Origin of the sequence: Kribbella steppae, assembly GCF_004342025.1 — a bacterium.
In the GTDB taxonomy this organism is placed as follows: domain Bacteria; phylum Actinomycetota; class Actinomycetes; order Propionibacteriales; family Kribbellaceae; genus Kribbella; species Kribbella steppae.
This window is the reverse complement of sequence record NZ_SLWN01000017.1, coordinates 57,312-114,585: the sequence shown is the minus strand read 5'-3', so window position 1 is coordinate 114,585 and position 57,274 is coordinate 57,312. Positions and strand designations below refer to the sequence as shown.

Below are 57,274 nucleotides of genomic sequence, written 5' to 3'. Positions count from 1 at the left end.
GAGGCACACACACCGTGGGCGTGGCACGAGCCGATCTTCGACCTGGCGACGTCGCTGGGCCTGGTGGCGTTCTCGTCGGCCTTCGACAAGACCGCGATCGACTTCCTGGAGAAGCTGAACGTCCCGGCGTACAAGGTTGCCTCGAACGAGATCGGCGACCTGCCGCTGGTCCGCGGGATGGCGGAGACCGGCAAGCCGATCATCATCTCCACCGGCTCGGCGACGCTGACCGACATCGACGCCGCGGTCCGCGCGGCCCGCTCCACCGGCAACGAGCAGATCATCGTCCTGTCGTGCACGGCGAGCTACCCGGCACCGCCCGAGCAGTCCAACCTCCGCGCGATCCCGGTGCTCCGCGACGCCCTCGGTGTACAGGTCGGACTCTCCGACCACACGATGGGCATCGGCGCCGCCATCGCCGCCGTCGCGCTCGGCGCCACCGTCATCGAGAAGCACGTCACCCTCAAGCGCGTGGACGGCGGCGTCGACTCCGCCTTCTCCCTGGAGCCGGGCGAGCTGGAGTCGCTCGTCGAGGGCACCCGGGTCGCCCAGCTCGCCCTCGGCCAACCGATCATCGGACCCAAACAAGCCGAGCAGAACGTCCTCCGGTTCCGCCGGTCGCTCTACGTCACCCGGGACGTCAAGGCCGGCGAGAAGGTTGCCATCGACAACGTTCGCTCCGTGCGACCGGCCGGCGGCCTGCCGCCGGACGCCTTCGGCTCGGTCGAGGGCCGTGAGTTCCGCGTCGACGCACCGGAGGGCACCCCGCTCACCTGGGACATCCTCTGAGCATTCAGGCCGTGCCCACCCTGTTCTTCAGCCGGCGCTTCACCTTGCCGGCGAACTTGCGCGGATGACGGATCTGCGCGACCTTGCGAACCAGCTCCACCGCGGCGTACGCGCGCGACGTCCGCAGCCTGGCGCGTTCGGCGTTCACCCTCTGTACCTGGCCGCGCAACTCGCGGATCCGGGTCTCCCGGATCTTCAGTGCCTTGTCCCGGAAGGCGAGCGTACGCTCCAGGCCGAAGATCTGGCCCTTCAGCTCGTAGACCTCGTGCGCGGCCCGCTCGGCGTCGGCGAGCGCCGTCCGGACGTCCGGCGGCTGCGACGCGTCGGCCGGGATGCCCACCGCGGCGGCCAGCGCGCCGGCCAACTCCTTGCCGCGGGCAACGTACTCGACGGAGGCCGACGGCGTGTCCGGGCCGGTGTCCGGGCCGACCGGTTCGATACCGGACATCGCCACCCACGCGGCGACCAGGTCGTCGCCGACCATCCACGGTGGCCACGGGTGCCTGCGGTGGCCGCCGATCAGCCGATCGTGGAACCGCGACCACGCGGCGGCCAGCCGGTCCTTGTCGGTCTCCTCGGCGGCGGTCGTCCAGGCGGAGATCCCGAACCCGAAGCTTTCGCCGTCGACGACCACGTCGTCCCAGCGCAGCAGTACCCGCGAACCGGTCTGTGACCGGACCCAGTCACCGAGCCGTCCGGCCAGGTCGCGGAAGCCCGGGACGTCCTCGGCGGCGGCCAGCCGAATCAGCTGGGTCTCTACGGTGACCCCGCCCGGCACAGTGGCCGGCACCAGGGACGCTTCGAAGATCACGCCGGCCGTTTCCGTACCACCACCGTTGATGCTGACGGACCAACCGTCGCCTTCGGGATCGGCGGTCAGCAGGGCTTCCTGCCCCGGCGTCTGCGCGTACACGGCGTGCTGCGGCGCCGCGCCCGCCACCACGATCCACCCACCCGCGGTCGACGCCAGCAGCCCGGCGCGTGCGGCCGCCTCCGCACCCTCGGCCACCGGCGCGAGCTGCGGTACGACGGCGGCTGACGCCTCGAGCGCCTCGACCGCGATCCGCGCAGGCAGCTGGCCCTGGCGAGCGGCCGCGGCGACGTCGGCCGCGATCAGTGCCAGCGGGGTCTCCCCCACAGAGAAGGCCGCGTACGCCGCGACGTCCGTGCCCAGGCCAACCCGCCCGAGCGATTCGGCGAGTTGCGCGACGGAGACCGGCCGGGACGGGTCGTCGTGCAGCGGACGCCATTCGTCGTCACCGTGCCGCTGATCGGCAGGGCGACGGTCGAGCAGGTTCGTCAGCGAGAACTCGTTCTCGAGACCCAGCACCAGCGCGCCCCGCGGCGACATCACCGCGGCCAGCGCATCCAGCCGCTGCTGCCAGTTCAGGTCGTCGCTGTCGTAGCCCAGCACCCGGTCGAGCCCGTCGGCCGCCACGATCACGTCGTACGGCGTTGCAGCGGCGGCGGTCAGGCCGTCGAGCGCGCCCGCAATCACCTGGAGCCGGTCACCGAACTTCTCGCTCAGCTCATCCGCGTCGGACACTGAGCGGACCAGCAGCGTCGTCGGCCCGGACTTGGCCAGCACGGCCTCGATCAGGTCGGCGCCGTGCGGGCCGAGGACGAGCGTGCGTGCGCCGTCGAGCAGCACGTCAGACAGCAGCGTGCGCAGAACCAGCCCGCCGACGGCCTCTCGCTGACCGGAGTAGTCGCTCCACGGCTGCATCTCGCCGCGGACCACTTCGATGGCCAACTGGTTGTCAGACACGCACTCTCCAATCGAACAGCATCCGCATCTCTTCGGGCGGCATCATCCACGGCACCCCGAGCTCCAGGTCGGTGGTCGCCCGGGCGGCCTCCACGTCGAGTTCCTTGCCGAGCATCTCCGGCCACAGCCGCGCTATCCGGCTGTCACCGCCGAACAGCGGGTTCTCGCCCTCCATCGCCATCGGGTCGCCGTACACGGCCGCGTCGCAGCCGGCCGCGATGCCGTAGAAGATCGCGGTGGACAGCCGGTTCGCGGCCACCCGCTTGTGCTTGCGTAGCTCGGCCAGCTGCTTGTAGAGGAACTTCGGATCGGTGCCCTCGTAGGAGAAGCCGCGGCGGCCGAACGAGACCACCCGGAAGCCGGCGTCCTCGTACGACGTGCGGATCTCCGGCCGCTCGTACTCGGTGTAGTACAGGCTGAAGGTGACCGGACCGGTCTCCGTCTCGCGGATCTCGTCGATCAGCCGCTTGTGGTCGCCCTGGATCTTGCCGCCCTCCCAGCCGTGGAAGAGGAACCACAGGGTGCCCTCGCGCTTGTCCTCCGGCACCACACCCAGCTCGGGCTCCAGGTCCAGGAGATAGCGGAACGGCGCACCGATGCTGTGGTAGTTCCGCCGGCCGAGCGCGTGGCCGCGGCGGCGCGGGGCGTCGCTCCAGGTGAACCGCCAGGCGCCGTCGTAGAACTCGTGCACCGGGTTCCAGCCGTCGCCGATGTTCCAGCCGTGCTGGAGGTAGCCGCGCAGCCGCGGTGGGCACTCGTCGTCCAGACCGGCATACCGGGCGAGGATGTGTGCCTGGCCGTAGTAGTGGTTGTGGTGGTGCATCAGCGAACCTCGAGGTGAAGGGTTCCGGAGTGCGGACGCAGCGCCGCGGTGTGGCCGTCCTGCCCCGCATCGATCGGCAGCCGGCTGGACAGGAACGGCTCGCACTGCACGGCGCGCGCCGACCCGTCCGGCCCGGCCGCGAACAGGATCCAGTCCGCCAGGCTCGCCAGCGGATCGGTCGCGTTGGCGACCGCGCTCTCCGGAATCAGCTCGGACAGCGTCACCGCGGCGGTCCAGCGGCCGTCCTGCTCGGTCCGCCGGCACTGCACGTCGAGATGGTCGTCGGAGTCGTCCAGATAGCGCCGCCAATGGAACTCGTAGCCGTCGCCGCCCAGCGCCGGGCCGCTGATGCGCAGCTCCTTACCGTTGCCGATAGCAACGATCTCGGCGTCCTCGGCGGGTAGTCGCAGCGGCGCCTCGTGCAGGTTCACGTAGCCGCCCGTGGACCGGGTCAGCGTGACCAACCGGTCCTGGTCGAAGTGGTGCATCGCCCGCGGACCGGCGGTCCACAACAGCAGCCGCTCCTCGCCGTCGACACCGATCAGCCGGAAGGCCCGCGTGGTGCGCTGGCTGAACGGGTCGTCGGGATTGGTGTCCTCGATGATCGACCGGATCGGGATCCGCACCGAGAAATCCCGGCCGTCGCCGCTCAGCGCGACCGGCAGAACGGTGTCCCGATCGGCCAGCGGGCGATTGATCCGCAGCTTCGGCTCCTTGAGCTCGGCCGGCACTCGGCCCAGCAGCACCAACGCTCCGCCGGTGAACTCGGCGGCGGTGAGCCGGCAGGAGTCGACCATCCTGCGCAGCACGAACGCCCCGTCGGCACCCTGACCGGGCTGCACCCAGCTCGTCGCGTCGATCCACGCCCCCGGCGGCCAGGCGGGACTGCCGGGCTGCTGGCCGCGGAGCTTGTCGTGCCGGCGCAGCCGGCCGGACCGCATCCGGACCACGAACTGCGCCGGCGCCGCGGTCTCCTTCAGCGTCGCCAGCAGCGCCTTGTCGATCCGTACCTCGAATCCGGCAAGGGCTGGGTCGCCGTGGGTGTCGATCGCCTCGAACCGGCGGACCGCAAGCTGCGTCTCCGCACCGGCGACGACCAGCGCGATCCGCAAGCTGGACGACGCCTTGGTCTCCAGGTGCCGGATCTCCGCGGTGCCTTTGACCGACAACGAGCCGTCCTCGAGCCAGGCGACGTGCTGGACACTGGTGGCCAGCGACAGCTCCTTCGTCGGCAGCCGGTACAGCTCCTTCGGCACCGAGCTGCGCTGGTCGTGCACACCGGGGTAGCTCTGCTCGAGGAGCCAGGGACGGCCACGCCGGGGCAGCGCGCGGGATCCCCCGCGCAGGCCGCCGTCGTTGCGGAACCGGGCCAGCCGGCGGAGCAGGTCGACGTCGCCCGCCGCGAGCGCGGAATGCTGGATCCGGTCGTAGCCGTGCGCGCGGACCAGCTCGGAGTCGTCCAGCCGGTCCATCATCCGCCGGGCGAGCTTGAGCAGGTTCTCCTCGTCCTCCGGTGGCGCCGCACCGAACGCCATCATCAGCGTCAGCATGTCGATCTGGGTGAAGTGCGCGTGCACGCGGCGACGCACCTCGCGCGGGATCTGCGGCCCCTCGACCAGGTCCATCACCATCTCGGCGGAGCGGAACCTGTCCTCGAGGTTGCCGAGCTGGAACTTCTGCTGGGTGATCGACTCGCCAGACTCACGTTCGCGCCAGTAGTAGACCGGCACGGCCAGCGCGTCGACGGTCAGGGCGTCCAGGTGCGCCTTCAGCGTCACCGGGTAGTCCTCGTACCGGATCGCCGGGAACTGGTAGCCGTACTCGTCCCAGAACGACCGCCGGTACACCTTGTTCCAGACCATCCGGTCCAGGATCAGGTCGACAGTTTCGGTCACATGGGTGGCGATCCGGTTCTGCGCGAACGGCAGCCGATGGATCCACGACGGCCGGACGCCGGAGCTGTTGTTGAACCGCCGCGCGTTCCCGCCGGCGAAGGAGGACCCGGTTTCGTCGAGGGTGCGAATCAGCTTCTCGAAGCCGTGCCGGGTGACCAGGTCGTCGCTGTCGACGAAGGTGAGGTACTCGCCCTGCGCGTGCCGTACGCCGGTGTTGCGGGCCGGCCCGAGCCCCTGGTTCTCCTGCTCGATCATCCGGAACCGGCTGTCCCTGGCGCAGAACTCCTGAGCGATCGTGGCGCTGTGGTCGGGTGACCCGTCGTCGACCAGGATCGCCTCGAAATCGGTCCAGGTCTGGCGGGCGATCGAGTCCAGACAGTCGCCGATGTACTCACCGACGTTGTAGAAGGGCACCACCACGCTCAGTCGCGGCGTCACTCCGGTAAGTCTCCCCTCACTGCGGCTTACGCGATGTGCCCGAAGCACTCTACGAAGCGGCAACGAGGTGAACCGTCAGAAGTTATGGCTGGGCTCGAATCCGTAGCGGGCCCAGACCCGCCAGGAGCTGCGGTGACTCCGATCTGGCCTTCAAGCAGGCACGCACCGCCGGACGCGACGATCTACGAAATCAGCTGAAACAACGCGTCGGCGACCCGGGACCGGCCTTGGCCGTCGACCAGCTTCCACCCGGCGGCAGCCACCCGGACCCGTTCCACGGGGTCCAGCAGCAGCCGGCGGAGTACCGCGGCCGCGGGCGCCGGGTCCATCTTGAGATCGGACAGTACGCCGACGCCGATCGCGGCGCCGGTGGCGACCGCTCGTTCGTAACCCATCACCTGGTTGTCGACAACGCAGACCAGGCCCGCGGTGGCCCCGAGGCACAACAGCTCCCATGTCGACGTCCCCGAGGCGCTGAGCACGAGGTCCGATGCCACCACGGCCTTGGCCAGCTCGGACGTCGGCCCGATCACCTCGACATGCTGGCCTGGTGCCAGGGCCACCGCGCGGATCGCGTCGGCGAGGTCGTCACCCGGCGCGACCACGAGCCCCTCGAACGGAACGCCGCTCACGGCGAGCGCGCGGACGACGTGCGGGCCGGCGCCGAACGCGTCGGTCCCGCCGAAGAATGCGAACACCTTGGGAACCCCGTGCTCGCGGGGCTGTGGCGGCGCGGGGGCGCGGCACTGGAGAATCTCGTTGCGCAGCAGGACGTAGTCGAGGCCGGCGAGCCGGGTGGAGGCCACCGGCAGAAGCGGGCGGTCCAGCTCTGCTCCCAGGTTCTGGTCGACGAGGACGTCGGCCTCGGCGCCGCGCAGGTCGCCGTCGACGATCGCGAGCGTCGGCAGACCGGACTTGCGGACGGCGGTGAACACCTCCGCGTCCAGGTCGTAGGAGTCGAACACCACCGCGTCGAGTCGCAACCGCGCGAAGAGGTCGAGGTGCTCCTGTGGCGACCGGACAGCCGCCTCGACCGGGATCTCCCGGCTCCGGATCTGCTCGTCCGCCCACGGCACCGTGTGGCTGTCGCAGACGAAGACGAGCTCCGCCCCGCGCCCGCCCAGTTCCTCCGCCAGCGCCAGACTCCGCATCACATGCCCGATCCCCCGCTGGGGGCCTACATCACACCTGACGCCGATCCGCACAGTCACGCCCCGACCGTATCGGGTCCGCCAGGGGCGCCGTGCACGTGGCCTTCGTGGGCAATGGTCCGGTCAGGAAAGCACACGGACGTCGTCGAGATCCACCAGACCGGCGTCCTCGACGACGATCGGGCGGCGTCCCTCGCGGGGCGGGCGGCCGTTGACCAAGAGTGGCAGTGTCCGGACCGTCACGTCGCGCAGGACGAGGTCGGTGTACGCACGAGTGGTGACGGTGCCGTCGACCTCGCTCCGGCCCCAGCCCGCGACCCGGATGGCGTAGAGGTCGCCGCACCAGCCGATGTCACAGCCGCTGATCGACAGGCGGTGGTTGATGCCCGAGCCGGCACCCTTCTCGTGGTACCGGTCGGTGTTGTCCCCGGGCAGCAACCGGAATCCGATCTCGACCCGCTCGCACTGCAGGTCTCGCACCTCGACATCGTGCACGGAGCTGAGACAGAACGCCTCGAAGGCGTCGTGCACCCGCAGGCCTTCCACCTGAAAGTGGTGAGGGTGCAGCGAGTGTCCGCTGATCTCGTTCACGGCCGCGCCGACGGCACCCCAGTGCGCCATGAAGGCGGTGCCACCCCCGTGCACCTCGAGGTTCGCGAATCGCGCGTCCCGGACGGCCCCGATCAGCGTGATGCTGTTCGCCGCACACCGGCCGGCCCGCCGGATCACCACCCGTTCCACGGTGATCCGTTCGATCCACTCCGGCTTTTCGGTGTAGAAGTACCGGCCGATCGTGATGGCGGTCCAATCCGCCCCGTCGTGCGGACCAGGCGAGGCGTCCGGGAGCTCGAGGGTCAGGTCTGTGACCCAAACGTCCGATCCGAGGACGTGGATCAACGGCGATTCCTCGGCCTCCGCCCGCCACAACGTCGTACCGGATCCGCACACGCACCAGGAATCGGTGAGCACCAGCCCCCCGGTGATCGGGTAGGACCCTGTCGGCAGGACCACGCGACCGGGTTCGGAGTCGCTCAGCAGGCCTCGGAGCAGCGCACCGTTCTCATCCCCGTCACCAGTGAGTCGCGGCCGGTACTCGGCAACCATCAGGACTCGGTCTCAACGAGTTCCCAGCACACTGTTTTGTCGTCGACGCCTGGCACCCCTCGCAGGCTCGACGGGTCGATCGACAGCCGGACCAGCGCCGGGACGGTCAGCGGACCATCGGTGACGATCTCGATCTCCGCTCCCACACGTGCCAGCACCTGCACGCCGGGCGTCGCACCACCTCCGATCCCGGCCAGCTCCACCTGCACGAGGTTCCGGCTGACCAGGTCGAACATCACATCTGTGAGGGGGTTGCGCGCTGAGACCCGCGGAGCCAAGAACGAAGTGCTCACCCAGGACATGGAGCGAGCGGACATCGACCGCTTGGCGGCTCGAAGAAACCTGCGCTCGAGACCTGCCGCCCGCCTGCGCACTCTGCGCGCCACCGGAACGGCGGCCACCGGGACGACCCAGCGGGCGGCACGCTTGGCCCTGCGTTTGATCCTTTGCTTGGTGTCGCGCGATGTGCTCGGCCGGCTTTCGATCGGCTCGCCTACCGGGTCGACGAACGGCGCGAACTTGGTCCGGGGCCCCGGCAGCACCGGTTCCACCAGAGTCGCGCGAGCGATCCAGCGCCGTGGCTCGTCGCGGTCGCCCGGATTGGCCACGAAGTACCCCGCGCCGAGCGTCAGCCTGCCGTCCCCAGGGTCGGCCGGCAGGGTGCCGGTGGAGACCAGGCCGACCTCGCGATCGCCCTCCACCTCGGCGAACTCGATCACGTCCATCATGATGCCGACCGAACCGGCCGGCACGGCGGGTGCCCACGCCGGCCGGCCCGTGTCGATGCTGACCATCTCGAAGACGAACAGTCCTTCCGCGGTCAACTCCTCCGGCCGCAGGTCGAAGCAGACGACCCCGGTCGCCGCTCTGCGGAAATCCACTGCCGGCCGGATCATCAGCGCGGCGCCGCGGGTCTTGCCCTGCGCACGTACCAGGAGCAGCCGAGGCGCACCGGCACCACGGATCGGACCCGGCGTCGTGACGCGTTGTTCCCACCAGTCCAGCGACATGCTGTCGAAGCGGAAGTGCGCGGTGACCCGGACCGGACGGCCGGTCGGTCGGACCTTGACGCCGAGCAGTGCCGGCGAGGCGATGAAACGGCCGATCACGGCATTGCCGCGAACCATCTGGTCGACGGTGGTCAGCTCAGCGGCCGCCCCCGAGCGGAGTTCGCCGGGCAGCGTCAGCGGCTCGATCACCGGATCGAATGCGGTCTGGAATCGCGGCGTGGTGAAGGTTCTGGTCACAGCTCGCTCACTCCACCCAGCGCCAAGGCGAACTCCTCGGGCGGCATCGTCATGTCGATACGGGTCAGGAAGGGATCCTTACGGGCCCACATCCGGCGAACTGCGGTGAAGGCCGGGTCGGCGTCTGTCTCGACATGCCGCATCGACACACTGACGGCGCGCAGCAACTGCTGGGTCCGGCCCATCTCCCAGGGCTGTACCAGTTGGGTCGAGACATCCGCTCCGCTGCGGTAGAACCACGCCCAGAGCCGGGCGCGCTCGATCTGCTCCTCGGTGATCAGGGGGCGCCCGGCCAGCAGGCTCTCGATCGAGTCGTCCAGCCGCTTCCAGTAGTCGCCGGCGTCTTCAGCCACGATCGTGAACCCGCACTGGCTCCACTCCGACCAGCCCGCCTGGATCGCAGGGATGCCGAATGCGGGCAGCTCGTTGCTGATGCTGCCGCGGACCGTGACGCCGAGATCGACCAGGCTCCACATCACGTTCTTGCTCAGCTCGAGGCTGGGCAGGAAGACCGGCGGCGAGCCGGCGTGGCGCGCCTTCAGGCTGTCGAAGAATCCGGTCGAGTCGTACAGGTCCTGGTTCGGGTGGTCGATAAACAACCAGTTCACGTCGTCACGGTTGGTCGCGTAGTTCGCCGTCGCCTCGTACCAGGCAGCGAGGTCGTCGAAGATCTCGACGTTCGTCCGGGGCGCGTCGGAGATCGCGTGGTTGAACACCGCGACCACCGGCTTGTCCGGATCGAAGCCGAACCTCGTCAGGGCGTGCTCGCGCAGTGACAGCCGATCCTCGGGGGTTTGCAACTCGATCGCCGCCATCGCGCCACCACGCCACCATGCCGGCCTCCCCCAGTTGCCCTTCACCCGCCAGGCGGTCAGCTCGGCGCTGGACCGCAACCGGTCCCGGTTCGACCAGACGTACTGCTCGAAGAACTCCCCGATCTGATGAGTGAGCTCGGCCCGGAAGGTCGCCGCACCGCGCCGCTTCTCGGGGAAGAGCGCATACGCCTTGAAGGTGCCCGTGCTCTGGACGTGCACCGTCGGTACGTTGAACCGGGTGGCCGTCTCGACCGCCAGCCCCCAATGGTTGTAGTCGACGTGGCTGGTCACCAGGGCGACCGGGTCGAGGCCGGTGAAGAGGGCATCGTAGATGTTCGAGAACTGCTCGCTCCGCCGCCGGACCTCGGCGTACTTCGCACCGGCGCGAATCTCGTCGGTCACCCGCGCAACCTTGAGCACCCGGCAGAGCGTCGCGCGGACGATCTCGTCCAGTACGGCCGGCTCGATGCCCGACCCGGCCACCGGCAGGTCCTTCCCGGCAACGTGCAGATCGCCAGGCTCGCGATCAGCGATCCGGCTGTCCACCAGTTCGTGGATGTCGATCACGTCGACCGCGCCGTACGCGCGCGAGATCGCCGACAGCACCTCGGAGTCGAAGAACGTCCAGAGGATCTCGTTCCAGTCGTCGTCCGCGCCGGTGAAGACAACCAGCTTGGCCGGGATGAACCGCCGCAGGGCGTTCGCTATCGTGAGGTTACGCAACGTGACGCGGATGTCCTGGCTCATCGCTTCGACCAGGATCACACGCTCGCCACTGGGAAGCAGGTTCCGTCGCCAGAACTCGAGGGCCGTCGTGCAGAACTGCGGAAACTCCGCAGTGTCCGTCAGGCTTTTCTGAACTTCGATCGGGGCCGTCACCACAGAGTTATACCAACTTTCGGGGTAGCGGTCTGTCGGCGGGTGATCGACTCGATCTTCACGGCCGGGCGATTTCGTCGATCCGCACCTGGGATTCCTGGTGGCGGAGCCCTCCGGCACTCGGACCGACCCTACTGGGTTCCGGTTGCCTGGGAGGCACCCGTGCTGAAATAGGCCGGTGATCACCGCACAGTCAGGCGCGACGGCGATCCCCCCACTGGGACCACCCGTTGTCACGCGTCCTGGCTCGCCCGGTCCGGCGATCGTCGGCCGGCTTGTTCCCTGGTTGTTTCCGGTGGTGGCCGGCATCGGCGGGCTGCTTGTGATCGACGTGCCCTTGGCGGCCGTGCTCACCTACTCCGTCTATTTCGGCTGCTGCGTCGTTCTACCCGGCGTACTGCTGCTGCGGGCCGCGTGGCGAAGTAACGGAAACTGGGCCGAGGACGTCGGCTTGGGCGCAGTGGTCGGGATGGCCTACCAATTGCTGGGCTGGGCGATCTTCACGGCTCTGGGGCTGCAGTCCTGGCTGGTCGTCTGGCCGTTGCTCGTCCTGGCCGTCTTCGCGGTGCTGCCTCGGCTGCGGCAGTGCTGGCGGATCGCGGCGCCGGCTCCGCTGCCGGTGGCGTGGTCCTGGGGCCTGGCGATCTGCGCGACCCTGCTGGTCGCCCTCGTCACCTTCACCTCACTGTCCGACCACAAGCCGCCACCGGACGGTACGTCCTACTACCAGGACCTGCTGTTTCACCTGTCGATGGTGAACGAGCTGATGCGGTCGGTGCCGCCGCAACTTCCGCAGGTGGCCGGTGAGCCGCTGGACTACCACTGGTTCGCCAACGCCGACATGGCCGGCGCGGCGGACATAACTCGGCTCTCGCCCGCCTTGGTGTACTTCCGGCTCTGGCTGCTGCCGCAGGCAATTGTCGTGCTGCTCGTGTGCGCGTCCCTGGCCCGGCAGGTCAGCAAGGTGTGGTGGACCGGAGTGCTGGCCGCGCTGATCGTCCTGCCGACCAGATCCGCAAGTCTGCTCAGCCCTTCCATGACCTTCAGCCTCGTCACCGGAACCGCGGCGGCGATCTTCCTCGTCGACGCCCTGTTCCGTGGCAGAGGCGGCCGAGGCGCCTGGGTGCTCGCTGCAGCGCTGGCGGTCATCGCCGGTGGATCGAAACCGTCGACCTTGCCCCTCCTGATCGGCGGCGTCGGACTGGCCGCGCTGTTCGTCCTGATCCGGGACCGGAAGCTGCCGTGGCGTTCGATCAGCGCGGGCCTGATCCTGATGCTCGTGATGCTCGGCACCTTGCGCTTTGTCGCCGGCAGCACCAGCGGATCAGGATTCCAGTTCTTGGCCATCGCCAGGTTCCGGGCGGACTACCGCGGGATCACCGGCGACCTGTCGTTGCCGGGCACCGGCGGCTGGCTGCTGCCGTCACTGACCTCGGGCGACTCGACTGCGATCGCCGGGGTCGCGGTCATGCTCGGACTGATCCTGGTGTCGTCCGCCGGACTGCTCACCGGTTTCGGCCTGGTTCTGGTTCGGTCGACCACGCGCGATCCGGTCGCCTGGCTGCTGGTCGGAGCCCTCACCGGTGCCTGGGCCGGCATGCTGCTGGTCAATCACCCCTCGGGGGGTCAGCAGTACTTTCTCCGCAGCGTCGTGCCGTTCGGAGCCGCCGCTGCGGCTTGGCTGGTGGCGGTCGCCTTCGAAGGCCGCTGCCGTCGGACCATGGTGCTGGTCAGCGTGTCCGCACTGGTGCTGGGCGTTGTGTTCTACGAGGTCACGCAACCAGCAGCGCTCCGGTCCGGAGCTTCCAGAGAGGCTCAGGTCGAGGCGCTCGCACGGCTACTGCTGGTGACCGCCGTACTGACGGCGCTGCTGGTCTCCGGCTGGCTGCTGACGAGGCGCCGCTGGGTGGGACTTCGCGGGCTCGGCCTCGCCGTGCTCGTCCTCGTGGTGACAGCGCTGTCTCTCGTAGACCTGGCCAGGTCCTCGTACGTCGCCCTCCGGACGGACGGCGAATACCGTGCGGCGAGCGGACTGGTCCATCCGGATGAGCAGGCGGCCGCGCTATGGCTCGAGGCGCACTCCGCGCCGTCGGACGTGGTGGTCACCGGCAGTTGGTGCCTGTCAGCCGGTCCCCGGACGCCTGGTTGCGATGCGCGGGGGTATCTCGTCAGCGGGATGGCGGGGCGCCGAACCGTGATGGAGGGCTGGGCCTACACCCAGCAGGCTTTGGCCACCAACGGTGCCGACGGCAAGATGTACCGGGACCAGCCGTCGCCGTGGCCGGACCGCGTCCAGCTCTCCCTCCAGGTCCTGACGGCGCCGACCGCAGAGGTGCTGGAGCAGGTCCGCCGGCAGTACGGCGCACGCTGGATCTACGCTGACCGGCGAGACGGACCGGTGTCCGCGAAGCTGGACGAGCTGGCGGTGCTGCGCTACCAGGACGGCGAGGTCAAGATCTACGAACTCGGTGCCCGCTGACGGCCACGCGGCGGTCGACACGTTCAACTAAATGCTCAAGCATTGGCGTTCGGTCCTGGTCACAGCCCAAGATGTGGCTATGGAAGCAGCGGAGATCCGCAAGCTCGCCGAACTCGAGGCCAAGCACTGGTGGTATCGCGAGCGACGCACAGTGCTCGCCCGGTCACTCGACGCTCTCGCGAGAACCGGCGAGAAACCTGGCCGGGCGCTGGACATCGGCGCTGCCGGTGGCGGGAATACCAGGGTGCTGCGGGACCGGGGATGGGACGCCACGGCGCTGGAGTACGGCGAGGAGGGGGCCGGGGTCGCGCGCGGGCGCAACATCCCGGTGATCCGCGGCGACGCGGTCGCGCTGCCCGTGGCCGACGAGTCGATGGACCTCGTCGTCGCGTACGACGTGCTGGAGCACATCGAGGACGACAAGTCCGCGGCCCACGAGATCACCCGAGTCCTTCGGCGCGGTGGCACCGCCTTGATCGCCGTACCGTGCGACATGGAGCTGTGGAGCGAGCACGACACCGCCGTCGGACATTTCCGCCGGTACGACCGGGCGGGTCTGCTGAACTTGCTCTCCTCGGCCGGGCTGCGGATCGAGGAGGTCAGGTCGTGGAACGTTCTGCTCCGGCCGGTGGCGGCCTGGCGGCGGAAAAGGAGCACAGGCAGTGACCTGGACGACCTGTCCCCGCTCGTCAACCTCGGACTCACCGCGGTCATCGCCGCTGAACGCTACCTGCCTGTCGGCAAGCTGCCCGGCGTGTCGGTGCTGGTCCGCGCCCGGCGGCATGATCCGGTCGCGGTCATCGCCCAGACCACGTACTGATTGAGACTTCCGCGGGTTGGACGGCTATCGTACGGATCTGCGCTCCGCGCGGCCCGACCCGAACTCTCCTGAAGAAGGGTCCAAAACGACGTGTCCATCCTGACCGGCTCCGACATCCTCGTCACCGGAGGTACCGGCTCCTTCGGCAAGGCGTTCATCCGCTACGCGTTGGACAACCTCGCCCCACGCCGGCTCATCGTGTTCAGCCGGGACGAGTTGAAGCAGTGGGAGGTCCGCCAACTGTTCGGCGACGACCCCCGGCTGCGGTTCTTCATCGGCGACATCCGTGACAAGGACCGGCTGGACCGGGCCATGCACAAGGTCGACTACGTCGTGCACGCGGCCGCGCTGAAGCAGGTCGACACGGCGGAGTACAACCCGTGGGAGTACGTGAAGACGAACGTGATCGGCTCACAGAACGTGATCGAGTCCAGCATCGACACCGGGGTGAAGAAGGTCGTCGCGCTGTCCACCGACAAGGCGTCCAGCCCGATCAACCTGTACGGCGCGACCAAGCTGACCGCCGACAAGCTGTTCATCACCGGCAACCACTACGCCGCGGCGTACGACACCCGGTTCTCCGTGGTCCGCTACGGCAACGTGATGGGCAGCCGGGGCTCGATCATCCCGAAGTTCAGGGCGCTCCACGCCGAGGGCAAGTCGCTGCCGATCACCGACATGCGCTGCACCAGGTTCCTGATCACGCTGCCGCAGGCCGTGCGGTTCGTGGTCGACTCCTTCGAGCAGATGCAGGGCGGCGAGCTGTACGTGCCGAGGATCCCGTCGATGAAGATCACCGACCTGGCCCAGGCGATCGCGCCCGGCGCCACGGTGCACGACGTGGGCCTGCGGCCCGGCGAGAAGCTGCACGAGGAGATGATCAGCCCGGAGGAAGGCCGCCGCGCGCTCGCGATCGGTGAGCGCTACGTCCTGCAGCCGGACCTGGCGACCTGGGGCTACAAACCGCCGGCCGACGGCATCCCGGTAGCCGCGGGCTTCCACTACACCTCGGACAACAACGACCAGTGGTACACGATCGAGGAGATCACCAAGATCCTCGAGAGCGACGTCTGATGCTCCCCTACGGCCGCCAGTCCATCTCGGACGAGGACGTCGAGGCCGTCGCCGCGATCCTGCGCGGTGACTGGCTGACCACCGGCCCGACCGTCACCGCGTTCGAGAACGCGATCTCGGAGCTGGCCGGCGGACACCGCGCGGTCAGCTGCACCTCCGGCACGGCGGCGCTGCACATGGCGTACGCCGGACTCGGGGTCGGCCCCGGCGACGAGGTCGTGACCACGCCGATGACCTTCGTCGCGACCGCGTCCTGCGCCGCGATGATGGGCGCCCAGGTCGTGTTCGCCGATGTCGAGGAGGACACCGCGCTGCTCGACCCCGCGGCCGTCGAAGCGGTCGTCACCGACCGCACCAAGGTGATCGCGGCGGTCGACTACGCCGGCCATGCGGCCGACTACGACAGGCTGCAGGCGATCGCGGACCGGGTCGGCGCGAAGACGCTCGACGACGCCGCGCACTCGGTCGGCGGGTTCTACAAGGGTCGCCCGGTCGGCGACCTGGCCGACGTCACCACGATGTCGTTCTTCCCGACGAAGAACCTGACCACCGGTGAGGGTGGCGCGGTCGTCGCCAAGGACCCGGCCGTCGCCCAGCGGGTGCACGAGTTCCACTTCATCGGCCTGGTCCGCGACCCGGCCCGGTTCCAGATCACCGACGAGGGCCCGTGGCATCAGGAGGTGCACGAGTTCGGGGTGAACTACCGGCTCACCGACGTCGCCTGCGCGCTCGGCCTGTCCCAGCTGAAGCGGCTGGCCGACTTCACGAAGCGGCGCAGCGACATCACCGCGCGCTACAACGAGGCGCTCGAGCTTGTTGACGGCGTCCGGACCCCGACTCAGCGCGACTACGTCGACCCGGCCTGGCACCTGTACCCGGTCCGGATCCTCGGCGGCCGCCGCCGGGAGATCTTCGAGGGACTGCGGGCCGCCGGTATCGGCGTCCAGGTCAACTACATCCCGGTCTACTGGCACCCGGTGTTCGCCAACGCCGGTTACGAGCGCGGGACGTGCCCGAATGCGGAACAGTACTACCGCGAGGAGATTTCACTGCCGATGTACCCGGACCTGACCGACGCCGACGTCGATCGGGTGATCGAGACCCTGACGAACCTGGTGTCCTGAGCCGTGACGCGGTTGCGCCTCTCAACGCGTGCAGTCGCGAGAGCAGCACCCTGATCGCACTTCATGCTCGAAGGTTTGAGATGACCGGTGTCGAGCACCTGGCCCATCCGGCCGAGATCCGGAAGATGTTCCGCTGGAACACCCCGGGCCGTCGACCGGCGAAGATCCTGGACACGAAAGTGGCTTCATGACGATCGGCATCATCACCCAGGCCCGGGCGACCAGCACCCGGCTACCCGCGAAGGTCCTGCTCACCGCGGGTGGCAAGAGCTACCTGCACCACCACCTGGAGCGGCTCGCCCGGACCTGCCTGCCGGTGATCGTGGCGACCACGACCAACCCCGACGACGAACCCATCGTCGAGCTGTCGACCGAGCTCGGCTTCCCGGTGTACCGCGGCAGCGAGCTCGACGTGCTGTCCCGGTTCGCCGGCGCGATCCGCGAGTACGACCTGACCGGCGTCGTCCGGGTCACCTCCGACTGCCCGCTGATCGACCCCGCGGTCGTTGCCGAGGGCGTCGAACGGTACCGCGCCGAGAACGCCGGCAACGTCTACGTGTCGAACTGCCTGACCCGGACCTACCCGCGCGGCATGGACTACGAGGTCTTCTCCGCTGCCCGGCTCCTGCAGGCCGACGAGGTCGCGACGCTGCCGGTCGACCGCGAGCACGTCACCACCTACCTGCACCAGAACCGGGCCGGCGACATGCGGCTGGTCAACGTTCCCTGGGACGGCCGCGACGGGGCGAGGTACCGGCTGACGCTGGACACCGAGGACGACCGGAAGTTGCTCAGCACCCTGATCGAGGAGTTCGGCGCGGACAGGCTGGATTGCGCCGAACTGGTCGCGCTGATGGACTCGCATCCGGAGCTGGCGGCGCTGAACGCGCATATCGAACAGAAGAAGCTCGGCGAATGACAGCGCGTCAGCCTGGCGCTACGGCATGATTTACGGCGATGACACTGACGCTCGGGTCCGTAGCGCGTATTAGACCTGCGTTCCGCCACGGCCCTACGTAGCGGCGACGAGGTGGATCGTGAGCATGTTGTGCACCGGCTCGAAGCCATAGCGAGCCCAGACTCGCTGGATGCCCGTCTGGTGGGCCGGTGCAGAGACCACCAGCCGCCTGGTCGTGCAGGCATCCTCGATCGCGGCGAGCAAGTGCCCGTACCGGCCCCGGCCCTGCTCGGCCGGTACGACGCCGGCCAGCTCGATCTCGGTCCAGGAACTCTGCCGGTCGATCGCGGCCAGCGCCAGCACCCGCCGGTCGGGACCACGTAGCACCACCGCGCCGGTGTCCGCGACCCGCCGCCGCCCCCACTCCTGCAATCCAGCCAGCGCGCGGGAGCGGTCGAACACCGGGGTGGCGCAGTAGTGGTTCCCGGAGTCGCCGAAGATGTCCGCTACGAGGTCGTCCACCAGTTCGTCGTCGGCCGACTCCTCAACCCGGGTGGTGAACCCGGCCAGGGGCGCAGGCCGCCGTCCCTTGCCGACCGAGAGAGACCAGTAGACGACGGTGCCCGCAAGTAGCGCCTGGCGCGGACCGCTCGCCAGCGCGGAGAACCAGGTCGTCTCCCGTGCCGGGTAGCGCAACACGATGACGTCGGCTGTCGACCTCTCCACCGCCGCCAGCACCTCGGCCAGCGGCGTACCTGCCGAGGCGGACACCGACATCCGGTCGATCGAGACGTCGAACCGCTTCGCCGCCTCCACGGACGGCCGCACGGTCAGCTCACCGGCCTCGAGCGCGTCGTACCAACTCATCAGGCACGGAGCTTAGGGCATGTCCTTGTCCGGCGCGTCGACTGTCTCGGGGAAGGTGTGGTGGCCCGGGTCGTCGAGGCTGTCGTAGCCGACGAGGAACTGGGGCCGGCGCTGACTCGACTGGAACAATCGCGCGACGTACTCACCCAGCAAACCAAGACACAGCAACTGGATCGCACCGATCACGCCGACAGCCAAGACGGTCGACGTCCAGCCCGGGATGCTCTGCCCGGCAAGTTTGACGACCAGCGCACCGATGACAACCGCACAACACAGCAACCCACCGAGCAACCCGAGCCAGGTCGCCAGCCGCAACGGCGCCGCCGAGAACGCCGTCACACTGTCGAACGCCAACCGCAGCATCTTCGACAAGTTGTACTTCGTCGTCCCCGCCACCCGCTCCGCACGCACATACCGAACCTGCGCGCTCGGGAACCCCAACCACGGAATCACCAGCCGGAACACCCGGCCGTCCTCCGGCAACGCGTTCACCGCGTCGACCACGCGCCGCGACACCAACCGGAAGTCACCGGCGTCGAACGGGATCTCCTCGCCCACGAGCCGGCACATCAACCGGTAGTACATCCGCGCGGTCGTCCGCTTCACCCAGGTGTCGCTCGACCGGTCCGACCGAACGCCGTACACCACATCCACATCCTGCTCCCGCACCGCCGCAAGGAACTCCGCGATCACCTCCGGCGGATCCTGCAAATCCGCATCGATCGTCACCAGGAACCCACCCCGCGCCCGCCGGAACCCGGCCGACAGCGCCGCCTGATGACCGCTGTTCCGCAGCAGCCGTACGATGCGCAACTGCGGCCAATCCCTCGCGGCCTCCAGCAGCAGCGTCGCGGTCCGGTCCCGGCTGCCGTCGTCCACCACGACCAGTTCGTAGGAGGTCCCGAGACCGTTCAGGAACGGACGCATCCGCTCGAAAAACATCGGCAGCACTTCCTCCTCGTCGTACATCGGCACGACGACGGACAATGCGGGCTGCTCGGTTCGCATAGAGGCACCTCCGGTCCGGAGACTACCCGGAAGACCGCCACCCTGCTGCGGGCACCGGACGTTCCTGTCTCGCACTGCGGTGACACTCCGCATTCGTGACGCGACAGGTTTCACATTAGGCTTGCCGCCATGCGCGCGAGGGGGAGGCGGCGGGGGCCACGGACGGCGGGTCCTTCCCTGTCCGGCCTGCTGGCGGGTCTCGCCGTCCTGATCCTGGCGATCGCGCTGCTGCTCCAGCATTCGACGGTCGGTGAGGTCGGCCGGTTCGTGCTGTTCACCTGTTTCGGGATCGCGCTGCCCGGGTTCGCGCTGTGGCGGCTGATCGGAAGCTACGGGCGGAACCTGGTCGAGGATCTCGCCGCCGGCTTCGCGGTCGGGACCGCGGCACAGATCGTCGTCTACCTGGCCAGTGCCTCGATCGGGCTGCAGGCCTGGTCGTGGGTCTGGGCGCCCGTGGTGCTGGTGATCGTCGTCGCGGATCGTGACGTACGGGCGAGGGTCGGTCGCCCGGTCGACGTACCACTCAGGCCCCTGCAGGCTTGGTTGCTCGCCGCGGCGACGGCGATCGTCGTACTGGTGGTCTACCGGCGTGGACCGGGACAGTTCCTCCCGGCGTACACCGATCCGCTGCGCTCGTATCCGGACCTCGCCTTCCAGCAGGCTTTGGCCGCCAGCGCGAAGTACGACGTACCGATCTCGACACTGTGGCTCGGTGGCGAGCCGATGAAGTACCACTCGTTCTTCCACCAGGCGACGGCGGCGACGGCCTGGGCGACCCGGGTCGACCTCACGGACCTGATCCACTCGCTGACCTGGTTGCCGTTGTTCCTGGCCGGTTGCGGGCTGGTCTTCGCGCTGACCACCCGGTTCGCGCCGACCGCGGAGTCGGGTGCCACGTGGGCCGGGCCGCTCGCCGTGCTGATCGCGGGACTAGGCGGCGCCGTCCAGCCGCTGGCCGATCACGGTCTGGGCGGGCTCTCGACGGCGGTGGCGGCGTACTTGAGCCCGACGCAGAACCTGGGCGTCCTGATCGCGCTGGCACTCTGTCTTCTGGTGGTGGACCTGTTACGTGCGGACCGGCCGCGCAGCCGCTGGGTGCTGGTGATCCTGCTCGCCCTGGTCGCGGCCGGCGCGAAGTCGACGATCCTGCCGTTGCTGGGCTGCGGGTTCGCGTTCGCCTTCCTGCACCTGGCTGTGACCCGTCGCAGGACGCGTACGGCGTTGCTCGGTGGCGCGCTGTCGTTCGCGATCTTCCTTGCGGCGCTGGTGGTCATCTACGGCGGCAGCACGTGGGGCACGGAGGTGAAGCCGTTCCGGACGTTCGTCCAACTGCCGCCGTACTCGATGCTCGCGTCAGAGCCGCACGCACACCTCCTGTCGGCGGCAACGACCTTGCTGAGCTGGGGTCTCGCAGCGTCGGGGATGGCGTTCCTCGGCCGACCGCGTCGTTCCTGCAAAGAGGGGCGGGATCCGGCGACTGTCTTCCTGGTCGGGTTCTGCGTCGGCGGACTGGTGGGGGCGGTGCTGACCACCCAGTCGGGGCTCAGCCAGATGTACTTCCTGCTGACTGCTTTCCCGGTGGTCGCCGTACTGGCCTGCGTGGGCCTCGCGAACCTGGTCGGGCGGCTCGGCGACCGGCGTGCGGTGGTGTTGGTCGGCGTGGCCGGGGGGCTTGGCCTCGCGGCCTGTGCGGTGGCGCGGACGGTGTCGGCCGACCTGGCCGGGATCACCGGCCCGTGGCTGTGGACGGGCGCTGGGCTCGTGACCGTCGCGGTCTTGGTCGCCGTTGCCTGGAAGCTGCTGCGGCGGCCGGGCAGTGTTCTGGTCGCGTTCCTCGCTGCCGGGGTGGCGGCGAGCATGGTCGGAGCCGTGCTCGTCCCGCTCCAGGCCTTCGTGTCGGACACGGCATCGAAGCTGGTCTTCGCGGAGCCCCGCCGGGGTGGGGCGACCGCCGCGGAGGCGGGCGGGGCGCGGTGGCTACGGCGGAACAGCAAGCCCGGCGAGCTGATCGCGACGAACGCGCACTGCATCATCCAACGCGAAGGGTTCTGCGACAGCCGGCACTTCTGGCTCGCCGCGCTGTCCGAACGGCCGGTGCTGATCGAGGGCTGGTCGTACTCCAACCAGGCCAACCGGATCGCGGTCAGCACCGGCGGCAGCCCGAGCCTGATCCCGTACTGGAACCGCGCCGAGCTGGCTGCGAACGACGCCGCCTTCACCGCGCCCTCGCCGGAGGCGATCGAGCGCCTGCGCAAGGTCGGCGTTCGCTGGCTGTACGCCGATCATCGGGCCGGCAAGGTCTCCGCCGCGCTGCGCGAGTACGTCAATCTCCGGCACGCCACCCTGGACGTGACGATCTACGAGATCAAGTGAGGCCGAGCAGGGCTACCGCTGCGGCCTCTGCCCGCGAAACGCGGAGCGGTTCTACGCCGAGGAACTGCCCCTCGCGCTGTTCCCGGACCTCACTGACGCCGAGGTCGAACGGGGTGGTCGCGACTCTGACGAAGCTGGTTCGCTAGTGTCATCCGATATGACCCGATCGATCCTGGTCGGCGGTGAGATGCTCAACTGGTCGGATCTGCACCCGATCGACGCCCGGCCGGCGGCCGGTGGAGCCGCCGCCGAAGCACTCCTCGCCGCCGCACTCCAGCCCGGCGACTCCGTGCTGGTCGCCGGACCGCACGAACTCGGCCTGATCACCGGCATCGCCGCCGGCGTCACCTCGGTCGACGTACTGGTCCGCTCCGCGCCGGACGCCGAGGAGATCGCCGAGCTGCTCGAGGACGCCAAGGGCCAGGTCATCTGCGGCTCACTCGACCGCCTCTCGTCGGAGGAGGTGTACGACGTCGTCGTCGCGCTGGACGGATTGGATCGGCTCGTCGGCCCGGACACGGCGAACTTGACGTGGTCCGACACCCTGGCCCGGCTACAGGCGCGGCTCGCTCCCTCGGGACGGCTGCTGCTCGGCGCGGCGAATCCCTTCGGCGTCGAGCGATTCCTCCAGCCCCCGATCTCCGCCGCACTCCCGCGCAACGAGGACTGGGCCCGCGATCTCGATGACACCGCACCCGCCGGCCGCACATCGCTCGTCAGCACACTGGAAGCAGCCGGTCTCGACATCAGCCGGACCTATGCGGTGTTCCCGTCGCTGGTCGAGGCCGATGTCGCTCTGACCTCGGTCGACCACCTCGGCGCCGTGACCGCGGCCAGGACCGTTGCCAAGCGCAACTCAGGTCCGACGCTGATGGATCCCTACCGGCTGATCCTCGACGCTGCCGCCGCAGACCTCGCCGTCGAGCTGGCACCGGCTTGGTACGTCGTCAGCGGCGATCTTCCCGACGTACTCCCGGCAACCGCGGTCCCTGTCGGCGCGGGCGTGCTGCTGGAAGAGCACCTGCTCGCCGCCCTGAAGGTCGACGACCAGGCGGTGGTGCGGCGGACGATCTCCGAGTACGTGAACTGGCTGGTCGCGCAGGATCACCCGACGGCCGCGATCGCCGCCCCCGACAACGTGATCCTCGACGGGACCTCCTACCGGCTCTTCGGTGCTGGTGATCCGGTGGACGCACATGGCGAGGCACTGGTCGTCGCGCACCTGGCCCGCTTCGCCCGGCGCTCACTGGAGGCTGGCTCACGGCAACCATGGCCGGTCGGCGGTGATGTCCGCGAGCTGACGGCGCGGCTCGGGTCAATGGCCGGAATCACTGTGACAGGAGAGCTTTTGCCGTCGCCCGAGCTGGTGCGGCCGCTCGGCAGTGCCGAGCAGTTGGCCACGGTCGCGCGGCTCGCGGAGGAACTGGCGGAGGCGAACGCGCGGGCGATCCTGTTCGAGGGACAGCTGAGCGGGATCCGCCGGTCGCGGCCGTATCGGGTGGGGCACGCTGTTCTCAACCCGGCCCGGGTGATCGTCCGGCGAACGCGCCGCATCCTGCGGAAGGGGGTGCGCTGATGCACCATGCCAACCACTTCTATGGGCACGCGGAGATCATGGCGTCGTATGCGGGACTCGCGAAGCCGCCGCGGATCTGGGGATATCTGCAGCACGGGTGGAACATCCTGGACGGGTTCGCCCACGGCACCGCGTTCGCGCCGGGGATGCCGAAGTACGTCTGGTCCGACAGCGTCCGGCGGCGCGGCTGGTCGATGGGGCTGCGGAACTACTCGGTGATCGGCTCGGTCTGGCTGTATCTGCTGAAGGTGCACCCGGAGCTGGCCACGCCGGCGAAAGGCGCCAAGGGCACCATCTTCTACCCGTTCCACGGCTGGGAGGGCCAGCACGTGCTCGGCGACCACGGCCGCATCGTTGCCTCGATCAACGAGCACGAGACTGGGCCGGTGACGGCCTGCCTGTACTGGAACGAGTACGAGAAACCCGCGATCCGCAACGTCTACAAGGACGCCGGGTTCCGCGTCATCACGCACGGCTACCGCGGCCTGCACTGGCGGCGGACCGACGCGAAGTTCCTGGTCAACCAGCTGCGCGAGCTCCGCAAACATCGGCGCGTCGCCTCCAACCGGCTCAGTACCGCCGTCCTGTACGGCGCCTCGCTCGGCCTGCAGCCCGGGGTCTACGGCGACCCGATGGTGCTGGAGAACGAACACCCCTCGTTCGGCGGCCAGGCCAGGATCAAACGACTGTGGCCAGAGCTGGACCACCCGTTCGTACCGCTCGACATCGCACGTGAGTTCACCGACACCGAACTGGGCGTCGACCACCTCGCCCACCCGGCCGAGATCCGGGAGTTGTTCCGGTGGAACTGACGAGCGGCCACGCTCGACGCGCACATCGGACAGAAGAAGCTCGGCGAGTGACGACGCGCCAGCCCGCCGCTACGGCATGATTTGCGGTGATGACCACCGATGATCCAGGACCGCAGCCGGCGACCGGCCGAGACACGCCGAATGGCGGCGCGGCCACCAGTGCGGACCAGGGCCCGAACGCGGCCCGCGCCAAGTCCTTCGGCGCCGTCGCGGCCGCGTACGACGCGGGCCGGCCGACGTTTCCCGTCGACGCACTGACCTGGATCCTCGGCCCGGGCCGGCTGCAGGTCCTCGACCTCGGCGCCGGCACCGGGAAGCTGGCCGCGGTCGCGGCCGGGCTCGGGCACGATGTGGTCGCGGTCGATCCGTCCGAGGAGATGCTGAGTGTCTGCCGCCGGCGGCCCGGGATCGACACGATGGTCGGCGCGGCCGAGTCGATCCCGCTGGCCCACGCCTCGGTGGACGCGGTGGTCGTCGGCCAGGCCTTCCACTGGTTCGACCACGCCCGGGCGCTGCCCGAGATCGCCCGGGTGCTGCGGCCGAACGGCGTCCTCGGCCTGCTCTGGAACGACGCCGACCGGGTGGTTCCCTGGGTACGACGGTTCGACCGCGCGATCATGGGTGACGACTTCGGCGGCGACCAGTTCGACCCGATGCCGATCCTGCTGCAGTCGGACCTGTTCGCGCTGGTGGAGACCGCCCGGTTCCGGCACTGGCAGGACCTGGACCGTGCGGGCCTGCGGCAACTGGCCCTGTCGCACTCGCGGGTCGCCGTCCTGACCGAATCCCGCCGCGAGGCGGTGCTGGACCAGATCGACCACATCTACGGCAACACCGCCCGGCCGCCGGAGCCGCTGCGGATGCCGTATTTCACCGACTGTTACCGGGCCCGCCCGAGCGACCTCGCGAATTACCGCCGTACCCTCGACGCCCCGATCGCGCCGCACCTCTGAATTCTGCCCGGCCCGCCGTGAAACATTTTGGTTGCGGTAGGTCACAAATCCGCCACCAGGGGCTAACGTGCTCGTGTTTGTGTCTAAGTACGAGGGGAACTCGAACTCATGGACGAGGAAGTGGTACGCGAGCGGGACGCCCGCGCGTATGAGGCCGTGCACGAGGCGGCCGACTTCACCGAACTGAAGCGGCGCTACAAGAACTTCGTCGTGCCGTGGACCATCACGTTCATGACCTGGTACCTGGCCTACGTCGCCTGTAACAACTGGGCCCGTGACTTCATGAACACCCAGGTGTTCGGGCACGTCAACGTCGCGCTGATCTTCGGCCTGCTGCAGTTCGTCTCCACCTTCTTCATCGCCGCGCTCTACGGCCGGTTCGCGAACCGGAGGCTGGATCCGCTGGCCAGCGGGCTGAACGCCAAGTACAAGAGGGAGCGCCGCCGGTGACCGTCCTGACCATCCCCGCGGCCATTCCTGCCGCCGTCCCCACGCTGGTCCCGCTCGCCGATGCCGAGCCCGGCAACCGGGTACTGACCATCTCGCTGTTCTGCGCGGTCGTCGCCGTGACGCTGTACATCACCTGGTGGGCGTCCCGGCAGAACAAGAGCGCGGCCGACTACTACGCCGGCGGCCGGTCCTTCAGCGGCGCCCAGAACGGCTTCGCGGTCGCCGGTGACTACATGTCGGCGGCCTCCTTCCTCGGCATCTCCGGCTCGATCGCCCTCTTCGGGTACGACGGCTTCCTCTACTCGATCGGGTTCCTGGTGGCCTGGCTGGTGGCGCTGCTGCTGATCGCCGAGCTGCTGCGGAACTCGGGCCGGTTCACCATGGCCGACCAGCTCGCGTTCCGGATGAAGCAGAAGCCGGTCCGGACCGCCGCCGCGACGTCCACGATCGTGGTGTCGATCTTCTACCTGCTGGCCCAGATGGTCGGAGCCGGCGCGCTGGTCGCGCTGCTGCTCGGGGTGAAGAGCGAGGGCATCAAGGCCGGCGTGATCATCCTGGTCGGCGCGCTGATGATCATCTACGTCACGGTCGGTGGGATGAAGGGCACCACCTGGGTGCAGATCGTGAAGGCCGTTCTGCTGATGGCCGGCACCATCGTGATCACCTTCCTGGTGCTGCTGAAGTTCCACTTCAACATCTCCGAACTGCTCGGTGCGGCCGCGGAGAATTCCGGCAAGGGCGAGGCGTTCCTGCAGCCCGGACTGCTCTACGGCAAGGACCTGGTCGGCCAGATCGACTTCCTGTCGCTCGGCCTCGCCCTCGTCCTCGGTACGGCGGGCCTGCCGCACATCCTGATCCGCTTCTACACCGTGCCGGACTCGCGGTCGGCACGCCGGTCGGTGCAGTGGGCAATCGGCCTGATCGGGGCGTTCTACCTGATGACGCTGGCGCTCGGGTTCGGTGCCGCGGCGCTGCTGGACACCGCCAAGGGTTCCGCTGTGGAGGTGTCGAAGGGCAACGTCGCGTCGCCGCTGCTGGCCGAGTCCGTCGGCGGCGGTGCCGGCTCGCTCGGCGGCTCGATCCTGCTCGCGCTGATTGCGGCCGTCGCCTTCGCGACCATCCTCGCGGTGGTCGCCGGTCTGACGCTGACGTCGGCCTCGTCGTTCGCGCACGACCTGTACGCGAACGTGATCGCCAAGGAGAAGCCGTCCGAGAAGGACGAGCTGCGGGTGGCCAGGTTCGCCGCGGTCGGCATCGGTGCGATCTCGATCGCACTGGCGATCCCGGCGCAGAAGCTGAACATCGCGTTCCTGGTCGCGCTGGCCTTCGCTGTCGCCGCGTCCGCAAACCTGCCCGCGTTGCTGTACAACCTGTTCTGGAAGCGGTTCAACACTTCCGGCGCGGTGTGGAGTATTTACGGTGGCCTGATCTCGGCCGTCGTACTGGTCGTCTTCTCGCCGGTCGTGTCGGGTAAGCCGACGTCGATGATCCCCGATGCGGACTTCGCCTGGTTCCCGCTGTCGAACCCGGGCATCGTGTCGATCCCGCTCGGCTTCCTGTTCGGCGTGCTGGGCACCTTCCTCGGTCGCGACCGAGCGAGCGAGGCCCGGTACAACGAGCTCTCTGTCCGCTCCCTCACCGGCGCCGGCGCCGAGGGTCCGGCCAAGCACTAGTCGTTGTTGTCGAGGGTCGCGGCGTCGGGCCGCGACCCTCAGCGGGGTTTAGCGTTCCGGCATGCAGAGCCGGCGGCGCTTCCTGGGGCTGATGCCGGCCGCTGCCGCTGGGCTGTTGGCCGCCTGGGCCGTTTCTCGCAGCGAGATTCCGGTCCGAAGCCTGCCGATCCTCAGCGGTGCACCGACAGTGAAGCCACGCGGCGCTGTCGCGTGCGCCGCACCGCTCGACCTCGTCTACGACAGCGGCAACTTCGGCGCGTCGACCAGTCTGCTCGGCGGCACACCACAGCGCTTTCCCGACCGGTACGCGGCCGCTTAGCTCCTCGGCCGCTGACCTCTTCGGCCGGCCGTTCGGCAACCAGGCGTCACGAACCGTTGACGCTCGGGTTGCCATGCCGTAACAATGAGCCAGCGTTGCGCAAGAATTTGGCAAGATCAGAGCAACTTCCGGACTTCCTGCGTAACGGCTAACACCCTTGCGCCCTCACCCCCGCCCACCCAGGAGAGGCCATGAGAATCCCGTCCCCGCAGCCCAGACGCCGACCGGGGCGCCTGCTCGCCGCCCTACTGGCAGGCAGTCTGGCGCTGTCGATCAGTCCGCTCATCCGCGCGACACCGGCCGACAACGCGACCGCCGCCGTACTGGCCGACCCGAACCTCGCCGCCGGCAAGTCCACGTCGGCCAGCAGCGTCACCCAGACCTACGTCGCGTCGAACGTGACGGACGGCAACCAGAGCACCTACTGGGAGAGCGCCAACAACGCGTTCCCGCAGTGGGTGCAGGTGGATCTCGGCTCGTCGGTCGCCACCAACCAGGTCGTGCTCAAACTACCGACCGCGAGCTGGGGCGCCCGTACCCAGACGCTCGCGGTCCAGGGCAGCACCGACGGACAGAACTTCACCGACCTCTCCGCCTCCGCCGCGCGCGCGTTCAACCCGCCGAACAACACCGTGACGATCGACTACGGCACCGCGACCACGCGGTTCGTCCGGATCCGGGTCACCGCGAACACCGCCTGGCCGGCCGGGCAGCTGTCCGAGCTCGAGGTCTACGGCCCGGCGACCGGTGACACCCAGGCTCCCACCGCCCCGGGCAACCTGGCCTTCACCGAACCGGCCGCCGGCCAGATCCGGCTCACCTGGACCGCGTCGACCGACAACGTCGGCGTCAGCGGGTACGACGTCTATGCCAACGGCCAGCTGCGGACCAGCCTGGCCGGCAACGTCCTCACCTACACCGACGACCAGCCGGCCAGCGCGTCGGTCTCGTACTTCGTCCGCGCGAAGGATGCCGCAGGCAACCAGTCGGCGAACAGCAACACGGTGACGCGGAACGGCAGCTCGGGCCCGGGCAGCAACCTCGCCCTCGGCAAGCCGATCACCGCGTCCGGGTTCGTGCACACCTTCGTCGCGACCAACGCCAACGACGACGACGTGACGACGTACTGGGAAGGCAATACCAACCCGGCCACGCTGACCACCCAGCTCGGCGCGAACGCGGATCTCAGCTCGATCGTGATCCGGCTCAACCCGGACTCGGCCTGGGGTGCGCGGGCGCAGACGTTCTCGATCCTCGGCCGGGACCAGAGCGCTTCCGGGTTCACCACGATCGTGCCGAGTGCGTCGTACACCTTCAGCCCGTCGAGCGGGAACAGCGTGACGATCCCGGTCAGCGCGCGGGTGGCCGACGTACGGCTGACCTTGACCGGCAACACCGGCGCGCCGGCCGGCAGGTCGCCGAGCTCCAGGTGATGGGCGTACCGGCGCCGAACCCGGACCTCACCCTGTCCAACGTCTCCTGGACTCCTACGTCCCCGGTCGAGACCGACACGATCACCGTGCGGGCGACGGTCGGCAACTCCGGTACGGCGGGCTCCGCGGCGACCGAGGTGAACTTCTACCTCGGCGAGACCAAGGTCGGCACGGCGGCCGTCGGAGCACTCGCGGCCGGGGCGTCGAGCACGGTCAGCGCAGCGATCGGCGCGCGGGACGCGGGAACCTACGCACTGAGCGCAAAGGTCGACGAGTCGAATGCCGTGATCGAGCAAAACGACGCAAACAACACCGCAAACGCCTCCGGACCCCTGATCGTCACGCCGGTCGCCAGCTCCGACCTGGTCGCGGCGGCGGTCAACTGGACGCCGAGCAACCCGTCGGCAGGGAACAGCGTCGCCTTCTCGGTCGCGCTGAAGAACCAAGGCAGTGTCGCGTCGGCATCCGGTGCGCATGGCATCACGCTGACGATCCTCAACGGCAGCTCGGTCGTGACCACGCTGACCGGCTCGTACAACGGTGCGATCGCCGCCGGCGCGACCACTTCCGCGCTTGCCCTCGGCAACTGGACGGCGGCCAACGGTCGGTACACCGTGCGCGTCGTGCTCGCGGATGACGCCAACGAGCTGCCGGTGAAGCCGACGAACAACACGAGTGAGCGGCCGTTCTTCGTGGGTCGTGGCGCGAACATGCCGTACGACCACATGGAGGCCGAGGACGCTTCGATCGGCGGCGGTGCTGTGATGGTCGGCCCGAACCGGACCATCGGAGATCTGGCCGGCGAGGCCTCCGGGCGACGCGCGGTCACGCTGAACTCGACCGGCTCCTTCGTCGAGTTCACCACCCGGGCCCGCACGAACACCCTGGTCACCCGGTTCTCCATCCCGGACTCCGCCGGTGGCGGCGGGAGCAGCTCGACCATCAACGTGTACGTCAACGGCAGCTTCCACAAGGCGTTGCCGCTGACCTCGAAGTACGCCTGGCTGTACGGCGCGGAGGCGAGCCCGAACAACTCGCCCGGCTCCGGACCGGCCCGGCACATCTACGACGAGGCTCAGTTGATGCTCGACGGAAGCTTCCCGGCGGGTACGAAGATCAAGCTGCAGAAGGATCCGGCGAACAGTACGACGTACGCGATCGACTTCCTAGACACCGAAGAGGTCGCACCGGTCGCCAACCCTGGCACGGGATTCGTGACACCGTCGGGCTTCACGCATCAGGACGTGCAGAACGCGTTGGACCAGGTCCGGCAGAACAGCGCGCTGCAGGGTGTGTACCTGCCGCCTGGTAACTACGAGACCTCTTCGAAGTTCCAGGTGTACGGCAAGGCGGTTCGGGTTGTCGGCGCGGGGCCTTGGTACACGCGGTTCCACGCGCCGACGTCACAGGACAACACCGACGTCGGCTTCCGCACCGAGGCCTCGTCCAACGGGTCGTCCTTCACCGGGTTCGCGTACTTCGGCAACGACACGTCGCGGATCGACGGTCCGGGCAAGGTGTTCGACTTCTCCAACACCGCCAACATGACCATCGACGGCATCTGGGTCGAGCACATGGTCTGCCTGTACTGGGGTGCGAACACCGACAACTCGACGATCAAGAACTCCCGGATCCGGAACATGTTTGCCGACGGCATCAACATGACGAACGGGTCGGCCGGCAACCTGGTCAGCAACAACGACGCCCGGGCCACCGGCGACGACAGTTTCGCCCTCTTCAACGCCACCGACTCCGGCGGCGGCGAGGTGCGCGACAATGTCTTCGAGAACCTGTCCGCGACCCTCACGTGGCGGGCGGCCGGGTTCGCGGTGTACGGCGGCACGAACAACGTGTTCCGCAATCTGGACGCCGCGGACATGCTCACCTATCCGGGCGTCACCATCTCGTCACTCGACTTCGGGATCCCGATGAACGGTTTCGGAGCGACCCCGCCGACCCGTTTCGAGAATGTCAGCCTGGTCCGCTCGGGTGGACATTTCTGGGGCAACCAGACATTCCCCGCCCTGTGGATCTATTCCGCGACGAAGATCTTCCAGGGAATCCGGGTGACTGATCTGGACATCGTCGATCCGACGTACTCCGGAATCATGTTCCAGACCGACTACGTCGGCGGTCAGCCACTGTTCCCGGTCGCCGACACGATCTTCACTAACACGACCATCACCGGGGCGCGCAAATCCGGCGACACCTTCGACGCCAAATCCGGCTACGGCATCTGGGCCAACGAGCTCCCCGAACCCGGCGAAGGCCCCGCGCGAGGCACCGCCACGTTCAACAACCTAACCCTCTCCAACAACCACACCGACATCCAGAACACCACCACAACCTTCACTCTGACCCGCAACTAACCTCACCCCAGGGGCCGCAGAGCATCCGCCAGGCGGCCCCTGGCCAAGGGCGCAGACCGGGCTGCTCCAGCCCTCCGGAGGGCTACCGGAGAGCCTGGCTGCCGAGCTGAATGTCCGGGCCGCGGCCGGGCACCGCATCGACACGCAGGATCCCGAAGACATCCACGTACTCGCCCAACAGCTGTCGGCAACGGTTAGGCTCCACCACTATGGCCGACCTGATTCCTCTCACCAAGGGTGCGCATGGCTTTGGTGGTTCCTCTGATGGCGGTCCGCTGGGGTCGGTGGATTTGATGGCGACCTCGCCGCAATGATGGACAGCCGGACCATCGAGCCGCCGTCCGCATCAAGCGTCTCGATGACGGACGGGTCTGACAGGTCTACCGGGCCACGGTTCGTGGGTGCACTCGTCTGGCTGCTCCCCGCGCTGACCGTGTACTGGGTACTGGCAGGCACGGGGGTGACGGACGGCGACATCCTCCGCTACTCGGCCTACTTCGCGGGCTGTGTGGTGCTTCCAGGAGTGTTGCTGCTGCGAGCTTTCGCGCCGGGTCGGCGGACCTGGCCTGAGGACGTGGGCATCGGTATCGTCGTGGGGCTCTCCTACGAGTTGCTGGGGTGGGCCTTGTTCACGGCCGCTGGCATGCAGCAGTGGTTGGTGGTGTGGCCTGCGGCGGTACTGGTCGTCTTCGCCGCGGTACCGCGGTTACGGCGTTGCTGGCGGGCGCGGGACGCGCCGCGACTGCCGCTCGCGTGGGGCGCCACGCTGTCGCTCCTGATGTCGGCGACGTTGCTGCTGTACTACGGCACCTCTGTCAGCGCCTCGCCGGTCCCCGAGAACGGCGGCAACTACTACCAGGACCTGCTCTGGCACCTGGGGATCGTGCACGAGCTGGGCCGCTCCGTCCCGCCGCAGATTCCGCAGGTGGCGGGCGAAACGATGCAGTACCACTGGTTCGCCGACGCACACCTGGCGTCGGCCGCAGAGATCGCCGGAATCGACCCCCGACTCGTGCTGTTCAGACTCTGGTTCGCCCCGATCATCATCGGGCTCGTCCTCGCGGTCGCTGCACTCGCGCGCCAGGTCAGCGGTGTCTGGTGGACCGCCCCGTTCGCGGTCGCGATGACGACGGTCGTCCAGCAGGTCGCCGTCTGGAAGTACATCGGCGGCGTCGGGTCCTCACCACTCGTTTTCCTGAGCCCGTCGCAGTCCTTCGGGACGACGGTCAGCGTCGGAGCCGCGGCGCTGCTGCTCGGCGCCTTGTACCGCGGTGCCCCGAGACGGTCCTGGGTGATCGTGATGCTGGTCGTCTGCGTATCCGCCGGCTCCAAGCCCACCGCAGTGCCGCTGCTGCTCGGCGGGACCGGCCTGGCTGCGCTGTTCCTGCTGGTGCGGAACAGGCGCATCCCCTGGCCGACCGTCGGCTTCGGCGTCGCACTGGTGGGTGTGATGGTGGCGTCGATGCTGACTGTCGCGGGCAGCACCGCAGGTACTCCGCTGCGCTTGTTCGGGGTCCTGCGGGCTTTGCCGGGATACACCGCTGTGACCGGTCTCACCGGCGCTCCGGCGCGGGGTGGATGGATCACCGAAGGGCTCCGTGACGCCGACCAGCAGACGCTGACCTGGGCGATCGCGATCCTTGTGTCCGTGGTGGTGAGTCGGGCGGTGGTGGCCGTGGCATTCCTTGGTCTCGTACAGCGCCGGACCCGTACCGATCCGGTGCAGTGGTGGCTGGTCGGCACGCTCATCGCCTCCATGCTCGGATTCCTGGTCGTCGACCATCCGGGCTTTGGTCAGTTCTACTTCCTCGGCAGCGCGCTGCCCTTCGCCGGCGTCGCCGCGGGATACGTGATCCACGGCGCGGTCACCGGACGCCGCCGCGCGGCCCGCCGGGTGATCATCGCCGGTGGCCTGCTGGCCGGTGCGGCGCTCGCCCTGGCGATCCGGGCGTTCGGCAACATCGACTCCCGGCCTGTCTCCCCGGCGGAGATCACGCGGGCGGTGACCGAGCCGATGCTGTGGCTTGCGGCGGTACTCGTGGCCGGGCTGCTCGGCTGGCTTGTCCTCCGCGCCGTCCGTCCGCAGGTCCGTGGCCTCGGCCTGGCGCTGCTGATGTGCGTCGCGGTCGGCCTCGCCTTGCCCAGCCGGCCCTGGTCGGACTGGCGCAACGCGGCGGACAGGGTCACCGGGGAGGGCGGGCAGATCCCGGTCCCGGCGGCTCCGTTGTACACCACGGACGAGATCCAAGCCGCGCTGTGGCTGGAGCGTAACGCTGGACGGTACGACGTGGTCGTGACGAACACCGCCTGCCAGTCGCGACAACGACCTGGTCCGGTCTGCGACGCGCGTGGCTACCTGGTCAGCGGTGTCGGCGGTCACCGAACACTGATGGAGGGCTGGGCCTACACCCAGCAGTCGCTGGCCAACCAAGGCGAACGGAACGTCGGCTACAGCCTGCTGCCATCGCCCTGGCCCGACCGGGTGGAGCTGACGACGAAGGCACTCACGGCGCCAACGCCGGAGGTGCTGGAGACCCTGCGCCGCGATTACGGCGTCCGCTGGGTCTTCGCGGACACGCGCAAGGGCAGGGTCGCCGAGCGCACTCTCGACCGGCTCGCCGACCGGAGGTATACCCGAGGGCAGGTCATCGTCTACGAGCTGAGGGACTGAGCGAGTTCGTTGACTTAGCGGGTCGAGACACCCAGCATGTATATCTCCCCGATCGAGGAGATCCCCATGGAGGGTGTGAAAGGCGTTCTCAGGCATGTGCCTGCCTACGTCCTGCTGCAGCGCATCGTCGGCGCCGACCGCTTGCGATACCGCTGCATCGATGAGATCCGGCCAGGTGAAACCGTCCTGGACGTCGGCTGCGGCCCTGCGTACTACTTCCCGCGTCTGCCCCAGCCGGTGAAATATCACGGGTTCGACACAGATGCGCCGTACATCGACTGGGCCAAGGAGCGCTTCGGCGGTGAGAACGCCAGCTTCCATTGCGGCAACTTCGACGAAGCCGCTGCCCGATCGCTGCCGCCGATCGACGTGGTGCTGCTGCTCGGGCTGCTGCACCACCTGTCGGACGAGCAGTGCACGCATCTGCTCAACCTGGCCGCGAGCGTGCTGAGTCCCGGCGGCCGGGTGATCAGCCTCGACACCTGCTTCGAGCCGAACCAGGGCCGGATCTCACGGTGGATGTCGGCGAACGACCGCGGCGAGTACGTCCGGGAGCCGCCGGCGTTCGAGAAGCTCGCTCTGCAGTCCTTCGGCCAGATCGAGGGCAAGGTCATCGACGATGCCACCCATGTTCCAGCGAGCTACTGGATGATGAGGATGACGGCGCCGAATGGACCCTCGGCCGAATAGGGCCCTGTCAGTGCCGGGATTACTCACGTCGCCCCCGGCGCCCCGCCGTACACGGTCTCGGTCGTTCCGGGAATCCGCTAGAGGTCGTCGGCGATCTGGGCGAGGACGGTGCCGGCGCGCAGGACCAACTCACGGTCGGCTTCGTCGAGGCGGCGGAGGAGCTTGCTGAGTTCCTCCGCGGCCTGGCGTCCGGAGGCCTCGACCATCTCCGCACCGGCTTCGGTGAGTACGACCGCGGTCGCACGGCCGTCGACCGGGTCCTGCTCGCGGCGGACCATGCCCGCGTCCTCGAGGCCGGCGACGGTGGTGGTCGCGGTGGGCTGGGAGCACGGCACACGGGCCGCGATCTCGCCGATCCGGATCGGTTGCTCGTCGGCGATCAGCATCAGCGCGAGAAACTGGGTCGGGTGCAGGACCGCGGAGGTCCGGCTCCGGCGTAGGTGCCGGACGATCCGGTGCATGCTCACCAGAAGCTGCAGAGTCTCTTGTGCCACCGCGATCACCTCCTCCGAACGGATGCGTCATCCTGGCACAGTCAGGGAGTGATCTCCTAAGGATCGCAGTGCCAGGTCACCCGGGAGATCAGCCTGGTAGACGCCCACGCCGGATCCAGAGTCTGCGGGCCCGAACGGATCCGTGAGGAACCTCAGAGGTGTACGGCGGCTACTCCGAGGGCGAAGGCGAGTCCGGTAAGACCGAGCATGGTGGTGGCGAGGACGACGAGTCGTCGTTGCAGTTCGGGCAACTCGGCCGACGTCGCGAACACCCGGCCCGGCCAGTGCCGCCATGAGACGTACCAGAAGATCGCGGTTGCGCAGACCAGCAGCAGGGCCTTGACCGCGTGGATCCACCAGTGCTCGCGCTCGACCAACAGCAGGACCAATCCGGTGACCGCGATCGCCGCGATCAGGCCGATCACCTTCCACCGGTTGCCCGAGGCAATCACCGTGGTGAGCGCCTCGCGCCCGTCCCGATCCGGCCCGAAGAACTTCTGCAGCTTCGGCCGGACCACGAACAGCGAGTACGCCATCCCACCCACCCAAGCCGCCGCCAACCCCGCATGCACGATCGCCACGACGACAGTCATGCGCGGCAGCCTAAACGACAACGGCCCCGGCGGGTGGGCGGTTTCAAGGGGTCGTCGCAACACCGCCTTGGTTTCTAGGTGGTGAGTAGATCACGCAGGCGCTCGGCTGGGGTGTCCCAGTCGAGCGTTTTGCGTGGTCGGCCGTTGAGTTCTTGGGCGACGTGTTCGAGGTCTTCGGGTCCGTGGGCGGACAGGTCGGTGCCTTTGGGGAAGTACTGGCGGAGTAGTCCGTTGGTGTTTTCGTTGGTGCCGCGCTGCCAGGGTGAGTGCGGGTCGCAGAAGTAGACGGCGATGTCGGTGGCGATGGTGAACTGTTTGTGCCGGGCCATCTCGCAGCCCTGGTCCCAGGTCAGCGAGCCGCGCAGGTGCTCGGGCAGGGTCTTCATGGTGGCGATGAGGCCGTCGCGGACCTGCTCGGCGTCGTGGCCGCCGGGCAGGTGGACCAGCATTGTGTAGCGGGTGGCGCGTTCGACCAGGGTCGCGATCGCGGACTGGTTGTTCTCGCCCATGATCAGGTCGCCTTCCCAGTGGCCGGGGACCGCGCGGTCTTCGGCCTCGGCCGGCCGGTCGGAGATCATGATCATCTCGTCGACGAACCGGGGCCGGCGCTGGTCGGGTTGGCGTTGGGGTTTGCGGCGGGTCCGTCCGGTGCGCAGCGCGGTGACGACTTCGCGTTTGAGGCCGCCACGGGCCTGGAAGTACAGCGCCTGGTAGATCGTCTCGTGGCTCACGCGCATGCTCTCGTCATCGGGGAAGTCCTTGACGAGCCTGTTGCAGATCTGTTCCGGTGACAACTTCTTCTCCAGGCCCTGCTCGACCTGGCCGCGCAGTACCGGATCGGTGACCAGCTTGCAGGTCTTGGGCCGGGCCCGGGCGGTCGCAGCGTCACGGTGGGCCTGGTGCGGCAGGTAGAGCCCTTCGATGCTGTGTGCACCGACCTCACGCGAGATCGTGGACTTGTTCTTGCCGATACCGGCCGCGATCGCGGTGAGGGTGAGCTTGTTGATCAGCCCGTCGGCGATCGCCAGCCGTTCATCCAGGCACAGGTAACGCTCACTGATCACAACCCCAGCTGGTCCGGTCATGGACCTCAGATACCGGGTCCCGGTGCCGGAGTCCACGACCCGCCCGTCGGGATGGATCCGGGTGTTGTTCACCTTGCGGACTCCGCGATGCCAGTCCTGCCCGGTGCGCCGGTTCACGCCCACCTCCTGGGCCGCGCGCGTGATCGACCATCCCGACTCGATCAACTCGGTGAACCGCGCCTTCGCCTGCGCCTTGCCCCTCACGGCCGTCGCCGCACCAACCAGCCCGGCCGCGACCAGGATCCGCCGGGCAGTGCCATGACTCACCCCGCAGGCGATCGCTGCACGGTTGATGCTGGCGGACTCGGCGAACACAGCGATGACCTGCCCCCGCACCGCGTCGGTGATGACCGTCCGCCGGCCAGACCCACCGCCACGTGCTCGCAGGATCTCGTAGCCACGACCGCGCTTGATCCCCAACACCTCACACGCCGCCGCTACCGCGACCCCCGAATCCACCATCCGCACCAAAGCATCACCGTGACGCTCGGAATCCTCCAAAAACGACATGGCCGCCGCAACTCCTCAAATCGAGGTGTTGCGACGACCACGTGAACCCGCCGTGCCGGGGCCGTTGTCGGGACGAAGGTCACTCCTCGTCGGCCTTGCCTGCGGCCAGGTTGGTTTTGATGAGATCCATGACGGTGGAGTCGGCGAGGGTGGTGACGTCGCCGACCTCGCGGTTCTCGGCGACGTCGCGGAGGAGACGGCGCATGATCTTGCCGGAGCGGGTCTTCGGGAGTTCGGCGACGACCATGATCTGGCGTGGCTTGGCGATCGGGCCGATCTCCTTGGCGACGTGGTTGCGGAGTTCCTGGACGACGTCCGGACCACCGTCGCCGGCCTCGGACCTCAAGATCACGAAGGCGGCGATCGCCTGACCGGTGGTCGGGTCGGACGCGCCGACGACCGCGGCCTCGGCGACCTTCGGGTGCGAGACCAGCGCCGACTCGATCTCGGTGGTGGACAGCCGGTGACCGGACACGTTCATCACGTCGTCGACCCGGCCGAGCAGCCACAGATCGCCGTCCTCGTCCTTCTTGGCACCGTCACCGGCGAAGTACACGCCTGGCCAGCGCGACCAGTACGTGTCGACGAACCGCTGGTCGTCACCCCACAGCGTGCGCAGCATCGCCGGCCACGGCTTGGTGATGACCAGGTAGCCGCCGGAACCGTCCGGCACCGGCTTGCCGGCGTCGTCGACGACGTCCACGCTGACACCCGGGATCGCCTTCATCGCGGCACCCGGCTTGCCCGCGGTCACGCCCGGCAGCGGCGAGATCATGTGCATCCCGGTCTCGGTCTGCCACCAGGTGTCGACCACCGGCGCGTTGTTGCCGCCGATGTTCTCGCGGTACCAGATGTAGGCCTCCGGGTTGATCGGCTCACCGACCGACCCGATGACGCGCAGCGAGGACAGGTCGAACTTCGCCGGGATGTCCGCGCCCCACTTCATGAAGGTGCGGATCGCGGTCGGCGCGCAGTAGAGGATGGAGACCTTGTACTTCTGCACGATCTCCCACCAGCGGCCCTGGTGCGGCGTGTCCGGGGTGCCTTCGTAGAGGACGGAGGTGGTCGCGTTCGCGAGGGCGCCGTACACGATGTAGCTGTGACCGGTGACCCAGCCGATGTCGGCGGCGGTCCAGTAGACGTCGGTGTCGGGCTTGAGGTCGAAGACGGCCCACTGCGTGTACGCCGTACCCACGAGGTAGCCGCCGGTCGTGTGCAGGATGCCCTTCGGCTTGCCCGTGCTGCCGGAGGTGTACATGACGTACAGCGGGTGCTCGGCGTCGAACGCCTCCGGGGTGTGCTCGGTCGACTGCTTGCCGACGAAGTCCTCCCACCACAGGTCGCGGTTCTCGGTCATCGCGGTCTCCTGGCCGGTGCGCTTCACCACGACCACGTTGCGCACGTCCGGGCAGTCGGCCAGCGCGGCGTCGACGGCCGGCTTCAGGGCGGCCGGGGCGCCTCGGCGGTAGCCGCCGTCGGCGGTGATCACGACGCGGGCGTCGCAGTCCAGGATCCGGCCCTTGAGCGCGTCCGCGGAGAAGCCTCCGAAGATGACCGTGTGCGGGGCGCCGATCCGGGCGCAAGCGAGCATGGCGACCACGGTCTCGGGGATCATCGGCATGTAGATGGCGACCACCTCACCGGCCTGGACGTTCAGCTCGAGCAGCGCGTTCGCCGCCTTGCTGACCTCGTCCTTGAGCTGGGCGTAGGTGATCTCGCGGGTGTCGCCGGGCTCGCCCTCGAAGTAGTACGCGACCTTGTCGCCGAGACCGTTCTCGACGTGCCGGTCGACGCAGTTGTACGCCGCGTTCAGCTTGCCGTCGGCGTACCACTTGGCGAACGGCGGGTTGCTCCAGTCCAGTGTCTCGGTCGGCTCGGTCGCCCACGTGAGACGCTTGGCCTGCTCGGCCCAGAACCCCTCGAAGTCGGCGGCAGCGGTGTCGTAGGCGTCGGCCTTGACGTTCGCGTTCGCGGCGAGGTCGGCCGGCGGCTCGAACCGACGCTCCTCGTGCATCAGGTTCGACAGGGCCTCCGACTGGGCGGCTTCGGACTGGGGTGACTCTGCATTCGTCACGACGCGGACTCCTCCTCGCTAGCTTCGGCGCGCTGGAGCGCCCGGTCACCTTTCTACCAATGCGGCCCCCGGCACGGAACCGCCGTATCGCCCAGCAGCACCCGATCTGCGCTCAACCGATCGGATTTTCGGTCGAACGGCACCTTTTCACGGTACGACGGAACCGATCGGGCCGGTCGTGCATCGGTAGAAGTGTGAACGCGATGCAGACTCCTCAGCAGCAGGTCGAGACTTCCCCGCGGAAGATCTCCTGGGCGGCCCGGCGGCGTGTCCACGCCCGGGAGCACCGCGTGCGTCGTACTCAGAAGGCCGCGCGCGCTCAGCTGCCGGTTTGGTGATGGGCCAGCAGCCGGCCGAGGAGGGTGATCAGGCGGGCCCGGTCAGCGGGGGTGAGTGGGGCGAAGATCTCGTCCTGGGCCTGGGCCACCAAGGCGGCGAGGCGTTTGTGCTGGCGGCGGCCTGACGCGGTGAGGGTGATGATGTTGCGGCGGCCATCCTCGGGGTCGGGGGTGCGGTCGACGTACCCGTCGGCTGCCAGCTCGTTGAGAGCGGCAACGACATCGCTGCGGTCGATGCCGGTGTGCCGGCCGAGGGCCGCCTGACTGGCCGGGCCGAACTCGACCAGGGTCGCGAGCAGGCGGAAGTGGTACATCCGGGCGCCGCCGGCGGCGAAAGCCTCGCCGATGATCCGCCCTGCGTGCGCCGCGCTCTGGGTCAGCAACCAGCTGGGCGTCTGCAACAACACACTCGGCGTCTGCTCGTCCATGGCTGCGAGTCTAGCGTTGGCCGTACCTACGATTCGCGCGCATCCAGGAGCTCGTCCCAGTGGTCGGTGGCCCATTCGCACATGACCCGCATTGGTTCGAGCAGGCTGCGGCCGAGGTCGGTCAGCTCGTACGTCACGCGTCGTACCGGCTCGTCGTACTGCGTCCGCAGGATGAAGCCGTCACGTTCGAGCGCGCGCAGGGACTGGGTCAGCACCTTGGGTGACACCCGCGCCAACGGCACCCGCAGCTCGGAGAACCTCCTCGGACCGTCCTTCAGGCACGCGATCACGAGCGCGGACCACTTGTCCCCACCGATCCGGAACGGCAGCAACGTCGACGGGCAGATCTCCTCGAACATGTCCGACCGCAGTGCCTCCACGCCGTTCACGGTACCCAATTGGTAACTACGTCGCCTTCTACGGTCGCCGCATCAGCGAAACCGAGGAGGTTGTGATGGGCAAGATTCTGGTCATCGGCGCACGCGGACGGGCGGGCCGGGCGGCCGTCGACGAAGCACGGTCCCGCGGTCACGAGGTGACGGCAGTCGCCCGTACGACGGACGGAGCGCCGGGGCTGGTCGCGGGGGATGTGACGGACGCTGGGCGGATCGCCGAGCTGGCCGCTGGTCATGACGCGGTGATCGCAGCCGTGTACGACGGGGGCGCCGATCCGTCCGACTTCTTCCCTCGGGCTGCTCACGCTCTGGTCAGAGGCCTACCGGGCGGCCGCCTGATCTGGGTCGGCCTGGCGTCCAACCTGCCCGGCGCTGACGGCACCCCGTTGATGGACTCGCCCGGCTATCCGCAGGAGTACCGGTCCTTCTTCCTGGCCCATCAGGCCGCGCTCGACATCTTCGCCGCGTCCAGCCTCGACTGGGTGTCGCTCGCCCCGGCCGGCGACTTCAACCACGCCGACCCAAGCCGCACCGGCAGCTACCGCCTCGGCCCTGGCGACGTCACCGCTCTGACCTCGTACGCCGACTTCGCGATCGCCCTGCTGGACGAGTACGACCGTGCGGCTCACCATCGACAAACCCTCGGAGTGGTCTAGCCGGATTTCTGGGGGTCCTACGGCGGATGCCGGTAGGTTCGGGCGCATGGCTGGGGCTGAGGAGTTCATGCGGCGGGCGTTGGAAATTGCGGCGCGGGCCGCGGAGACGCAAGGGGACGCGATCGCGCAGGCGGCCGAGTTGGTCGTGGACGCCAAGGTGTTCTGGGTGTTCGGGACCGGGCACAGTCACGTGATCGCGGAGGAGCTGTACGGACGCGCCGGCGGGCTGGCCGATGTGCGGGCGGTGCTCGAGCCCGGGCTGATGCTGCATGAGGGGCTGCTGAAGAGCTCGTTGCTGGAGCGGTTGAGCGGGCTGGCCGACGTACTGCTGCAGACCAACGACATCGGTCCGGGCGACGTCGTACTGATCGTGTCGAACTCGGGCCGGAACGCCGTACCGGTGGAGTTCGCGATCGGGGCCCAGGCCAAGGGCGCGAAGGTGATCGCGCTGACGTCGTTGGCACACAGTACGGCGGTGAGCTCGCGAGCTCCGGGCGGTCAGCGGCTGTTCGAGGTGGCCGACGTGGTCCTCGACAACTGCGGCGAACCAGGTGACGCGCTGATCGAAGTCGCCGGCAGCCCGGAGCGAACCGGCGCAACGTCGACCCTGGTGGGCGCAATGCTCGTCCAGGCGTTGACAGTCGAGATCGTCAGCCGACTCGCCGACCGCGGCGAAACCCCAAACGTGCTACGCAGTCTGAACGTGTAGCACGCGTGGGTGTACTACGTGGCGCGGTAGGCGACGGTGATGTCGTAGCGGTCGGAGCGGTAGACGGAGCGGCCGAATTCGATGACTTCGCCGGATGCGGTCCGGGGTGCTGAGGTGATGATCAGGCAGGGCGTGGAGGAGTCGATTTCGAGGAGTTCGGCGTCGACCGGGTCCGGCGGGGCTGCGACGATCGACGCGGACACCATGCCGAGGGTGACACCCCAGCGCGACGACAGCTCGCCGTACAGGGAGGTCTCGGCGAAGTCGACGTCCTCGAGGCCCGGGTAGCGGTGCAGTGACAGCGCGGTGCGCTCGACCGCCATCGGTTCGCCGTCGGCGGTGCGGAGGCGGATCAGGTGCAGGACCGGGGTGCCGACCGGCTCCTCCAGCTCGCGGGCCAGGTCCTCGTCCGCGGTGCCGACGCGGTGCTCGAGCACCTTGGCGCCGGGTTTGATCCCGCGGTTGATCATGTCCTGGCTGAACGACGAGGCGAGCATCCGGGACGGGCGCGGCTCGGCCACGAAGGTGCCGCCGCCGGGGCGCCGGGCGGCCAGGCCCTCGGCCACCACGCGGTCCACCTCCTGCCGCACCGTCATCCGGGCCACGCCGAAGCGCTCGGCGAGCACACGCTCGGACGGCAGCACGGTGCCGACGGCCAGCGAACGGGTGAGCTTCTCCAGAATCTCGCGGATCTGGTCACCCTTCGGCCGATCGGTCCGAAGCTCCGTGGGGAGTTCGGCGAGGTCGCCGGGGTTGTTCCTTGGGCGGGCCATGAGGTCAGTATCCCTGGGAATGTGCCCGGCAAACCGGTTGCCGGGGGACGCGAGCCGGGGCGTGCTCCTGATCGTTCGGTTGTGCCGGCTGTCCGCGACACCGCTGTCGTGGACGACCTTGTCAGCCAGACTGTAACGTCCGCTCCCGGTTCACGGCCAGTGACCGGGCGGACTGGGCGATTCCCGGGGCGGGGTAGTTCCAACGCTATGAGCCCTGCACAGTTCGTGGAGGAGAGCGCACCGAGCGGAGAGTAGAAGCGCCAGGGCAAGGGCGAAGGGCAGCAGGCGTACGACGCTCTGTCCGGTCGGCTCGACGTACTCGAGAACGGCTGGCGCACCGGGAGTACCTGCTTGGTGACACGTTGCGCGAGGTCGGTGCCTGATCAGCGGGCGAGGCCGGCCAGCGCGGCGTTGACCGCCGCCTTGAGCTGGGCGCGGGTGGCTCCGGAGCGCGAGCGAAGGTTGACCGCGTAGGCGAGCAACGTCAGCAGCTCCGCCGCGTCGTCCACCTCGACCCCGTCCCGCAACTGCTGCTTGACCTGAGAATCTTTCAGGGCCGCTGCGAAGGCGTCCCGCAGCGCAGCATGGTGCTCGGCCAGCAGGGGCCGGGCCGCGGGCGGCGGATTGTCCGCGTTCGCGTTCGAGACCAGGCACCCCCAGCCGGCGAACTCACCGGCACACCGCAGCCTGAGCAGCCGGTCGAAGAACGCGGCCACACCAGGCAATCCGCGCCTGTCGGTGGCGAGCCGGTCGAACATCGGCCGGGACCGATGGTCCAGGTAACGCCGGACCGCCGCCAGGTAGAGCTCGTCCTTGCCGCCGAACGCGTTGTAGAGACTCGACCGGCTCAGCCCGGTGGCAGCGACGACGTCCTGGATCCCGGTGCCCGCCACGCCGCGACGCCAGAACAGCAACTCGACCGAGGCCAGCGCGGCCGCCTCGTCGAAATGTTTGACATCCGCCATGCGGATCATCCTATCTTGGAACAACTGGTCCAAGATAGAGGAGCTGCGATGATCGACGTGCTGGTGCTGGACGTCAACGAGACGATGTCGGATCTGGAGCCGATGCGGGACAGGTTCGTCGCGGCCGGTCTGCCGGCGCACAGCCTGGACGTGTGGTTCGCGTCGACGTTGCGGGACGGGTTCGCGCTGACCGCGGCCGGCACGTACGCCGACTTCCGCACGGTGGCCGGCGACGTCCTGGCAACCCAACTCGCCGACGCGGGCGTCGAGCCCACCGAGGACACCATCAGCGGCGTCCTGTCCGGCATGACCCAACTGTCGCTGCATCCGGACGTGGAGCCGGGTCTGCGCCGGCTCCGGGACGCCGGTCTGCGAATCATCACCCTGACCAACGGCTCGGCGGCGATGTCCGAGCGCATGTTCACCGACGGCGGCATCATGCCGCTGCTCGAGCACCGACTCGACGTGGCCGAACCCCAGCGCTGGAAGCCGCATCCCGACGCCTACCGGTACGCCGCCGCGGTCTGCGATGTCCCGGTCGAGCGGATGGGCCTGGCCGCGGTGCATCCGTGGGACATCGACGGTGCCCGGCGCGCCGGGTTGCAGGGGTTCTACCTCGACCGGCGGGCGACGCCGTACCCGACGGCGTTCCTCCCACCGGACCTCGTGGTACCGGATTTCGCAGCGCTGGCGGAGCAGATCGCCAGGTAGACTCTCTCCCCGGTGTGCCGGGAAGTCTGGTCGGCGATCGTCCGACCGACCCCGACCCGAAGGGCCTGACGATGAGCGAGCCGCCGCGGATCCGGCAGAAGAAGCGTGCGTTCCCGCGCATCCTGGGGCGGGAACGGGCGATCCTCGCCGACACGCTCCGGGCCGAGACGACCGGTGGTTTGCTTCTGCTTGCGGCCGCGGTGGTCGCGCTGGTCTGGGCCAACTCGCCCTGGCAGGACGCCTATCACCACCTCCTCGTTACCGAGCTCGGACCGCTGACCGTCGAGGCATGGGCCTCCGACGGCGCACTCACGCTGTTCTTCTACCTGGCCGGGGTCGAACTGAAGCGCGAGTTCGTGGTGGGCACGCTGTCGCGGCTCAGCGAGGCCGTCGTCCCGGTCGTCGCGGCCCTGGCCGGAATGGTGCTGCCGGCAATCATCTACCTGGTCGTGAACCTTGCCGCCGACAACGGCCGGACGGACGGCTGGGCGGTGCCGACGGCAACGGACATCGCGTTCGCACTTGCCGTACTGGCGATCGTCGGCTCGTCGCTGCCCAGTGCGCTGCGGGCATTCCTGCTCACGCTGGCGGTGGTCGACGACTTCGGCGCGATCCTGGTGATCGCGGTGTTCTTCTCGCACGGGTTCCACCTGCTCTGGCTGCTGGCCGCGGTCGCGCTGATCGCGGCGTGGTACCTGCTGCAGCGGCGCCGGATCCGGACGCCGTTCCTGTACGTTCCGATCGCGATCGGCGCGTGGTGGTGCATGCAAGAGTCGGGGATCCACGCCACCATCGCCGGGGTCGCTCTCGGACTGGTCACCCGGGTGGTGGCGGATCCGGGTGAGGAGCACGCACCGGCCGAGCGGATCGAGCACCGGCTCCGGCCGTGGTCCGCGGGCGTCGCCGTACCGCTGTTCGCGTTGTTCGCGGCCGGGGTGACGTTGAGTGGTGGAGCGGTCCGGGAAATGCTGACCGACCCGGTTGCGATCGGCATCGTCGCCGGGTTGCTGTTCGGCAAGGTGATCGGGGTGTTCGGCGGCTCGTGGCTGACCGCGCGGTTCACCCGGGCCGAGCTGAACTCCGACCTGGCCTGGCGGGACGTGGGTGCCGTGTCGGTGTTGGCCGGGATCGGGTTCACGGTCGCGCTGCTGATCGCCCAGCTGGCCTTCAGCGGCGATGCCGCCCAGGTCGAGCGGGCCAAGGGCGCCGTACTGGTCGCGTCCTTGCTGGCCGCGCTGATCGCGGCACTGTTGCTGTCCCGGCGCAATCGCGAGTACGCCGACTGACCTTCTCGCGTCGGGGTACCCGTAGTTCGGTGGAGTCGGCGGTAGTGTCAGGGGACGGAGCGCGTGGAAGGAGTGCCATGTCGATGGGGCCGAACGGGAGTGAGCCCACGGTCGGGCAGCTCGTCGCGAACGCCAGCAAGGATCTGTCCAACCTGGTCCGCGGCGAGCTCGAACTGGCGAAGACCGAGCTGAAGAAGACCGCGGTGGCGGCCGGGACCGGCGCCGGCATGTTCGGCGCGGCGGCCTTCCTGGCCGTGCTGGCGATCATCCTGCTGTCCATCGCGGCGGCGTACGGGCTCACCGCACTGGGGCTGCACCCGGCGCTGGCCTTCCTGATCATTGCTGTGCTCTACCTGTTGATCGGCGTGGTGCTGGTGCTGCTCGGCAAGCGCGCCCTCGGCGGCGCGAAGGGTCCGCAGCGCGCGATCGAGACCTCGAAGGAGTCGGTCGAGGTGCTCAAGGCGATCGGCAAGGACGTCGAGGAGACCGAACCTGCAGGATCGACTCCGCGCCCGACCGGCGAATCGGGCGTGCGGCGCTGAGCCCGGCGGGTGTCGTCGATCTGCTGGTCGACGGGCCCTGGTCGCACTCGCTGGTGGCGGCCAACGGGGCACGGTTCCATGTCGCGGAGTGCGGGCCGGTGGACGGTCCACTGGTGCTCTTCCTGCACGGCTTCCCCGAGTTCTGGTGGGCCTGGCGGCACCAGCTGCCGGTCGTCGCCGCGGCCGGCTACCGCGCGGTCGCGATGGACCTGCGCGGGTACGGCGCCAGCGACAAGACCCCACGCGGTTACGACCCCCACACCGCCGCTGCGGACGTCTCCGGCGTGATCCGCTCCCTCGGCTCCACCGATGCGGTTGTCGTCGGGCACGGCTGGGGTGGGTTCATCGGCTGGTCGGCCGCCGTACTCACACCGCGACAGATCCGTGGTCTGGCAGTCGTCTCCGCGCCACACCCGTTGCTGCTGGCCAGGTCCGGTCAGACGAAGGCGCTGACCCATACGGCCTGGTTCCAGCTGCCGATCCTCCCGGAGCGTCGCCTGCTCGCGCACGACGGCATCCACATCGAGCGGCTTCTTCGGGCCTGGTCCGCGCCTGGCGGCACGTTCCCCGACGCCGAGTCGTCCCGGCGCTACCGCGCCGCGCTGCAGGTCTGGCCGGCTCCGCACTGCGCTCTGGAGTACCACCGCTGGTTCGCCCGCTCCCGGCTGCGCCCTGACGGCCGCAAGTACTCAGCCAGGATGCGTACGCCGGTCGCCGTACCCGTGCTGCAGATCCACGGAGCCCAGGACCCGGCGGTGGCCGCGACCGCGGTAACCCCTCCGCACCTGGTCACGGCACCACTCCGCCACGAACTCCTCACCCCGGCCGGCCACTTCCCCCACGAAGAGGTCCCGGACCTGTTCAACACCCAGCTTCTGGACTGGCTGGCGTCTTTCCGCTGACAGGACAACTGGACGGCACCGCACCCTCAGGGACGCCGACGATTCCGGTCACAGTCCAGGAGTCATCCCGCTTCTCGATGCGGTAGGTCACCGTGTAGTGGGAACCACAGTTGTAGGCGATGCTCGTGCGAACCTCCTTGTGGTCGCCTTTGTCGACCACCTCGCCAACCGAGACGCGCGCCAGCGTCCGAATGCACTGTGCGGTCGTGGCCCCCGTGCCGAGCCACCCGACCTGGATGCCGGCGTCCTTGATGACCTGGGCCGAGATCCGATTCCTCTCCGCCGTGGAGAATGTCCGGGCGGCCTCTTGGTTCGCGTCGTCGGCGCCGGGCGCTCGTTTCGCCACGTACAGCGACTGCAAGCCGGCCGGCTGGCCGGACCGCTGCGTGATCGCCACGATCGCCGCGGCCCAGATGTCGGCGTCGTCCGTCGTGGATGACGATGCCACCGGAGGTGTCGGCTCCACCTCGGCACCGCGGTTCACGCCGTACAGGATGCCGCCGAGGACGACCAGCACCGTCGCGGCCGCCAGCAGGATCGGGGCGATCGGGCGTCGGGGCTTGGTTGCTTGCGGCAAGCTGTCGAGCAGATCCTCCTTGTCCGCAAAGGTTTCGCGGAGCAGCCGCTCGAGGTCTTCGTCTGTCAGCCTGGCCATCTCAGCGCTCCTCCTCGGCGGGCAGGTGGTTCCGTAGTGTTGCCAGCCCGCGGGACGCGTTGGACCTGACCGTGGCGGGCGCACACCCGAGTACGGCGGCGATCTCGTCGTCGGGCATGTCTTCGTAGTACCGCAGTACCAGTACGGCGCGTTGCTGGCGCGGCAACTCCGCCAGTAATCGCCAGGCGGCGTCCCGTTGGGCCTGCCGGGCACCGATGTCCTCACCGGACGGCCGGTCGGCCGGCTCGGCGACCGGCAACTCCCGGTTCTTCAGCACGCGGCGCCAGCTGAGGAACTCGTTGAGCACCATCGTCCGCAGGTAGGCCTCGGGGTTGTCCAGTGCCTCGATCCGGTCCCATTTGCGGTGTGCCCGGGCGAACACCGTCTGGACCAGGTCCTCGGCGCTGTGCACCCCGCCGGTCAGCATCAGGGCGAGCCGCAGCAGCCGTCGCTCGGTCGACACCACCAATTCATCGAACGACAACGTCCGCCCCGTCCCACCCGTCGTCACCGTCACACCCCTACAACGCGATGGCCGCCGGGTTTTGCTGCATCAGGTGCAGGTCTGGGTGGAAACTTCTTGGGTGGCCGTCGCGCCTTCCTTGGCGTCGTCGGAGACCTGCTCGGCGGTGAGCACGTAGCCGGTGCGGTTGTCCTCGACCGAGGCGGCGAACACCACGCCGTACACGGTGCCCTTGTTGGACAGCAGCGGGCCGCCGGAGTTGCCGGGGCGGACCGAGGCCCAGATCGAGAAGGCCTCCCGGGTGACCGTCCGGTCGCCGTAGATGTCCGGGCCGCGGAGACGCTCCTCCGACCGGATCCGGGCCGGCTCGGAGTCGAACGGGCCGTTCTCCGGGTAGCCGAGGACGACGGCCGGGTCGTCCGCCTTGCCGGTGTAGTCGAAGCTCAGCGGCTTGATCGTCAGCTTGGGGACGTACAGCACCGCGATGTCGACCTCGGGGTCGAACACCACCACGTTCGCCTCGTACGACTGCCCGTCGACCTCGACCTGCGGTGCGCCGACGCCGGCGACCACATGGGCGTTCGTCATCACCCGCTGCGGCGCGTAGACGAACCCGCTGCCCTCGAGACCGCGCGAGCAGTTGGCCACGCCGGTGATCTTGGCGATCCGGCTGTACGCCCCCCTGACCGCGGGCTGCCGGGCGATCTCGCCGTCCGGCGGCTGTGTCTCCCGAATCCGCTCCGGCACGAACGGGTCGAGGAACCGCGGGAACAGGTCGGTGTTCACCACGTCGTTGAACGCCTGCAGCGCCTGGTCGGCCCGGTTGGGCAGCACCTGGTCGACCTTCGCCAGCACCTGCGAGCCGCGCACCGCGGACGTCACGCTCGGGATCCGCGCACCGCTCACCGCGACGCCGAGCACCCAGGACACGATCAGCACCGACACCGCGGCCAGCGCGGCACCGCCGAGCGCGTCGACGGCCTTGACCGGTGTCCACGAGATCTTGTTTCTGAGTCTGGACCCGAGAACGGCACCTATCGTCCGGCCGATCGAGGCCAGGATCACCACCAGCACCAGCGCCGCGAACGACACCGAGACACTCGGCGAGAAGTTGTCCAGCACCCGCGGCACGACCCAGACGCCGACCGCGGCACCGCCGAGCAGGCCGAGCGTGGCACAGGCGCCCAGCACGAAGCCCTCGATGTACCCCGATATCGCCACCAGCCCGGTGATGATCAGCAGCGCGTAGTCGAGCTTGCTCACTCCACACCTTCCGACTGGACCCCTTGCGCCTGGCCGAGGTCGTGCTCGATGGCGGTCAGCCGGCGCACGTCCTCCGGCCGCCGTCCCTCGCTCCGCCAGGCCGCCTCGACCAGTCGGTCGGGCAACGGTACGACGACCGAGGGGTCCCAGTCGCGCGACCATCCACCGAGGATCAGCAATTTGTCCAGCAACCCGGCGGTGAAGCCCCAGATGTAGAGCTCGCCGATGGTGAACGCCGGCCCGGTGAACCCGGACGGATGCAGGCAGCTGATCCGGTTCGCCGGATCCGCCAGCGCGTGCACGGACACGGTGTGCACCGACGCGACCTCGGCCGGGTCGACCACGGCCACCGGCGACGGCTCCCGCCACCACGCGAGCACCGGTGACACGCCGAAGTTGCTCACCGGCACCCACAAGGCCGGCCAGACCGCGAACGGCACGATCCCGGCCGGATCAACCCCGGTCTCCTCCTCGGCCTCCCGCAGCGCGGTCCGCACCAGACCCGGGTCGCCGGTCCCGTCCTCCGGATCGACGCCGCCACCGGGGAACGCCATCTGCCCGGCATGCCTGCGCAACGTCCAGGCCCGCTCGGTGAGCAGCACCTCCGGTCCGTCGTTGCCATCAGCAAGCAAGATCAGTACGGCGGACTTGCGCACGGACGGATCGTCAGGCGGCAGGAACCTGGACAACTGGTTCGGGTCCACTTCCTCGGACGCCTTGGCCAACGGCCTCAGCCAGCCCGGAATCTCCACCCCGTCCAAGGTCATCGCCGCCCCTCCCGCCTTGCACTGAGGAGCACCGGGAGCCCGGTCATGGGGCCCCCGGCCTGGACTGAGGAGCGGAGGGAGCGCAGCGACTGGAGTGACGAGGGAAGGCCGGGAGCCAGGCCCCATGACCACGCCGGCGCCGAAGGCCCGGCCAAGAACACTGTCACAGGGTCACTCCCAGTTTGTCCCGCACCAGCTGGTCGAGCTGCTGCTGCGAGGTGAGAACGCCATGGTGCACGTAGACCACGGCGCCGTCCTTGTCGACGAACGCGGTCAACGGCGGGCCGGCGACCTTCAACGCCCGCTGGATCGTCTTGTCCGCGTCGACCAGATGCGGATAGGCCAGACCCTCGTCGGTCGCGAACTTCACCGCCAGCTCCGGCCTAGGATCGGCGTAGTCGATCCCGAGCATCTGCACCTTGCCTGTTTTCGCCAGCTCAGCCAGGTACGGCGCTTCGTCGCGGCACGGACCGCACCACTGGGCCCAGACGTTGACGACCAGCGGACCACGCAGGTCGGCGAGCCGGATGTCCGGCCCGTCGCCGAGGCACCGGAGGGTGACGTCCGGGAGTGCGTTGCTGACCGGGGGCTTCGAAGGTGTCGACGGGCAGGCGGCCAACTGGTCCGCCCCGGCGACCGCGTTGCTCGAGGCCTTCGGCTGGGATCCGCCGGACTCCTGCTTGGATCCGGCCTGCTCGGGTCCGCACGCGACCACGCCGGTCAGGGCGACCAGACCGGCGATCAGGCACAGGGTCGTACGGGATCCGAGCTTGTGGTTCACGCCGGGACCTTCACCAGCTTCGCGGCGACCTCGGGGTCGGTCGGGCCGGCGCCGTACGACGGGCACCACTGGGCCACCGGGCAGGCGCCGCAGGCGGGCTTCTTGGCGTGGCAGCGGCGGCGGCCGTGGAAGATCAGCCGGTGCGACAGCATCGTCCAGTCCTTCTTCGGGAACAGGGCACCGATGATCTGCTCGACCTTGACCGGGTCCTCCTCGGTGGTCCAGCCGAACCGGCGGACCAGCCGGCCGAAATGCGTGTCGACGGTGATCCCGGGGACACCGAAGGCGTTGCCGAGCACCACGTTGGCCGTCTTCCGGCCGGTGCCGGGCAGCTTCACCAGCTCCTCCAGCTTGCCCGGGACGACACCGTCGTACTCGTCGACCAGGGCCTGGCCGAGTTTGATCACGCTGTTGGTCTTGGCCCGGAAGAAGCCGGTCGGTTTGAGGATGACCTCCATCTCCTCCCGGTCGGCCTCCGCGTAGGCCGCGGCCGTCGGATACTTGGCGAACAGGGTCGGGGTCACCTTGTTCACCATCACGTCGGTGGTCTGGGCCGACAGGATGGTGGCCACCAGCAACTCGAGCGGGTTGGTGAAGTCCAGCTCGCAGTGAGCGTCCGGATACGTCTCGGTGAGCACCCGGTGCATCTTGCGGGCCCGGCGGACCAGCTGAGCGGGGGTCTCGTCGGTATAGACCGGGGCCTTGCGGGGCAGCTTCAGCGGAGGCTCCGCGACACGCTGGAATGGCATGGAGGCAAGCCTACGTGGCGGTGCCGACACCCGAGGGGCTACGGTTTTGGGGCAACCGGGTGGTAACGGCCCGGTGCCGGGCGAGGCCGGACCCCGCCCGTAAGTCGTGGTCGAAGGTCCTAGGAGGCCCAAGTGGATGCCGCAGTGCTCCGACAGGCACCGCTGTTCAGTCAGCTCGACGACGAGGCGGCCGAAGCGCTGGCCTCCTCGATGACCGAGAACCGGCTGCGCCGCGGCCAGGTCCTGTTCCACGAGGGCGACTCCGGTGACCGGCTGTTCGTCGTGGTCGAGGGCAAGGTCAAGCTGGGCCGCACCTCCGCCGACGGCCGGGAGAACCTGATCGCCGTCCTCGGCCCGGGCCAGATGTTCGGCGAGCTGTCGCTGTTCGACCCGGGTCCGCGGTCCGCGACCGTGACCGCGGTCACCGACGCCTCGATGATGTCGCTGACCCACGACGAACTGCTCCGCTGGCTGGCCGGCCGCCCCGAGGTGGCCCGTGGCCTGCTGCTCCAGCTCGCCTCCCGCCTGCGCAAGGTCTCCGACATCGTCGCCGACCTGGTGTTCTCCGACGTACCGGGCCGCGTCGCCAAGGCCCTGCTCGACCTGGCCAGCCGCTTCGGCCGCACCGCCGACGACGGCGTCCACGTCCACCACGACCTGACCCAGGAGGAGCTGGCCCAACTCGTCGGCGCCTCCCGCGAAACGGTCAACAAGGCCCTGGCCGACTTCGCCTCCCGAGGCTGGGTCCGCCTAGAACCCCGCTCCGTAGTCCTCCTAGACGTAGACCGCCTCCAACGCCGAGCCCGCTAACCCCCACCACCCCCTCCCCGCCCCCCGCCCCCGCCCCCGCGCGTGCAAACCCCCAAGGTCAGCGGTCATCCCCTCAGATTGGGGGTTGCCCACTGAGAATCTGAGGGGGCAACCCCCGATCTGAGGGGGCAAGCTGAGCTTCAGGCGGTACGGCGGGAGCGGGCGAACGCCTGGTGGATCCGGGCGATGACCCGGGCGGGGTGGTCGAGATCGGCCCAGGTGATGCGCACGACTTGCAGACCGAGTGCGCGTAACCGGTCTTCGCGGAGCTTCTCCCGGATCAGGCTGTCCGACGTACCAGCGGCGTACTTCAGCAGCCCGTCGAACTCGACCACCGTCTGCTCGTCGGCGAAGTAGAAGTCGACCCGGCCGACAAACCCGTCGGCATCGGCGAACGCGGCCTGGAGTACCGGCGCCGGAAGGCCGTGGTTGTGCATCAGGACTCGTAGCCGCGACTCGCCGACCGACTCCGACATCGGGTCGCTGAACCGCCAGGCGGCCCTCGCCGTCGCACTGCCCGGCCAGAACTCGGTCACCTCCAGCAGGCGCTGCAGGTCGTCCACACTGATCGGATGGTCGCGCCGTGCCGCGTCTGCGCTGATCACAGCTGCCTCGAAGGACGACGTACAGGCCATTTCGAGCAGAGCCCGCGGAAGTGTTGTCACCGTCAAGCCGTTCACCACTGTCAGATCCGCAGCGGTCAACTTGCCTCGATGATGACGTACACCGGCGATGCGGCCACCGCGGTGCCGGTCCAGTCGATTGAGATGCACCTCAGCAAGATCCACTCCCCACAGCGGTGTGCCGTGCAGGGCCAGCGCCGACTGGTGGCTGACAGCAACTGTGCCCGGACGCATGGAGTTCATCACCGCGTGGACAAGCCGCTGGTGCCTCACACCCTGCTGGTCCCACGGCGCGAGGTGGCTCAGCTCTACTGCCTCGGCGTACTGCCCATAGCGAATCCGCTCCCAGCGGCCGTCCGCGAGGCGGTCGCGAATCTGGTCCGGCGTATAGCCACACTCACTGGCCTGACCACGGCTGAACGCCCCACCTTGCCGGTCCGCGACCAGCTTCAACATCGGATTCATCCACCAACCATCAGCCAAACCCCCCAACCCCCGCCGCCCTCACCCCTCCCCCTGTGGATAACCCCCGCCACCGCCCAACCCCCGATCTCAGGGGTTATCCACTCGCGTCGGGGGTTGCCCACTGAGAATCTCGGTGGGCAACCCCCAAGCTGAAGGGGCAGCCCCACGCGAGTCAGCGGTTGAGGTAGTCCAGTTGGGCGTGGACTGAGCGGGTGGCGGCGGGCCAGAGGGTTGGGTCTACGTCGGCGTAGACGTGGGCGACGATGGCTTCGGGGGTGGTGTGGCCGGCGGCGATGGCTGCTCGGACTTGGGTTAGGCGGTCTTGGCGGTGGGTGATGTAGAAGGTGAGGACGTCGGTGGGGTCCTCGATGACTGGGCCGTGGCCGGGGAGTAGGCGGTTTACGCCGGCTGCGGAGTTGGCGAAGGCCCGGAGGCGGTCCAGCGAGTCGAGGTAGGGGCCGAGGGCGCCGTCCGGGTGGGCTACGACGGAGGTGCCGCGGCCGAGGACGGTGTCGCCGGTGAGGAGCGAGCCGTCCTGCGGGAGCCAGAAGCAGACCGAGTCCATCGTGTGGCCGGGGGTCGGGAGGACCTCGACCCGGAGGCCGTCGGCGGTGATGACGTCGCCTTCGGCGAGGCCGTGGGCGTGGTCGGTGGGCATCCGGAACGCCGGATCCACAGCACGGACGCCACAACCAGCCTGGTTCGCGAACCACGCGGCGCCTTCGGAGTGATCCGGGTGCTTGTGTGTGAGCAGTACGACGGCCACGTCGCCGGCCGCGTCGAGGACGGCCCGGAGATGGTCCTCCAACTGAGGACCGGGGTCGACGACCACCGACCTGCCAGCACCCGGCGCCCGCAGGATCCAGGTGTTGGTCCCGTCCAGCGTCATCGGCCCGGGGTTGTCGGCCCGGATCCGGGTGGCATAGTCCGTGACGGCACTCATGTGGTCTCCAGATAGGCCTGGTCGCCGTCCACCCGCACAGTCGGAAGGACCGGCCGGATCTCACGGTCGCCGGCGGCGGAGAGGATCGCGGCCACGTCGTCGTACGGCGTGAGATCGCGGCAGCAGACGTACGTCGGGGGGAGCATCAGCAACTCGCCTGCCTCGACAGCCGCGACCGCATCGGCCGGGCGCATCCAGGCGACCTGGTCGGATTCGCTCGTCACGTCACGGGTGACCTGGCCGGCCGGGAGCGCCGCGACGAAGAAGCGGGTGTCGTACCGCCGGGGCTCGAACTCGGGCGTGATCCAGTGCGCCCAGGCACCGAGCAGATCGGCCCGCACCACGAGCCCACGCCGATGGAGGAAGTCGGCGAACCGCAACTCCCCCGCCTCCAGCGCGACCCGGTCCGCTTCCCAGTCGTCCCCGGTCGTGTCACCAACCACCGAGGTCGCCGACGGCCCCGCCAGCAGTACGCCGGATTCCTCGAACGTCTCCCGTACGGCGGCCGCCACGTAAGCGGCCGCAGATTCGGCCGAGCAGCCCATCCGGTCGGCGAACCAGTCAGCCGAGGGACCGGTCCACGAATCGGCGACCGAAGCGTCGCCACCATCCACCCGGCCGCCCGGGAAAACGGTCATCCCGGCCGCGAACGCCATCGTCCGCTGCCGCCGGAGGAGGTAGACCTCCGGTCCGGCGGCAGTGTCACGCAGCAGGATCACCGTCGACGCGGGCCGCGGTTCGGCCGGCGACCGGCCTTCGCGGACGAACTCCAACGCGGCCGACGCCATCCGGCCGGCCAGCAATTGCGACTTCAGATCCCGCACGGGCCGTCAGCCGACCTCGACGATCAGTTCGACCTCGACGGGAGCATCGAGCGGCAGGACCGGGACGCCGACCGCGCTGCGGGCGTGCTGACCGGCCTCGCCGAACACCTGGCCGAACAGTTCCGAGGCGCCGTTGGCGACCTGCGGCTGCCCGGTGAAGTCCGGCGTGGAGGCGATGAACGCGACCGCCTTGACGATCCGCTTCACGTTCGCCAGGTCGCCGATCTCGGCCTTGACCGCGGCCAGCGCGTTCAGCGCGCACTGCTGGGCGCACTCGCTCGCGACCTCGGCACTGACGGCGTCGCCGACCTTGCCGGTGGCCATCAGGGCGCCCTCGCGCAGCGGCAGCTGACCGGACGTGTAAACGAGGTTCCCGGTCCGCACCGCCGGCACGTAGGCGGCGACCGGTTTGGCGACCTCGGGCAGCTTCAGGCCGAGCTCGGCGAGCTTCTCCTCGGGGTGGCTCATGACTCTTCGATCTCTCGCTTCAGGTAGGCGACCAGAGACTCCGGGTTCGGACCCTGGACGACCTGGACCAGCTCCCAGCCGTCCTGACCGAAGTTGTCCAGGATCTCCTTGGTCGAGTGGACCAGCAGCGGCGCGGTGAAGTACTCGAACTTCTTCATGAGGTGGACTCTAACGGGCTCCTCAGCGAGTGTGCTGTGGGCCACGTCCTACCCTGGAGATCATGGCGAGGCTGCATGTGGTCACCGGTAAGGGTGGCACCGGGAAGACGACTGTTGCGGCTGCCATGGCGCTCTCCCTGGCCGAGCAGGACAAACGCGTCCTGCTCGTCGAGGTCGAGGGGCGACAAGGGCTGGCCCAGATGTTCGACGTACCTCCGCTTCCGTACGTCGAACGCCGGATCGCCCAAGGTCCCGGCGGCGGCGAGGTGTTCGCGCTGGCCGTGGACGCCGAGGCCGCGCTGCTGGAGTACCTGGACATGTACTACCACCTCGGCCGGGCCGGGAAAGCGCTCGACAAGGTCGGCGCGATCGACTTCGTCACCACGATCGCACCGGGGCTGCGCGACGTACTGCTGACCGGCAAGGTCTACGAGGCGACCCGGCGGAAGGCGCACGGGCGGCTCGCGTACGACGCTGTCGTCCTGGACGCACCGCCGACCGGCCGGATCGTGCCGTTCCTGAACGTGAACCACGAGGTCGCCGACCTGGCCAAGGTCGGGCCGATCCGCAACCAGGCGGACGCGATCATGGGCATGCTGCGCTCCGACGTGACCCGGATCCATCTGGTCACGCTGCTCGAGGAGATGCCGGTCCAGGAGACCCTCGACGCCTTCGAGCAACTGGAGGCGCTCGACCTGCGGATCGGGTCGATCGTGGTGAACATGGTCCGCAACAGTCCCCTCGACGACGAGGCGCTCGCCCTTGCGGTGAAGGAGAAACTGCCCACCGTCGAGATCGCGAAAGGTCTGCGGGCGGCCGGCATCACGGCCACCAAGGAGGTCGTCGCCACCCTCGCCGCGGAGGCCCGCGATCATGCCGTCCGGGTCGGCCTGGAACGTGAGAACCGCGACCGGATAGATGCCCTGGGCAAGAAGGTGACCCAGCTGCCGTTACTGCCCGAGGGGATCGACCAAGGCGCCCTCTACGACCTGGCCGAGGAGTTGCGGTACTAATGGCCGGGCCTTCGGCGCCGGCAGGGTCATGGGGCTTTGTCTCCCGGCCTTCCCTCGTCGCTTCAGTCGCTTCGCTCCCTACACTCCTCAGTCCAGGCCGGGAGGCCCCATGACCGCGATGGATCTGGACGGTCTGATCGACGATCCGGCCACCCGCATCATCGTGACCTGCGGGGCGGGCGGGGTTGGCAAGACGACTACGGCTGCGGCTTTGGGCCTGCGTGCCGCCGAGCGCGGGCGGAAGGTCGTCGTACTGACGATCGACCCGGCCCGGCGGCTGGCGCAGTCGCTCGGGTTGACCGAGTTGGACAACACCCCGCGGGCCGTGGCCGA

54 protein-coding genes (2 of these 54 only partly in view) are annotated in these 57,274 nt (G+C 68.8%); 26 read left to right on the top strand and 28 right to left on the bottom strand.

Going from position 1 to position 57,274, the window contains the following annotated elements; genetic code table 11:
• Nucleotides 1-789 carry the 3' portion of a pseudaminic acid synthase gene (gene pseI, locus EV652_RS37335; RefSeq protein WP_132214438.1) on the top strand. The gene continues 264 nt to the left of window position 1, outside the view, so only the last 789 of its 1,053 coding nucleotides appear in the window; its start codon lies beyond the left edge, outside the window; it ends in the stop codon at nt 787-789.
• A gap of 4 nt (nt 790-793) precedes the next feature.
• Here the strand turns inward: pseI and EV652_RS37330 are convergent, their stop codons facing one another.
• The 7 genes from EV652_RS37330 to EV652_RS37300 all read right to left on the bottom strand — a co-directional run bounded on the left by EV652_RS37330 (nt 794) and on the right by EV652_RS37300 (nt 10,909).
• Complete coding sequence (locus tag EV652_RS37330; RefSeq protein ID WP_132214436.1) at nt 794-2,557, bottom strand: hypothetical protein; 1,764 nt, start codon at nt 2,555-2,557, stop codon at nt 794-796.
• Entirely contained in the window at nt 2,550-3,380 is an 831-nt protein-coding gene (locus EV652_RS37325; RefSeq protein WP_132214434.1) for a hypothetical protein, read from the bottom strand. The genes EV652_RS37330 and EV652_RS37325 overlap by 8 nt, the downstream gene beginning before the upstream one ends.
• Entirely contained in the window at nt 3,380-5,713 is a 2,334-nt protein-coding gene (locus EV652_RS37320) for a glycosyltransferase family 2 protein (protein WP_158441434.1), read from the bottom strand. Before EV652_RS37320 ends, EV652_RS37325 begins: the two co-directional genes overlap by 1 nt.
• A 182-nt stretch (nt 5,714-5,895) precedes the next feature.
• Nucleotides 5,896-6,924 carry a PseG/SpsG family protein gene (locus EV652_RS37315; RefSeq protein ID WP_132214430.1) on the bottom strand — a complete coding sequence of 343 codons (1,029 nt, stop codon included), beginning with the start codon at nt 6,922-6,924 and terminating at the stop codon, nt 5,896-5,898.
• Nucleotides 6,925-6,987: 63 nt separating this feature from the next.
• Nucleotides 6,988-7,968, bottom strand: a complete 981-nt coding sequence (locus EV652_RS37310; protein WP_132214428.1) for a hypothetical protein — start codon at nt 7,966-7,968, stop codon at nt 6,988-6,990.
• Nucleotides 7,968-9,215, bottom strand: a complete 1,248-nt coding sequence (locus EV652_RS37305; RefSeq protein WP_132214426.1) for a hypothetical protein — start codon at nt 9,213-9,215, stop codon at nt 7,968-7,970. Before EV652_RS37305 ends, EV652_RS37310 begins: the two co-directional genes overlap by 1 nt.
• Nucleotides 9,212-10,909 carry a hypothetical protein gene (locus tag EV652_RS37300; RefSeq protein WP_242002239.1) on the bottom strand — a complete coding sequence of 566 codons (1,698 nt, stop codon included), beginning with the start codon at nt 10,907-10,909 and terminating at the stop codon, nt 9,212-9,214. The genes EV652_RS37305 and EV652_RS37300 overlap by 4 nt, the downstream gene beginning before the upstream one ends.
• Before the next feature lie 178 nt (nt 10,910-11,087).
• Here EV652_RS37300 and EV652_RS37295 point away from each other — a divergent pair, with 178 nt between their 5' ends.
• The 5 genes from EV652_RS37295 (at nt 11,088) to EV652_RS37275 (ending at nt 17,325) form a co-directional block, all read left to right on the top strand.
• A complete protein-coding gene (locus EV652_RS37295) occupies nt 11,088-13,388 on the top strand; it encodes a hypothetical protein (protein WP_242002238.1) in 2,301 nt (766 codons plus the stop codon).
• Between the two features lie 79 nt (nt 13,389-13,467).
• Nucleotides 13,468-14,208 (top strand): class I SAM-dependent methyltransferase, encoded by a 741-nt coding sequence (locus tag EV652_RS37290; protein WP_132214424.1) that lies wholly within the window; start codon nt 13,468-13,470, stop codon nt 14,206-14,208.
• Between the two features lie 90 nt (nt 14,209-14,298).
• Nucleotides 14,299-15,282, top strand: a complete 984-nt coding sequence (gene pseB, locus EV652_RS37285; RefSeq protein WP_132214422.1) for a UDP-N-acetylglucosamine 4,6-dehydratase (inverting) — start codon at nt 14,299-14,301, stop codon at nt 15,280-15,282.
• Nucleotides 15,282-16,406 (top strand): UDP-4-amino-4,6-dideoxy-N-acetyl-beta-L-altrosamine transaminase, encoded by a 1,125-nt coding sequence (gene pseC / locus EV652_RS37280; protein WP_132214421.1) that lies wholly within the window; start codon nt 15,282-15,284, stop codon nt 16,404-16,406. Before pseB ends, pseC begins: the two co-directional genes overlap by 1 nt.
• A gap of 187 nt (nt 16,407-16,593) precedes the next feature.
• Nucleotides 16,594-17,325 (top strand): cytidylyltransferase domain-containing protein, encoded by a 732-nt coding sequence (locus EV652_RS37275; RefSeq protein ID WP_132214419.1) that lies wholly within the window; start codon nt 16,594-16,596, stop codon nt 17,323-17,325.
• 93 nt (nt 17,326-17,418) lie between these two features.
• Here the strand turns inward: EV652_RS37275 and EV652_RS37270 are convergent, their stop codons facing one another.
• A complete protein-coding gene (locus EV652_RS37270; RefSeq protein ID WP_132214417.1) occupies nt 17,419-18,171 on the bottom strand; it encodes an N-acetyltransferase in 753 nt (250 codons plus the stop codon).
• Between the two features lie 12 nt (nt 18,172-18,183).
• Nucleotides 18,184-19,179 (bottom strand): glycosyltransferase family 2 protein, encoded by a 996-nt coding sequence (locus tag EV652_RS37265; RefSeq protein WP_132214415.1) that lies wholly within the window; start codon nt 19,177-19,179, stop codon nt 18,184-18,186.
• A 129-nt stretch (nt 19,180-19,308) separates the two neighbouring features.
• Between EV652_RS37265 and EV652_RS37260 the strand changes: the two genes are divergently transcribed.
• From EV652_RS37260 to EV652_RS37215, 11 genes are all read left to right on the top strand, one after another.
• On the top strand, nt 19,309-21,552 hold the full coding sequence (locus EV652_RS37260) for a hypothetical protein (protein WP_132214413.1): 2,244 nt from the start codon (nt 19,309-19,311) through the stop codon (nt 21,550-21,552).
• Nucleotides 21,553-21,709: 157 nt separating this feature from the next.
• Complete coding sequence (locus EV652_RS37255) at nt 21,710-23,128, top strand: hypothetical protein (RefSeq protein WP_242002237.1); 1,419 nt, start codon at nt 21,710-21,712, stop codon at nt 23,126-23,128.
• Nucleotides 23,128-23,940, top strand: a complete 813-nt coding sequence (locus EV652_RS37250; protein ID WP_132214411.1) for a hypothetical protein — start codon at nt 23,128-23,130, stop codon at nt 23,938-23,940. Before EV652_RS37255 ends, EV652_RS37250 begins: the two co-directional genes overlap by 1 nt.
• 89 nt (nt 23,941-24,029) lie before the next feature.
• Nucleotides 24,030-24,893, top strand: a complete 864-nt coding sequence (locus EV652_RS37245; RefSeq protein WP_132214409.1) for a class I SAM-dependent methyltransferase — start codon at nt 24,030-24,032, stop codon at nt 24,891-24,893.
• Between the two features lie 108 nt (nt 24,894-25,001).
• Nucleotides 25,002-25,343 (top strand): DUF485 domain-containing protein, encoded by a 342-nt coding sequence (locus EV652_RS37240; RefSeq protein ID WP_132214407.1) that lies wholly within the window; start codon nt 25,002-25,004, stop codon nt 25,341-25,343.
• On the top strand, nt 25,340-27,016 hold the full coding sequence (locus EV652_RS37235; RefSeq protein WP_439649118.1) for a monocarboxylic acid transporter: 1,677 nt from the start codon (nt 25,340-25,342) through the stop codon (nt 27,014-27,016). The genes EV652_RS37240 and EV652_RS37235 overlap by 4 nt, the downstream gene beginning before the upstream one ends.
• Before the next feature lie 61 nt (nt 27,017-27,077).
• A complete protein-coding gene (locus EV652_RS37230) occupies nt 27,078-27,335 on the top strand; it encodes a hypothetical protein (RefSeq protein ID WP_132214405.1) in 258 nt (85 codons plus the stop codon).
• Nucleotides 27,336-27,526: 191 nt separating this feature from the next.
• A complete protein-coding gene (locus tag EV652_RS45560; protein ID WP_242002236.1) occupies nt 27,527-28,768 on the top strand; it encodes a discoidin domain-containing protein in 1,242 nt (413 codons plus the stop codon).
• Nucleotides 28,768-31,137 carry a CARDB domain-containing protein gene (locus EV652_RS37225; protein WP_242002235.1) on the top strand — a complete coding sequence of 790 codons (2,370 nt, stop codon included), beginning with the start codon at nt 28,768-28,770 and terminating at the stop codon, nt 31,135-31,137. The genes EV652_RS45560 and EV652_RS37225 overlap by 1 nt, the downstream gene beginning before the upstream one ends.
• 358 nt (nt 31,138-31,495) lie before the next feature.
• Complete coding sequence (locus tag EV652_RS37220; RefSeq protein ID WP_206752111.1) at nt 31,496-33,808, top strand: hypothetical protein; 2,313 nt, start codon at nt 31,496-31,498, stop codon at nt 33,806-33,808.
• A gap of 66 nt (nt 33,809-33,874) precedes the next feature.
• Nucleotides 33,875-34,498, top strand: coding sequence for a class I SAM-dependent methyltransferase (locus tag EV652_RS37215; protein ID WP_158441432.1), 624 nt, complete (start codon nt 33,875-33,877; stop codon nt 34,496-34,498).
• A 77-nt stretch (nt 34,499-34,575) separates the two neighbouring features.
• On the opposite strand, the gene EV652_RS37210 is transcribed toward EV652_RS37215, so the two are convergent.
• From EV652_RS37210 to EV652_RS37185, 6 genes are all read right to left on the bottom strand, one after another.
• Nucleotides 34,576-34,992 (bottom strand): MarR family winged helix-turn-helix transcriptional regulator, encoded by a 417-nt coding sequence (locus tag EV652_RS37210; RefSeq protein WP_242002234.1) that lies wholly within the window; start codon nt 34,990-34,992, stop codon nt 34,576-34,578.
• Between the two features lie 152 nt (nt 34,993-35,144).
• The gene (locus tag EV652_RS37205; protein WP_132214399.1) at nt 35,145-35,585 is read right to left on the bottom strand and encodes a hypothetical protein; all 441 of its coding nucleotides are present in this window, start codon (nt 35,583-35,585) and stop codon (nt 35,145-35,147) included.
• A 74-nt stretch (nt 35,586-35,659) separates the two neighbouring features.
• The gene (locus tag EV652_RS37200) at nt 35,660-36,832 is read right to left on the bottom strand and encodes an IS30 family transposase (RefSeq protein WP_439649120.1); all 1,173 of its coding nucleotides are present in this window, start codon (nt 36,830-36,832) and stop codon (nt 35,660-35,662) included.
• Nucleotides 36,833-37,259: 427 nt separating this feature from the next.
• Complete coding sequence (gene acs, locus EV652_RS37195; protein WP_132214577.1) at nt 37,260-39,194, bottom strand: acetate--CoA ligase; 1,935 nt, start codon at nt 39,192-39,194, stop codon at nt 37,260-37,262.
• 379 nt (nt 39,195-39,573) lie between these two features.
• Nucleotides 39,574-40,020 (bottom strand): MarR family winged helix-turn-helix transcriptional regulator, encoded by a 447-nt coding sequence (locus tag EV652_RS37190; protein WP_132214397.1) that lies wholly within the window; start codon nt 40,018-40,020, stop codon nt 39,574-39,576.
• Nucleotides 40,021-40,046: 26 nt separating this feature from the next.
• Nucleotides 40,047-40,400, bottom strand: a complete 354-nt coding sequence (locus tag EV652_RS37185) for a winged helix-turn-helix transcriptional regulator (RefSeq protein WP_199238616.1) — start codon at nt 40,398-40,400, stop codon at nt 40,047-40,049.
• A gap of 74 nt (nt 40,401-40,474) precedes the next feature.
• On the opposite strand from EV652_RS37185, the gene EV652_RS37180 reads away from it, so the two are divergent.
• Nucleotides 40,475-41,071: an NAD(P)-dependent oxidoreductase gene (locus tag EV652_RS37180; RefSeq protein ID WP_132214395.1), complete on the top strand. Its 597-nt coding sequence runs from the start codon at nt 40,475-40,477 to the stop codon at nt 41,069-41,071.
• Between the two features lie 46 nt (nt 41,072-41,117).
• A complete protein-coding gene (locus EV652_RS37175) occupies nt 41,118-41,780 on the top strand; it encodes a sugar isomerase domain-containing protein (protein ID WP_132214393.1) in 663 nt (220 codons plus the stop codon).
• A gap of 14 nt (nt 41,781-41,794) precedes the next feature.
• On the opposite strand, the gene EV652_RS37170 is transcribed toward EV652_RS37175, so the two are convergent.
• Both EV652_RS37170 and EV652_RS37165 read right to left on the bottom strand, forming a co-directional pair.
• Nucleotides 41,795-42,553 carry a GntR family transcriptional regulator gene (locus EV652_RS37170; RefSeq protein WP_132214391.1) on the bottom strand — a complete coding sequence of 253 codons (759 nt, stop codon included), beginning with the start codon at nt 42,551-42,553 and terminating at the stop codon, nt 41,795-41,797.
• A 383-nt stretch (nt 42,554-42,936) separates the two neighbouring features.
• Nucleotides 42,937-43,518, bottom strand: coding sequence for a TetR/AcrR family transcriptional regulator (locus EV652_RS37165; RefSeq protein WP_132214389.1), 582 nt, complete (start codon nt 43,516-43,518; stop codon nt 42,937-42,939).
• Between the two features lie 48 nt (nt 43,519-43,566).
• Between EV652_RS37165 and EV652_RS37160 the strand changes: the two genes are divergently transcribed.
• The 4 genes from EV652_RS37160 (at nt 43,567) to EV652_RS37145 (ending at nt 46,959) form a co-directional block, all read left to right on the top strand.
• Entirely contained in the window at nt 43,567-44,229 is a 663-nt protein-coding gene (locus EV652_RS37160; protein WP_132214387.1) for a haloacid dehalogenase type II, read from the top strand.
• Nucleotides 44,230-44,300: 71 nt separating this feature from the next.
• Nucleotides 44,301-45,515, top strand: a complete 1,215-nt coding sequence (nhaA, locus tag EV652_RS37155) for a Na+/H+ antiporter NhaA (RefSeq protein WP_132214573.1) — start codon at nt 44,301-44,303, stop codon at nt 45,513-45,515.
• A 77-nt stretch (nt 45,516-45,592) separates the two neighbouring features.
• Nucleotides 45,593-46,057 carry a phage holin family protein gene (locus EV652_RS37150; RefSeq protein WP_132214385.1) on the top strand — a complete coding sequence of 155 codons (465 nt, stop codon included), beginning with the start codon at nt 45,593-45,595 and terminating at the stop codon, nt 46,055-46,057.
• Nucleotides 46,058-46,155: 98 nt separating this feature from the next.
• The gene (locus tag EV652_RS37145) at nt 46,156-46,959 is read left to right on the top strand and encodes an alpha/beta fold hydrolase (RefSeq protein WP_242002232.1); all 804 of its coding nucleotides are present in this window, start codon (nt 46,156-46,158) and stop codon (nt 46,957-46,959) included.
• On the opposite strand, the gene EV652_RS37140 is transcribed toward EV652_RS37145, so the two are convergent.
• From EV652_RS37140 to nth, 6 genes are all read right to left on the bottom strand, one after another.
• Nucleotides 46,919-47,614, bottom strand: a complete 696-nt coding sequence (locus EV652_RS37140; protein WP_132214381.1) for a hypothetical protein — start codon at nt 47,612-47,614, stop codon at nt 46,919-46,921. The two genes, EV652_RS37145 and EV652_RS37140, sit on opposite strands and share 41 nt — an antisense overlap.
• A 1-nt stretch (nt 47,615) precedes the next feature.
• Nucleotides 47,616-48,125, bottom strand: a complete 510-nt coding sequence (locus EV652_RS37135) for a SigE family RNA polymerase sigma factor (RefSeq protein ID WP_242002231.1) — start codon at nt 48,123-48,125, stop codon at nt 47,616-47,618.
• A 42-nt stretch (nt 48,126-48,167) separates the two neighbouring features.
• Complete coding sequence (locus EV652_RS37130) at nt 48,168-49,340, bottom strand: MarP family serine protease (RefSeq protein ID WP_132214379.1); 1,173 nt, start codon at nt 49,338-49,340, stop codon at nt 48,168-48,170.
• On the bottom strand, nt 49,337-50,107 hold the full coding sequence (locus EV652_RS37125) for an NUDIX hydrolase (protein WP_132214377.1): 771 nt from the start codon (nt 50,105-50,107) through the stop codon (nt 49,337-49,339). The genes EV652_RS37130 and EV652_RS37125 overlap by 4 nt, the downstream gene beginning before the upstream one ends.
• 163 nt (nt 50,108-50,270) lie before the next feature.
• Complete coding sequence (locus tag EV652_RS37120) at nt 50,271-50,888, bottom strand: TlpA family protein disulfide reductase (protein WP_242002230.1); 618 nt, start codon at nt 50,886-50,888, stop codon at nt 50,271-50,273.
• Nucleotides 50,885-51,637: an endonuclease III gene (nth, locus tag EV652_RS37115; protein ID WP_132214375.1), complete on the bottom strand. Its 753-nt coding sequence runs from the start codon at nt 51,635-51,637 to the stop codon at nt 50,885-50,887. Before nth ends, EV652_RS37120 begins: the two co-directional genes overlap by 4 nt.
• Nucleotides 51,638-51,769: 132 nt before the next feature.
• Between nth and EV652_RS37110 the strand changes: the two genes are divergently transcribed.
• Nucleotides 51,770-52,447: a Crp/Fnr family transcriptional regulator gene (locus tag EV652_RS37110; RefSeq protein WP_132214373.1), complete on the top strand. Its 678-nt coding sequence runs from the start codon at nt 51,770-51,772 to the stop codon at nt 52,445-52,447.
• Nucleotides 52,448-52,587: 140 nt separating this feature from the next.
• On the opposite strand, the gene EV652_RS37105 is transcribed toward EV652_RS37110, so the two are convergent.
• The 5 genes from EV652_RS37105 to sp36 all read right to left on the bottom strand — a co-directional run bounded on the left by EV652_RS37105 (nt 52,588) and on the right by sp36 (nt 55,928).
• Nucleotides 52,588-53,535, bottom strand: a complete 948-nt coding sequence (locus EV652_RS37105; protein WP_132214371.1) for a type IV toxin-antitoxin system AbiEi family antitoxin domain-containing protein — start codon at nt 53,533-53,535, stop codon at nt 52,588-52,590.
• A gap of 172 nt (nt 53,536-53,707) precedes the next feature.
• Nucleotides 53,708-54,478 carry an MBL fold metallo-hydrolase gene (locus EV652_RS37100; RefSeq protein ID WP_132214369.1) on the bottom strand — a complete coding sequence of 257 codons (771 nt, stop codon included), beginning with the start codon at nt 54,476-54,478 and terminating at the stop codon, nt 53,708-53,710.
• Nucleotides 54,475-55,302, bottom strand: coding sequence for an NUDIX hydrolase (locus tag EV652_RS37095; protein ID WP_242002229.1), 828 nt, complete (start codon nt 55,300-55,302; stop codon nt 54,475-54,477). Before EV652_RS37095 ends, EV652_RS37100 begins: the two co-directional genes overlap by 4 nt.
• Before the next feature lie 6 nt (nt 55,303-55,308).
• Nucleotides 55,309-55,770: a RidA family protein gene (locus EV652_RS37090; RefSeq protein WP_132214367.1), complete on the bottom strand. Its 462-nt coding sequence runs from the start codon at nt 55,768-55,770 to the stop codon at nt 55,309-55,311.
• Complete coding sequence (gene sp36, locus EV652_RS44880; RefSeq protein WP_132214365.1) at nt 55,767-55,928, bottom strand: Sp36 family protein; 162 nt, start codon at nt 55,926-55,928, stop codon at nt 55,767-55,769. Before sp36 ends, EV652_RS37090 begins: the two co-directional genes overlap by 4 nt.
• A gap of 62 nt (nt 55,929-55,990) precedes the next feature.
• Here sp36 and bagA point away from each other — a divergent pair, with 62 nt between their 5' ends.
• Complete coding sequence (bagA, locus tag EV652_RS37080; RefSeq protein ID WP_132214363.1) at nt 55,991-56,941, top strand: ATPase BagA; 951 nt, start codon at nt 55,991-55,993, stop codon at nt 56,939-56,941.
• A gap of 109 nt (nt 56,942-57,050) precedes the next feature.
• On the top strand, nt 57,051-57,274 hold the 5' end (the start) of the coding sequence (gene bagB, locus EV652_RS37075) for an ArsA family ATPase (RefSeq protein WP_132214361.1). Its footprint extends 898 nt past the window's final position; only the first 224 of its 1,122 coding nucleotides appear in the window; its start codon is at nt 57,051-57,053; its stop codon lies beyond the right edge, outside the window.

Excerpts from the sequence above, each read along its gene's own strand:
- EV652_RS37325 (WP_132214434.1), bottom strand. The coding sequence starts at position 3,380 with ATGCACCACCACAACCACTACTACGGCCAGGCACACATCCTCGCCCGG.
- EV652_RS37310 (WP_132214428.1), bottom strand. The coding sequence starts at position 7,968 with ATGGTTGCCGAGTACCGGCCGCGACTCACTGGTGACGGGGATGAGAAC.
- EV652_RS37290 (WP_132214424.1), top strand. The coding sequence starts at position 13,468 with ATGGAAGCAGCGGAGATCCGCAAGCTCGCCGAACTCGAGGCCAAGCAC.
- pseC (WP_132214421.1), top strand. The coding sequence starts at position 15,282 with ATGCTCCCCTACGGCCGCCAGTCCATCTCGGACGAGGACGTCGAGGCC.
- EV652_RS37275 (WP_132214419.1), top strand. The coding sequence starts at position 16,594 with ATGACGATCGGCATCATCACCCAGGCCCGGGCGACCAGCACCCGGCTA.
- EV652_RS37270 (WP_132214417.1), bottom strand. The coding sequence starts at position 18,171 with ATGAGTTGGTACGACGCGCTCGAGGCCGGTGAGCTGACCGTGCGGCCG.
- EV652_RS37265 (WP_132214415.1), bottom strand. The coding sequence starts at position 19,179 with ATGCGAACCGAGCAGCCCGCATTGTCCGTCGTCGTGCCGATGTACGAC.
- EV652_RS37260 (WP_132214413.1), top strand. The coding sequence starts at position 19,309 with ATGCGCGCGAGGGGGAGGCGGCGGGGGCCACGGACGGCGGGTCCTTCC.
- EV652_RS37255 (WP_242002237.1), top strand. The coding sequence starts at position 21,710 with ATGACCCGATCGATCCTGGTCGGCGGTGAGATGCTCAACTGGTCGGAT.
- EV652_RS37250 (WP_132214411.1), top strand. The coding sequence starts at position 23,128 with ATGCACCATGCCAACCACTTCTATGGGCACGCGGAGATCATGGCGTCG.
- EV652_RS37245 (WP_132214409.1), top strand. The coding sequence starts at position 24,030 with ATGACCACCGATGATCCAGGACCGCAGCCGGCGACCGGCCGAGACACG.
- EV652_RS37240 (WP_132214407.1), top strand. The coding sequence starts at position 25,002 with ATGGACGAGGAAGTGGTACGCGAGCGGGACGCCCGCGCGTATGAGGCC.
- EV652_RS37230 (WP_132214405.1), top strand. The coding sequence starts at position 27,078 with ATGCAGAGCCGGCGGCGCTTCCTGGGGCTGATGCCGGCCGCTGCCGCT.
- EV652_RS45560 (WP_242002236.1), top strand. The coding sequence starts at position 27,527 with ATGAGAATCCCGTCCCCGCAGCCCAGACGCCGACCGGGGCGCCTGCTC.
- EV652_RS37225 (WP_242002235.1), top strand. The coding sequence starts at position 28,768 with ATGGGCGTACCGGCGCCGAACCCGGACCTCACCCTGTCCAACGTCTCC.
- EV652_RS37220 (WP_206752111.1), top strand. The coding sequence starts at position 31,496 with ATGACGGACGGGTCTGACAGGTCTACCGGGCCACGGTTCGTGGGTGCA.
- EV652_RS37215 (WP_158441432.1), top strand. The coding sequence starts at position 33,875 with ATGGAGGGTGTGAAAGGCGTTCTCAGGCATGTGCCTGCCTACGTCCTG.
- EV652_RS37205 (WP_132214399.1), bottom strand. The coding sequence starts at position 35,585 with ATGACTGTCGTCGTGGCGATCGTGCATGCGGGGTTGGCGGCGGCTTGG.
- acs (WP_132214577.1), bottom strand. The coding sequence starts at position 39,194 with ATGCACGAGGAGCGTCGGTTCGAGCCGCCGGCCGACCTCGCCGCGAAC.
- EV652_RS37190 (WP_132214397.1), bottom strand. The coding sequence starts at position 40,020 with ATGGACGAGCAGACGCCGAGTGTGTTGTTGCAGACGCCCAGCTGGTTG.
- EV652_RS37180 (WP_132214395.1), top strand. The coding sequence starts at position 40,475 with ATGGGCAAGATTCTGGTCATCGGCGCACGCGGACGGGCGGGCCGGGCG.
- EV652_RS37175 (WP_132214393.1), top strand. The coding sequence starts at position 41,118 with ATGGCTGGGGCTGAGGAGTTCATGCGGCGGGCGTTGGAAATTGCGGCG.
- EV652_RS37170 (WP_132214391.1), bottom strand. The coding sequence starts at position 42,553 with ATGGCCCGCCCAAGGAACAACCCCGGCGACCTCGCCGAACTCCCCACG.
- EV652_RS37165 (WP_132214389.1), bottom strand. The coding sequence starts at position 43,518 with ATGGCGGATGTCAAACATTTCGACGAGGCGGCCGCGCTGGCCTCGGTC.
- EV652_RS37160 (WP_132214387.1), top strand. The coding sequence starts at position 43,567 with ATGATCGACGTGCTGGTGCTGGACGTCAACGAGACGATGTCGGATCTG.
- nhaA (WP_132214573.1), top strand. The coding sequence starts at position 44,301 with ATGAGCGAGCCGCCGCGGATCCGGCAGAAGAAGCGTGCGTTCCCGCGC.
- EV652_RS37150 (WP_132214385.1), top strand. The coding sequence starts at position 45,593 with ATGTCGATGGGGCCGAACGGGAGTGAGCCCACGGTCGGGCAGCTCGTC.
- EV652_RS37140 (WP_132214381.1), bottom strand. The coding sequence starts at position 47,614 with ATGGCCAGGCTGACAGACGAAGACCTCGAGCGGCTGCTCCGCGAAACC.
- EV652_RS37125 (WP_132214377.1), bottom strand. The coding sequence starts at position 50,107 with ATGACCTTGGACGGGGTGGAGATTCCGGGCTGGCTGAGGCCGTTGGCC.
- nth (WP_132214375.1), bottom strand. The coding sequence starts at position 51,637 with ATGCCATTCCAGCGTGTCGCGGAGCCTCCGCTGAAGCTGCCCCGCAAG.
- EV652_RS37105 (WP_132214371.1), bottom strand. The coding sequence starts at position 53,535 with ATGAATCCGATGTTGAAGCTGGTCGCGGACCGGCAAGGTGGGGCGTTC.
- EV652_RS37100 (WP_132214369.1), bottom strand. The coding sequence starts at position 54,478 with ATGAGTGCCGTCACGGACTATGCCACCCGGATCCGGGCCGACAACCCC.
- EV652_RS37090 (WP_132214367.1), bottom strand. The coding sequence starts at position 55,770 with ATGAGCCACCCCGAGGAGAAGCTCGCCGAGCTCGGCCTGAAGCTGCCC.
- sp36 (WP_132214365.1), bottom strand. The coding sequence starts at position 55,928 with ATGAAGAAGTTCGAGTACTTCACCGCGCCGCTGCTGGTCCACTCGACC.
- bagA (WP_132214363.1), top strand. The coding sequence starts at position 55,991 with ATGGCGAGGCTGCATGTGGTCACCGGTAAGGGTGGCACCGGGAAGACG.